32 protein-coding genes and 1 pseudogene (1 of these 33 only partly in view) are annotated in these 50,811 nt (G+C 36.9%); 16 read left to right on the top strand and 17 right to left on the bottom strand.

What is annotated here, in order from left to right; translation table 11 throughout:
- From FXW34_RS13810 to FXW34_RS13770, 9 genes are all read right to left on the bottom strand, one after another.
- Window positions 1-581 (bottom strand): IS110 family transposase (locus tag FXW34_RS13810; RefSeq protein ID WP_147534594.1); only part of this gene is annotated, 581 nt, incomplete at its 3' end.
- Window positions 582-699: 118 nt separating this feature from the next.
- Complete coding sequence (locus FXW34_RS13805) at window positions 700-981, bottom strand: hypothetical protein (protein ID WP_147534593.1); 282 nt, start codon at window positions 979-981, stop codon at window positions 700-702.
- Window positions 982-1,289: 308 nt separating this feature from the next.
- Entirely contained in the window at window positions 1,290-7,385 is a 6,096-nt protein-coding gene (locus tag FXW34_RS13800; protein ID WP_147534592.1) for an InlB B-repeat-containing protein, read from the bottom strand.
- 66 nt (window positions 7,386-7,451) lie between these two features.
- Complete coding sequence (locus FXW34_RS13795) at window positions 7,452-8,531, bottom strand: hypothetical protein (RefSeq protein WP_147534591.1); 1,080 nt, start codon at window positions 8,529-8,531, stop codon at window positions 7,452-7,454.
- Window positions 8,532-8,543: 12 nt separating this feature from the next.
- Window positions 8,544-10,229, bottom strand: a complete 1,686-nt coding sequence (locus FXW34_RS13790) for a serine/threonine protein kinase (protein ID WP_147534590.1) — start codon at window positions 10,227-10,229, stop codon at window positions 8,544-8,546.
- 15 nt (window positions 10,230-10,244) lie between these two features.
- On the bottom strand, window positions 10,245-11,012 hold the full coding sequence (locus FXW34_RS13785) for a PP2C family protein-serine/threonine phosphatase (protein ID WP_147534589.1): 768 nt from the start codon (window positions 11,010-11,012) through the stop codon (window positions 10,245-10,247).
- Between the two features lie 1,812 nt (window positions 11,013-12,824).
- Window positions 12,825-14,072, bottom strand: coding sequence for an FHA domain-containing protein (locus FXW34_RS13780; RefSeq protein ID WP_147534588.1), 1,248 nt, complete (start codon window positions 14,070-14,072; stop codon window positions 12,825-12,827).
- Between the two features lie 262 nt (window positions 14,073-14,334).
- Window positions 14,335-15,186, bottom strand: a complete 852-nt coding sequence (locus FXW34_RS13775) for a hypothetical protein (protein WP_147534587.1) — start codon at window positions 15,184-15,186, stop codon at window positions 14,335-14,337.
- Window positions 15,187-15,741: 555 nt separating this feature from the next.
- Window positions 15,742-18,261 (bottom strand): EAL domain-containing protein, encoded by a 2,520-nt coding sequence (locus tag FXW34_RS13770; RefSeq protein ID WP_147534586.1) that lies wholly within the window; start codon window positions 18,259-18,261, stop codon window positions 15,742-15,744.
- A 299-nt stretch (window positions 18,262-18,560) separates the two neighbouring features.
- Between FXW34_RS13770 and FXW34_RS13765 the strand changes: the two genes are divergently transcribed.
- Complete coding sequence (locus FXW34_RS13765; RefSeq protein WP_147534585.1) at window positions 18,561-19,289, top strand: (2Fe-2S)-binding protein; 729 nt, start codon at window positions 18,561-18,563, stop codon at window positions 19,287-19,289.
- Between the two features lie 176 nt (window positions 19,290-19,465).
- Here the strand turns inward: FXW34_RS13765 and FXW34_RS13760 are convergent, their stop codons facing one another.
- Entirely contained in the window at window positions 19,466-21,442 is a 1,977-nt protein-coding gene (locus FXW34_RS13760; RefSeq protein WP_147534584.1) for an oxidoreductase, read from the bottom strand.
- 414 nt (window positions 21,443-21,856) lie between these two features.
- Here FXW34_RS13760 and FXW34_RS22960 point away from each other — a divergent pair, with 414 nt between their 5' ends.
- From FXW34_RS22960 to FXW34_RS13730, 6 genes are all read left to right on the top strand, one after another.
- A complete protein-coding gene (locus FXW34_RS22960) occupies window positions 21,857-22,843 on the top strand; it encodes a hypothetical protein (RefSeq protein WP_187118956.1) in 987 nt (328 codons plus the stop codon).
- Window positions 22,844-23,119: 276 nt separating this feature from the next.
- Complete coding sequence (locus FXW34_RS13750) at window positions 23,120-24,313, top strand: CDP-glycerol glycerophosphotransferase family protein (RefSeq protein ID WP_147534582.1); 1,194 nt, start codon at window positions 23,120-23,122, stop codon at window positions 24,311-24,313.
- A gap of 84 nt (window positions 24,314-24,397) precedes the next feature.
- Complete coding sequence (locus FXW34_RS13745; protein ID WP_147534581.1) at window positions 24,398-25,606, top strand: CDP-glycerol glycerophosphotransferase family protein; 1,209 nt, start codon at window positions 24,398-24,400, stop codon at window positions 25,604-25,606.
- Window positions 25,603-26,409: an ABC transporter permease gene (locus FXW34_RS13740; protein WP_147534580.1), complete on the top strand. Its 807-nt coding sequence runs from the start codon at window positions 25,603-25,605 to the stop codon at window positions 26,407-26,409. The genes FXW34_RS13745 and FXW34_RS13740 overlap by 4 nt, the downstream gene beginning before the upstream one ends.
- A gap of 192 nt (window positions 26,410-26,601) precedes the next feature.
- Window positions 26,602-26,997 carry a glycerol-3-phosphate cytidylyltransferase gene (gene tagD, locus FXW34_RS13735; protein ID WP_147534579.1) on the top strand — a complete coding sequence of 132 codons (396 nt, stop codon included), beginning with the start codon at window positions 26,602-26,604 and terminating at the stop codon, window positions 26,995-26,997.
- A 64-nt stretch (window positions 26,998-27,061) separates the two neighbouring features.
- Window positions 27,062-28,516 (top strand): glycosyl hydrolase family 28-related protein, encoded by a 1,455-nt coding sequence (locus FXW34_RS13730; RefSeq protein WP_147534578.1) that lies wholly within the window; start codon window positions 27,062-27,064, stop codon window positions 28,514-28,516.
- A gap of 90 nt (window positions 28,517-28,606) precedes the next feature.
- Here FXW34_RS13730 and FXW34_RS13725 read toward each other — a convergent pair whose 3' ends face one another.
- The 6 genes from FXW34_RS13725 to galU form a co-directional block, all read right to left on the bottom strand.
- Window positions 28,607-28,900, bottom strand: coding sequence for a hypothetical protein (locus tag FXW34_RS13725; protein ID WP_147534577.1), 294 nt, complete (start codon window positions 28,898-28,900; stop codon window positions 28,607-28,609).
- A 298-nt stretch (window positions 28,901-29,198) separates the two neighbouring features.
- Complete coding sequence (locus FXW34_RS13720; RefSeq protein ID WP_147534576.1) at window positions 29,199-30,209, bottom strand: NAD(P)H-dependent glycerol-3-phosphate dehydrogenase; 1,011 nt, start codon at window positions 30,207-30,209, stop codon at window positions 29,199-29,201.
- Window positions 30,210-30,277: 68 nt separating this feature from the next.
- Window positions 30,278-31,642, bottom strand: coding sequence for a DUF6270 domain-containing protein (locus FXW34_RS13715; protein ID WP_147534575.1), 1,365 nt, complete (start codon window positions 31,640-31,642; stop codon window positions 30,278-30,280).
- Window positions 31,643-31,671: 29 nt separating this feature from the next.
- Window positions 31,672-33,735, bottom strand: a complete 2,064-nt coding sequence (locus FXW34_RS13710) for a DUF6270 domain-containing protein (protein ID WP_147534574.1) — start codon at window positions 33,733-33,735, stop codon at window positions 31,672-31,674.
- A 106-nt stretch (window positions 33,736-33,841) separates the two neighbouring features.
- Window positions 33,842-37,447, bottom strand: coding sequence for a CDP-glycerol glycerophosphotransferase family protein (locus tag FXW34_RS13705; RefSeq protein WP_147534573.1), 3,606 nt, complete (start codon window positions 37,445-37,447; stop codon window positions 33,842-33,844).
- Window positions 37,448-37,613: 166 nt separating this feature from the next.
- Window positions 37,614-38,498, bottom strand: coding sequence for a UTP--glucose-1-phosphate uridylyltransferase GalU (gene galU, locus FXW34_RS13700; protein WP_147534572.1), 885 nt, complete (start codon window positions 38,496-38,498; stop codon window positions 37,614-37,616).
- Between the two features lie 341 nt (window positions 38,499-38,839).
- Here galU and tagH point away from each other — a divergent pair.
- From tagH to FXW34_RS13685, 3 genes and pseudogenes are all read left to right on the top strand, one after another.
- A pseudogene (tagH, locus tag FXW34_RS23400) lies at window positions 38,840-39,622 on the top strand (teichoic acids export ABC transporter ATP-binding subunit TagH); the annotation flags it as partial.
- 1,612 nt (window positions 39,623-41,234) lie between these two features.
- A complete protein-coding gene (locus FXW34_RS13690; protein ID WP_147534570.1) occupies window positions 41,235-43,532 on the top strand; it encodes an ATP-binding protein in 2,298 nt (765 codons plus the stop codon).
- 333 nt (window positions 43,533-43,865) lie between these two features.
- On the top strand, window positions 43,866-44,372 hold the full coding sequence (locus tag FXW34_RS13685) for a hypothetical protein (RefSeq protein ID WP_147534569.1): 507 nt from the start codon (window positions 43,866-43,868) through the stop codon (window positions 44,370-44,372).
- Between the two features lie 263 nt (window positions 44,373-44,635).
- Here FXW34_RS13685 and FXW34_RS13680 read toward each other — a convergent pair whose 3' ends face one another.
- Complete coding sequence (locus tag FXW34_RS13680) at window positions 44,636-44,854, bottom strand: hypothetical protein (protein ID WP_147534568.1); 219 nt, start codon at window positions 44,852-44,854, stop codon at window positions 44,636-44,638.
- Between the two features lie 250 nt (window positions 44,855-45,104).
- Between FXW34_RS13680 and FXW34_RS13675 the strand changes: the two genes are divergently transcribed.
- The 6 genes from FXW34_RS13675 to FXW34_RS13650 form a co-directional block, all read left to right on the top strand.
- Window positions 45,105-46,019 (top strand): VOC family protein, encoded by a 915-nt coding sequence (locus FXW34_RS13675; RefSeq protein WP_147534567.1) that lies wholly within the window; start codon window positions 45,105-45,107, stop codon window positions 46,017-46,019.
- Between the two features lie 98 nt (window positions 46,020-46,117).
- The gene (locus FXW34_RS13670; protein WP_147534566.1) at window positions 46,118-46,486 is read left to right on the top strand and encodes a DUF4180 domain-containing protein; all 369 of its coding nucleotides are present in this window, start codon (window positions 46,118-46,120) and stop codon (window positions 46,484-46,486) included.
- 444 nt (window positions 46,487-46,930) lie between these two features.
- Complete coding sequence (locus FXW34_RS13665) at window positions 46,931-48,355, top strand: DUF3298 and DUF4163 domain-containing protein (protein WP_147534565.1); 1,425 nt, start codon at window positions 46,931-46,933, stop codon at window positions 48,353-48,355.
- A 123-nt stretch (window positions 48,356-48,478) separates the two neighbouring features.
- Window positions 48,479-48,946: a GNAT family N-acetyltransferase gene (locus tag FXW34_RS13660; RefSeq protein ID WP_147534564.1), complete on the top strand. Its 468-nt coding sequence runs from the start codon at window positions 48,479-48,481 to the stop codon at window positions 48,944-48,946.
- A gap of 220 nt (window positions 48,947-49,166) precedes the next feature.
- Entirely contained in the window at window positions 49,167-50,168 is a 1,002-nt protein-coding gene (locus FXW34_RS13655; RefSeq protein ID WP_147534563.1) for a DUF3231 family protein, read from the top strand.
- A gap of 128 nt (window positions 50,169-50,296) precedes the next feature.
- A protein-coding gene (locus FXW34_RS13650) for a hypothetical protein (RefSeq protein ID WP_147534562.1) crosses the window boundary here: on the top strand, window positions 50,297-50,811 show its 5' portion. The gene runs 73 nt beyond the window's last position; only the first 515 of its 588 coding nucleotides appear in the window; its start codon is at window positions 50,297-50,299; its stop codon lies off the right edge, out of view.

The following is a 50,811-nucleotide window of genomic DNA, read 5'->3' as shown; positions in this document are numbered from 1 at the left end:
TGGAATTCCCTAAAGATATGGTCCATATGCATCCGAATCAAATTTTGTGTCTCTGTTCGTTCCTCTACTAATTCACGACGGGCACGTGTTAGCTTTTGTAAAGTAAGAACATTACCAGAAGCTAATTCATTCGATGTCCCCCGCCCATGAATCATGGATTGAACAATCGCCATTAAATCTAAATTATCGGTTTTCGACCAGTTTAATAGGGCTTGTCTTTCCTGGGCAGTTGTCGCAGCATTCAAAGTCCTCACATGATAGCCATCAGAATGGCATCGTCTAACAAGATCCTCGTAATAATGTCCAGTGGTTTCAATTCCCACTACTACTTCTTTAAGTCCATTTTTCACCTTTTCGGACCGAATAATCTTATTAAGATATTCGAAACCTGTCATGGACGCATCAAATTCAAATGGTTTTACTAAAATGTCTCCATAAAAAGTACAAATCATTGCTTTTTGTGTATACTTTGCGGCATCGATTGCCACTAACATTAGATTCTCCGTCCCTGTCTCTCTTACAAACTCTGCCCATCGACTTCCTTTTTTACCTTGTATGTGGTTAAATATTGAATATGCCATCGTTTTCATCTCCTTGGAAGGGTAGTAATATCGGAAGTTCTGTGATAGGTTCTTCCATTTTACAATGAAAACGGTGGCCTTTTTCTATTTATTTGACCTATTTACTATACTAGGCACCTTATCTTGATGTTTTGCAGCGAGGGCAGGCTGAGTTTGCGGAGTCGTATTGTGTTCCGCAGCTTCGGCAAAATACTACCCCAGAATCATCATAACCTCGCCCTTGATCAGAGCCTACGCCTAATCCAGCCGCAGTCTGTACTGAAGATACTTGATACTCCTTCACTAATCCCTTCGTCAGCTTATTCCTTTTCATCGATGCAATGACTAAAATCATCGTAATGATATTAATCAAAAGAACTATGATTAGCAGTATATTCGATAGTATTGGACTACTTAACATTTGTACTATTACCTCCAATCTAAGGGGAAACGCGAAAGGACACGTAAGTGAATATGAGATTCCACCACATATTACGCTCCCCACGTTTCCCACAGATGGTGTCGAGCACCTTATTCAGTGCTCCGTGAAACATTTGTGAAACAAGAAAAATCGGGTGGTGACAGGCACCGGTTTGGCGCAAAAGCGGAACCGAAGTGGCACCGGTTTGGCGGCACCGGTTTGGCGCAAAAGCGGAACTGAAGTGGGACCGGTTTTTCGAAGCGGAACCAAAGCGCCGCCGAAGCACCAAAGCGGCACCGCCACACCACTTATTCTTCTACTTCTAGTTTGCGGCGCTTTTTGTTTAGGACGACTGATGCCGTTGCGATGATTGCCCCGATTCCGCCGATTCCACCGATGGAACCTAGGAACAATGGTGTGTTGTTGTACCAGCGAACAAATAGATTAGTTGAGACAAGGAAATCGTCAACAGACTTCGTAAATTTGTTCCCTGCTGCGTCTACCGCTATAACCTTTACATCCTGCTTCGAATTTGAGCTTGGGACCGCAAATGTGTAGTTCTCACCGTCAACCTTGTAATCAATCTCTTCATTATTCAATAGCACCTTCGCACCGTCGAGCACGAGATTATCCTTGACTGAAAACGTCACAGACTTCGTATCAACCGGATACTGCGCTCCGCTTTCGATATCGATCGGCACGATAACTGGAGCCGTCTTATCTACACCAAACGAAATCTCCGCCTTCTTCGTCTCATCAATATTTTCGTTAATATTTCCAGCTAAATCCTCTGAATATAGCGCCACAGTATAGCGGCCATCACCAGCAAATAGTTCCTTTTTCACCACATACTTATACTGGCTCCATGAACCGTTACCACCTGTTGAAGACACTGTATAGTCCTTACCCTCAACCAAATCAGTCGGCGTTCCATTCTTCGTCATTTTTACAAGAATCGAATCATGCTTCAATCTATCTACATTTGTCTCAGTTAAAATAACATCCATTTCCTGGCGAACGTATTTACCATCGATAGACTTTAACGAATCATCAAACACATACACCGAACCGAAACGATTGACCGAGAACTGAATCGTCTGCGTTGTTTCGTTTCCGGCAAAATCAACAAGCTTAGCAGTCAATGTATAGAGATCGTCATTTTCTTTCTTTTTCTCAAAATTACTAAAAGTAAAGACTCCGCCATTCGGAGCATCCCCCGCGCTACCCTTCAAATCAACCGGACCGTGGTTCGCACCTGTTAGTTTAATCGATACCGCACTCTTATTGAAGTTTGTATCAGAGTAAGTAACGACCGGTGCCACATCACCATTATTCGCTGACTTATCAGCAACACCTGTAATCTCAAGCTTCGGAGCCGTTTGGTCAACAATGAACTCGTCTGCCTTGTAATCAGCCGCAATATTTCCGGCTTTATCAGTGTAATCAATGTCAAAGTTGTATTTACCGTCTGCGCTATAATTGATTGTTGCTGTGTGCACATCGCCCTTCGTCGACCAGCCGCTAGCACCCGGGAACGCTGTCCCAGCACCATTATCGCTTGCAGACCCAGCGATTTTAATCCGGCTTGTCTCAAAATTGTGCTCAGTGATTGTAATTGTCGCTGTACGAGCCTTCATGTAATAGTTCCCATTTGCTGCCGCCGAATTATTATATGTCACCTGAATCACAGGCTTTGTTTTATCCAAAGTAAACTTATGCTGCGCAAACGGAGCTGCATTATTTCCGGCATTATCTGTGTACTTAAGATCAAAAGTATAATCCCCATCAGCAGTATATTGCACAGTTGCCGTATGCGTTGTTTTGTCTGGATCATTCCCATTTGGCTTAGTTGACCAGCCAACTAACTTCGGAATCACACCATCCGTATTCGTAATGACATGGACGACATCCTCCGGCTTGAAGTTCCGTTCTGTAATCACAATCGTTGCTGTACGATTTTCTTTGTAAAAATCAGCAAATTGCCCATCAGCCGTATTGTTATCGTAAGTAACATTCATCGTCGGTGTGGTTTTATCGATGCTGAACTTGATTTCATCCTCTGACGTATTACCAGAACGGTCCGTGATTTTTACTTTAACAACGATATCATTACTGTTATTGCTAACTGTCAGCGTCTTCTTCATTTCCGTAACCAAGTTGCGGTCAGTCTTTGTTTGCTGCCAGCCATCCGGATTACTGCCTTCACCGTAGGTTTTATCATTATTAATTTTAATGATGCCGCTTTGGTTGTTCGCCGTATCATGAGGCGCCACTATAGACCACTGAATTTCCTTCAGGCCTGAATACGTATCCGTAACTGTTAGGTCGACATCAACGTTTTTGTTGTAAAGCTCAACATCACCATTATCTTTATAGCTTGTTTCTGCCTTTTTAAAATCAATATGTGTTTCTTCCTTATGCTTATCCTCGTCTTCAATAACTGCACCCTCTGGAGTCACATACTCTCCGGTGTTATCAACAAAGTCAGTTGCTTTAGCAAAAATTTGTCCTTTAAATGCAGCCGGAACAGTGAATTTCAACTCACCTGAGGTCGGAATCGCCTTCACAGCATTCGCTCCAGCAATTTCCTTCAGCTCACCATTTTCAACGCCATAGAACTTACCATTCTCATAATCCTGGAGGTAAATCCACATTTCCTTCACTTTACTTGTCGCTTCAAAATCATCTACGACATCGGGGTCTTCCGCGCCAATTGTCACTTGAATTGGTTCTTTAAAATAAAAACCGTAATCCATAATTTCAATCGCTTCTTGAAGGCCATCCTTCCCATTCTGTTCAGCGAACTTAAAGTCTGTAATCGTCGGACTAGTTCTATCGATAAAGATCGTTTTATCATCATGACCAACATTACCAGCGTTATCAATCGCGTCAACACGAATCTTGTAAGAACCATCTTTATTTATATTAAAATTATTCGATTCAAGCACTTCAATATCATCCGTACTTAATGTTGCTTGATCCTTATTATGATAATAATAAGAAGCTGCTGAAGCATCCTCATCATCTTCAACATTGACCACATCGCCATTTACATCAATCTGAACGGCATTAACACCTGAATCAGCGTCCTCTACACCTACAGTATAATGAACATCCCCACTATAGAAATGCACATCTGACTCATCCACATAAGGAACAACATCAGCCTGTGGTTCAATAATAATAGAAGGAACTGGTTCATTTTTCTCGATCATCACAATTCCGCTATCTGTATCTTCCATGTTGGAATGCTCAGCATTAACTAGAGTCACACTCTTATTTCCAATATTGTCGGTTATTTCCACATTGAAGGTTCCTTGAAAATAATCACCATCAAGTGTGTATTTCGCCTCAGCCGTTAAACCGGACTCTTCATAGCTTTCACGGACTAAGTTCGGCTCGTCTTGGTCTTCACCTGGTATAGCCACCAAGTTCATTTCCTTAATTCCGGCAGCGTCATCCTCACCATGGACTGTAATCGCAATTTGTTTATTAAAGAACGTGCCGAAAGTCAAGTAATTCAAGATTTCAGCAAACTTGCTGTCGTTTTCCACTTCAAACGTAACAGCATTTTTACCACCTGCTAATGTTGGCGCATTTTCATCGATATAGATCGTTTTGCGCGTTTGCTCCACATTATTTTTATTACCAGAATTATCCTTAACCGCTATGGTAAAATCGTGCAGTCTACCCTTTTCTACAAGCGTGCTTGTATGAATCGGCTCAATCGTTGGCTTCAATTGCTCCTTAGTACCGTCAGTAAAATCATAACTTTCTAGCGTCTCGTCACCATGATTGATTTTAACAGAATGAATACCTGATGCCTCATCCTCAACTTTGATACCTAATTCAACATCTTGGCTATAGAATTCGGTAACAGTATCGTTTGACTCATCCTCAACAACATACGGTTGTTCATTTTCCTTATCAGGAGTGACGGTTAACTCCACCGTCGGAGCCTTATGGTCAATGATAAATCTTCCATTACCTTTAGGGTCGAGATTGTCCGCTGTTAAATCATACGTTTTCGTATTATTAACATGGTCTGTCACTTCAATGGCGAACTTTCCATCAAAGTTTTCTTCATCAAGAGTGAAAGTAACGTCAGCTTTCCGGTCACTGTTACTTTTCCTAATATCACCAGAAATGATTTTATCAGCCTTATTGTCTTGTTTAGCAATCAGCTTAATATCTTTAATCCCAGAAGCAGCGTCGATTGCTTTTACCGTAACCTCGATTTTTTCCTTAAAGAACATTCCAAAGAATAGGTTATTCAAGATTTCTGATCCCGTTTGCTTGACCTCAACAGCCCCGTCAAGCGTTGGCACGGCTTGGTCAATATTTACATCAGTTGCTTTTGTTTCAGCTTTATTTCCCGCTTTATCTAGCGCCCAAACTTTATAGTTATTTTGAAAATTTCCATTCACTAAGTCGAATTTGTAGCTAGAATCAGCAGCGATAGGGAGCTCAATTGCCGCTTCATCGTCTTTGCTGTAATAAACCTTATCTATATCCGTTGAAAAATCAATACCCTTGTAGCTTTCCTTCTGATTATTCAGATCAAAAACAACCTTAACGTTACCGCTGTACCACACTTTTCCGTCAACGGTCGCCTTGTTATCACCCTCTAATTTTAGGTTCTCAATAGCAGGTTCCTTTCGGTCAAATAAAAGATATAAATCCTGTTCAGGTTTTACGATTAATGGGTTGTTCCTTTGTCGATCCTTTAACTGGAGCCTTTCAATAATAGAATTCTCAATTAATGTATGATTGGTGCCCCAAGGTCCTGGTAAATCGTTCAATATATCTGTAATACTAAGACTTAAGAAGTCAAAACTAATTATTTCATTATCCAATGGCTTAATATTTAACTTTGCATCTTTTGAATAGATTAATTTATTATCATCAATTTGAGCGACTTTAGTACCTACAAGCGTTTCAATTGAAACATAGTTCTGCCAAGGACCAGTTACTTCCTGAATTCTTTCGATAGTTACGACAATATTAGTATCACGTTGTATATTCTTAACTGCGAAACTCGCACTGTTATTGCTATCATTTATCGTAAAATTAGCATCGTTGTCCAGGTCGACAGGAGTTCCATTGACAGTGAGCTTAGTTACCTTATAGTCTGTTTTTGGTTTGATTGTTACAACCGCATTTTGGCCATGTTCAACTGAGCTTCTATCAAGTGAAACGTCGCCGTTATTAGGATCATTAACACGTAATTGATAAGTATTAATCTCAAATATTACAGTAACCGTTTTATCACTATTCACCTCAGGCACTGCAAACTCATAGGACAGTGTTTTCTCCTTCACGTCATTTGGTAGACTAATATAATCGCCACCAAATTTAATACTTTTAATATGATAGCCTTCGATTGGGGTTACTTTAAAAGACGGCCTTTTCCCATGTTCAACTTTAACGGTCCCACCGTTGGCAATGATTGTATCTGCTGTAGGACTCTCCTCGACAATACCATCTTGAACAGAGCCCTTCTCGACCGCACCTTGTGAACTATCATAATCAAATGTTAGCACGTACGTGTTAATGACAAATTTCGCCTCAATTGAATGTACATTTTTAACATTGTTTATTGTGTACTTGAACTTACCACCAGAAAGGGCTGTTACAGTAACATCATCCAATTCAGTGGTATCTTTCCCATCAATTGTCACTACAGGATGATAGCCCTCATTTGGAGATACGGTAAACGTGTAGTCCGTACCGTGCTCGATACTCTCTGTTCCTCCGTTGGTTCCAACAGTCTGTCCGGAATGATTGACTACCCTACCATGGCTATATCCACTGAAAGTCATCTGATATTCTTTTAATTCAAACTCGACCCTAATTGTTACATCATTTGTTACTGAATCAATCGTCGCTTTATAGTTTCCGTTTTCCCTATCCTCAACAAACGGGATAGTTGTATTTAGTCCTTTTTTGATAGACTTTAGCTTGGAACTCGCTGCTGGTGTCACAACAATTTCAACCGGACCTTCTGGAACAACAATTGCGCTGCCTGAATAAGAAGTTCCATTGATGCTTACGGTACCAGAACCTTCTCCACTTTTTTGGACTGTGACTTTATGAGTTTCAATCACAGGCTCTTCGGGTTCTTCTTGTTCTACTGGGTCCTCTGTCTCCTCTGGATCTGCTGGTTCTACTGGTTCTTCAGTTTCTTCCGTCACCTCAGGCTCAGTGTTCTCCGCTCCAGATTCGGTATTCTCCTCTTCAGCATTCACCGGTTCAGTCGTTTCGATTTGCTGATCATCCCCTGATTCAGCAAATACATTTCCCAAAACACCAATTGGTACGTTGTAGGCAACCAACAGAATGGCTAGAACAATTGCGAGCCAGCTGCGTTTGCTCCTTTTTTTGTAACTACGCTTTCTCCGCATTTCTCTCTCCCCTTGAAAAATCATTCAACTTTCCCATCTATATGAAAAATCATAAAGTAACCTTGGTTAAACTGTTTCATCACTGTGGATAATCTTGATGTTTTTGACAATTCTGAATGGTATAGCCTGATTAGTATCGCTATCCTCTTGGTCAAGCTCCGCTGTTGGATATAGGACCGTTGTTCCTTCATCATCACTAAGTACTTCGGTGCCATCGTTTGTTGCCAACACTTCAGTTCCTTCATTTGGTGCCAAGACCACCGTTTCACTTCCAACAATCAATACCTCTGTGCCATCGTTTGTTGCCAACACTTCAGTTCCTTCATTTGGTGCCAAGACCATCGTTTCACTTCCCGCAAACAATACCTCTGTGCCATCGTTTGTTGCCAACACTTCGGTTCCTTCATTTGGTGGCAAGACCATCGTTTCACTTCCCGCAAACAATACCTCTGTGCCATCGTTTGTTGCCAACACTTCGGTTCCTTCATTTGGTGGCAAGACCATCGTTTCGTTGCCATATACCTGTTCTACTTTAGCTTCATCTGGCTCTAGAACTACAGTTCCTCCTTCCGGCGCCAAGACCACCGTTTCTGCATAAGGCAACTGGACATCATTAGTAACTTTGCTTTTGGCTTTATGGTCAGTGCTATCAATTGGAATCAGAACCTCAGTACCATCAATTAATACCTCCGTTTCATTGATAAGCGCTTCCGGAATTGCAACAGCTTCAACTTCTTTATTTTTACTAGCATTAAGCACAGGTTTTGGTACTTGCTCACCTGTACGGCCAGTAGTCCCTCTTCCAAACAGCCGCTTTGAGATAGGCGCAACCGTTTGGCCAGTTCCGCCCCTATTACCAAGCCGGTTTGAATTACCAAGCCGCTTCGAACGCGAAGGATAAGAACTAACAGGCTCGGTCAAACTTCCGCGTTCAACATTAAATGCACTCGGCATGTACCGCTTTTGACCCGAATTCGTATTATGCTCGCGAATCTCTTGAATCTGCCTAGCTGCTGTCTTCCCACTCAAATCGCCAATGATAGCCTTAATGTTCATTTTATAAAACAAAATAATCGTCACAATTAAAAGCACTACTGCAAGGGAATAGCCGACGATTGAAATGGTGAACCAAGTATTTGCATCCATTCCGATCCCTCCCTATTTCCGATATGCATTTTCAATCGCCTTTTCCGTTGTCTCAAAGCGCTTGATTACATCATTTTTGATTTGCTCGGTTTTCTCTGCAGTAACCTCAACATTTTTCGTGCTTTTCTTGACCGTTTCAAATACAGAACGAAGATCCTTTTCCTTCACACCATCCAATTTAAACTTCCTTGCATAAGTTTCAATCGAATAAATCGTTAATTTGTAGAGTTCTAGTTTCACAATCTCATTTTCATCAGGATTTTTAGCCATCATCAGATTTAAATCTTTGATGTTCTCCCAATAAGGTCGATACTTTCCTTTATCCGACGCTTCCTCAATATGAAGGGTAATATCGCGATTGAACTTGCCGATATCCCGATAAGTCGTCGCCATTTCATAATAGTCGCTATCCTTTGAGCCATATTGGACTGCGTCCTCGAACCACTGAATCGAGCTCTTCATTCTCGTAACTTGATTATCGCTATCGGCCGACTTCCCATAATCGTAGTAATACCAATACACCTTTCCGATTTCAAATGCGAGCTCAGCATAATCTGGATTTTCGCGAAACTCAGTGATATGGTTATTGATTTTTTTCTTAAAAGCTTCCTCTTCTTCAACCGTAAAAGCCGCATCACCTTTGAACGCATCAATGATTCCAAGATAAGCTTCATTAACAGTCGGCTTAATATCGATTGCCGTTAAATAATGGTCGATTTTAGTAGTATCAGTCGCCGCTTTCTCTGCCATCTGAATGTTACTGTCGTAATCGGCATTATTCGTGCGCACATTCATCACCTGTCCGAATATTCCGACCAGCAAGAACAGCAAAGCACTACCGGCCACCATGCTAAAATTGCGCAGCTTCCGCACTTGCTTAGCCCGATATACATCATCAATTTCCTCATAGTGATGGAGCGCATATAAGAGCTCCGCACAGGATTGATAGCGGTCATCCGGATTGAGCTGCGTACATTTCTGAATAATCCGCTCGAGGCCCCCTGATAGTTGCGGATTCCAATGGCGAATCGGATAGAGCTCATAAGGCGGCTCGCAAGGGTTATGCCCTGTCACTAAATGGTACAGCGTCACACCTAAGCAATACACATCCGTCCGTGGATCAGTTTGCCCTTTTCCGCCGAACTGCTCTGGCGCAGCGTAGCCCTTTGTTCCAAGACTCACCGTATCGGCCAGGTTTTGTTCCTTATATTCTCTAGCAATCCCAAAATCTATCAGCTTCAGATTTCCATCAGGCTTCAGCATCACATTTGCTGGCTTCATATCCCGATAAATAATCGGCGGTTTGCATGTATGTAAATAATCGAGAACTTCACAAAGCTGCTTCGCCCATTCAATCACGACATCCTGCGGCTGGGCACCATACTCATCAAGAATCTTGCTCAGCGGCTCCCCCTCGATATAGTCCATGATAACGAAAATGACATCCCCGTTATCGATAATATCGACAATCCGCGGCAGGGCTGGATGATCAAGCCTTTTAATCATATTCGCTTCGGCAATCGCACTTTGAATAATGACCTCGTTGTTCTTATCCTTTGCCCTTTTTTCAATCTCTTTTACGGCCCACTGCTTGTTCAGACGCTTGTCCATCGAAAGGTAAACCTTAGACATCCCGCCTTGGCCAATCAGCTTCAATATTTCATATTTTCCGTCAATTACGGATCCAATTTGAGCCAAACTTAATCCCCGTCCTTACAGAATTTTGATAAGCATAACCGAAATATTATCCAGTTCTTGTCGTTGCTTATTTAGTTCCACCAGTTCTACTGCTTTATTTTTCATAACAGCTTCATCCATCAATCCTTGCGGGGAAAATGCCTGATAAATCTCGTCCTCGCTAATCATGTGGCGAAAACCATCCGAACAAAGCATGTACACATCACCTCGTTCAGGCGTCCCGCGAATGAACTCTGGCTCAACTAGTTTTGACGCCCCGATGCACTGTAAAAGGACATTCCGTCTAGGGTCAATCTTGGCTTGCTCCGGCGTCAGCACGCCTCGTCTAACTTCACGGCCGACCACCGTTTGGTCCTCCGTCAAGACCTCGAGCTTGGTGTTAATCCGATAAACCCTCGAGTCACCGACATGACCAATCAACATAAATTTCGTATCAATCAGCAGCAGCGCGGTTAATGTTGTGCCAAGTTGAATCCTGATGTTCCGCCCATACTCAGCAATCCGCTGATTTTGCTCTCTTATGATCCGCTCCCAGCGATACTGAATCTCATCAAAATCATTATGCGTGAGCTGAGATGGCAGCTCATTTTCAAACCAATCCGAAAAGGCATTAACAACACTAGCGCTGGCAACCTCCCCCTTCGCAAGTCCCCCCATCCCGTCACAGATAATCGCGAGCACGACTTTTCCGATGGATGTCTCGGCGACCTTCAAACACAAACTATCCTGATTTGTCGCCTTCTTAATCCCAACATCAGTACAAATTGCAGTTAATACTTCCATTTTTTAAAACCTTCTTTGTTAAAAATAGTGCAGTTATTTGAGTTGCGATGCGCATCCGTTTCTGCGAATATAGTTTTCGTCTTTGAACCCTTGGACGCTTTATGAGTTCATTTCTCCTGGATTGCTCTGGAGTTTTGAACTCATGAACCCTCTATGAGTTCATTTCTCTTGCATCGCTCCGGTGTTTTGAACTCATGAACCCTTTATGAGTTCATTTCTCTTGGATCGCTCCGGGGTTTTGAACTCATGAACCCTCTATGAGTTCATTTCTCTTGGATTGCTCCGGGGTTTTGAACTCATGAAACCTTTATGAGTTCATTTCTCCTGCATCGCTCCGGGGTTTTGAACTCATAAACCCTCTATGAGTTCATTTCTCTTGGATCGCTCCGGGGTTTTGAACTCATGAACCCTCTATGAGTTCATTTCTCCTGAATTGTTTCGGTGTTTTGAACTCATGAACCCTCTATGAGTTCATTTCTCTTCGATCGCTTCGGAGTTTTGAACTCATGAACCCTCTATGAGTTCATTTCTCTTGGATCGCTCCGGGGTTTTGAACTCATGAACCCTCTATGAGTTCATTTCTCCTGGATTGCTCCGGGGTTTTGAACTCATGAAGCCTTTATGAGTTCATTTCTCCTGCATCGCTCCGGGGTTTTGAACTCATGAACCCTCTATGAGTTCATTTCTCCTGAATTGTTTCGGTGTTTTGAACTCATGAACCCTTTATGAGTTCATTTCTCCTGTATTGCTCCGGTGTTTTGAACTCATGAACCCTTTATGAGTTCATTTCTCTTGCATCGCTCCGGGGTTTTGAACCCATGAACCCTCTATGAGTTCATTTCTCCTAATTTCTACCCGAGTTTTGGCTCATAGAACCTCTCTATGAGACACTTCTTCTAATTTCTACCCGAGTTTTGGCTCATAGAACCTCTCTATGAGACACTTCTTCGATTTCCTAACCGAGTTTTGGCTCATAGAACCTCTCTATGAGACACTTCTTCTAATTTCTACCCGAGTTTTGGCTCATAGAACCTCTCTATGAGACACTTCTTCGATTTCCTAACCGAGTTTTGGCTCATAGAACCTCTCTATGAGACATTTCTTCTAATTCCTAACCGAGTTTTGTCTCATAGAACCTCTCTATGAGACACTTCTTCTAATTCCTACCCGAGTTTTGTCTCATAGAACCTCTCTATGAGACACTTCTTCGATTTCCTAACCGAGTTTTGTCTCATAGAACCTCTCTATGAGACACTTCTTCGATTTCCTAACCGAGTTTTGTCTCATAGAACCTCTCTATGAGACACTTCTACGTATTTCTACCCGAGTTTTGGTTTATAGAACACTCCCGCCACCACCGGACCTAGTAACTTGATTACTTAATCTAGGAACATACTATAGTTTTGTATATATTTTATTGTGCAATATTAATAGATTATTTAACTTCAGCTTAGACTTTATGTAAAATACAATAATTCCCAAAACTTTCACTTAGAAACTATGTCTTATTTTACAACATATTACATTTTATTGTCGAATCGAGTAAAAATACATTTTTATAGGAAATTTAGCGACATTTAACACTTGACAGTTGATTTGACGCGGTTTTTAAGTGATTTATATCACACTTAAAATTTTTTCTGAATTTAAATATTTTGGCACACGAACCTAATTGTCAGAAAATTGTTAGAAATTAGGACAGATGTCTGACCTTTCTTTTCCCACAATAATTATGACCAACAAAAACAAAAACCCGCTCCTCCATTAGAAACGGGCAAAAAAATCGACAAATTTCGGGTGGTGACAGGCACCTTATATGTAAAAGGCGAATTCTTCGTTGGCGAGTTTGAGTTTGGTGCCTGAGAAGATTTCTACTTCTTTTTGGACTGGAACGACCCGACCATCGATATATGTTTTGTTGGTCGAGTTGTTATCAACAATATAGTAGCGCCCTGCTTTTGTGAGAATATCAGCATGACTGCGACTCACCGCATTGTTATCGGCAACGAAATAATCACAATACCTCCGCTCCTTACCAATCCGAAAAGAAGGCTTGTCCACAAGAATCTTTTCTTGAGTTTTCTCTCTGATTAAATAAGGAAAGGTTGGTTCTTCCAAGGCTTCTGCCCCTAGCACCGTCGTACCATTATCGAAGCCCTCCGCACCCAACACCGTGGTTTCACTAAATGTTTGTGTTTTCGTTTTAGTCTGAGGGCTAGGATCAATTTTCACTGCTGCCAAAGGTTCTTGCACGTTTTCTTTTCCCACCATTAAAGGTGACCCACAGCTCACACAGAAATTTGCGGTTTCGTCATTTACACCGCCGCATTTTGGACAAGGCGCTGACGATTTCGATTTTTCCGGCATAGTTGCATGATTTTGCTGACCAAAAAGGTTATAGGCGATGTCCCCGGTGTTCCCTTTTTCCCCAGCTAGCTTATTTGATTGATTCTTATTTCCATGCAATCTCACTGAATCAGTTGGTAAATACGATTTATCCTCAATCGACTTGCCCGTGAGTTCAAAGATTAATTTTTCAAAACCATTAATTGAAAAAGGTGCTTGGTTTTGGAAAAACTGCAAATAGTTCGTAACATAACCATGGTCTTCGTGCTTTGTAAAAATAACCCGAAAAGGGAAATCCTTAAAAAACTCTGACGGTATATGCGGGTTTTGATTGTCAACAATTGGCCAAAAAATACATTTGAGTTTTTTGGTTCGTGGATTAAGGAAAATATAATCAAAATCCAGCATTAAGTTGTTCTCATTCATTAAGTTCTTTTTGCATTCTTGAACGATGTCGATGAGCTGTATGGCAACATCCAGGAACATTTTCTTAGTAACAATCCCGCTAAAATAAGCCTGCAATGGTATCATATCGACGATGGCGCTTTTTAAAATAATCCCCTTTTTCGTCGTTTCAGTGTTCACTGGAATAAGAGTTTCTAGAAGCTTTCCGGCAATCGAATTCAATTCGCGCTCATTAATCGCCTCTGGTTGAACTAATCGATTTGTGACTATATAACTGTTTGTACTCTGTTCCACTGTTGTACGTCCCATATCTATCTCCCGCTTTTAAAATAGTAATCTATTGACTGACCCATACCACTTCTTGGCAAACCAAAGTGGTTACGGCCACCCTTTTTCATTTCCATTCCCTTCAAAGTCCTGATGTATCCCGTTAGCAATAATACTTTCCAGCTCACTTATGCAATATGAATCTAACATTTTATTAAATAGAGCTACTGATTTCCATGTGCCATTAAAATCCCTCTTTATCATTCGACAAAATTCGGGTGGTGACAGGCACCTTAGAGGCACCTTAGATATTTATGTCTGTTACTTTTCCGTCTTCTATTGTGATTAGTGCGTTTGATGTGACGGTTCCTAGTCGTGAGTAATATCCTGATGGATCTTCATAGTTTGCGAAATAGCTGTCTTTTATCTCTGTAGGGGTAAATGTACTTAGGAAATAGATATAAATTTGTTGAGTACCTATTCTAGAATCCGAAACTTCTTTAGCTAATTTATTAATGAGTAGTAATTGATCCTCAAGCGGAGTGCCATCATCTTTTACAAACACATAATGAGAAGCATATACGCTGATATCAAGCGATTTAAGATAGCTGTCTAAATCCGCCCGACTCTCCTTTAAGCTCGCATTATGGTACGTATTTTCAAATTTCGTTTGCACTAGAAAATCCTGTTCAAGACTGATTTTTTCTGACAGCATCTTACTGTATTGATTTTGAAATAGTACATTTGCATAAGTATCTTCTAAATACGGTTCTACATTTTCTTCCCACTTTATTAATGAGCTTTTATTATTTTGATCCACTTGCCCTAGTAGTTCATCAACTTCACTCTCATCGTGGACATTAAGAAACTCTTTATCATAATTAACCTCGAATTTTATTTCCTGGAACTTTTTCGGGTAGCATTCGGCAATAATTATTTCATTACCATCAAATCCGTCTTCTTTCCTCATCGTAGAAACACCGAACTCTTCATTATATTTAGATTTTAGATATTGAAGGATTACATCCTGGTAATTATCATTAAGCTTGCCATTTGATTGTCCACCGGATTGTTCTGTTTGTTGCGAGCAAGCACTTGCTACTAGCACTAATGTGATCGATAAAACTAATAAACTTGTAAACTTTAAGAAACGCATTTTCATATATCTCCTTATATTTATTACTCCTAAAAAACGAAAGGGAAATACTCGGGTTGATATTCTTTTCCAACAGGACGACCGAAGGTAATAACAGTATCGTTCTTTGCTGTTCAAAATATGCAGGTGCATCTTATCCCGCGCAATATTAATAGCTTTTAAGATTGAAGTGAGTTACCTGACCGAATATACAATAATCCCCATATCTTCCACTTTGAAACCACGCCTTATTTTACAACATATTACATTTTGTTGTCGAATCAAGATAAATTACATTTCAACAGAAAGACTAGCTCCATATTACACTAGACAGTAGATTTTCTGCGGTTTTCGAGCGACTTAAATCACATCGAGTTGAATATCCAGATTCAAGCATTAATATATCCAAAGGAAATGATAGGGAATTGTTAAAATTTCAGACAGATGTCTGACCTTTTTTTACAAATCTATTAATCACAACAAAAAGCCCGCTTCCACAATGCTGGAAACGAGCTTGAAAATTCGACAAAATTCGGGTGGTGACAGGCACCTTGGTGGGCACCTTGGTGGCGCGGCTTAGATTTCTATTTTTTGGAGGAGGGTTACTCCGTAGCGTTTGTAGTTGCTGGATAGTTCTTCGGTCCAGACAATGTATCCCTTGAAGGTGACTTCTACCTTATTGATAATCGTTTTAAATTGAAGGATAATGTCCCTTTTCACAGGTAAATTTAACGATGAGTCAAAACATAGACCGACCGGGCTAATATTATTAATAGAGACTGGCGAGCTTCCGAGCTTTAATTGACTCTTTCCAATACTCACAATCGTCATCTCAGCTAAGACCGGAGCATTCAACTGAACCCGGGCATAATTTCTTCTGTTCACATTAAAATTGACCGCGCCTGCCTTTACATCCTTCTTTTTCCATTTGCTGTTGGTTAACCACTTTCTAAAATGATGACCGTCTAGTGGTTTACTATAATAATAGCCTTGGATTTCATCACAACTTAACGCCTTTAATAACGAAAGCTGTTCTGTAGTCTCAACCCCTTCAGCAACGACTGATTTTCCAAGCTTATGACATAGCTGTATCGTTGAGGCAATAATCTCATAATGATCACGATCCTGATGTATTTCATCGACTAACGATTTATCGAGTTTAATAATCTCACATGGAATCTTTTTTAAATAATGAAGCGAGGAATAACCTGTTCCAAAGTCATCCAAAGCAATCGTGATGCCCATACCCCGCAATTTATTCAATGTGGTTAGCACTTGTTTTTCATTTTTAATAACCACCGATTCTGTAATCTCAAATTCGACCCACCGTGAATCAACCTTTTTGTCTTTTAAAATCATAACAACCATATCGACAAAATTGGGCTGGAGCAGCTGTATGGTAGATAAGTTTATCGAAATCTTCTTAATCGGCAAGCTTGAATGCTCCCATAATTTAATCTGCTCACAAACCTTCTTGATAATCCATTCACCAATTGGGATAATCAGACCGGATTCTTCCGCCATATGAATAAATTCTCCAGGCGACACTAGCCCAAATTTTTTGTGGTTCCAACGAATTAACGCTTCGGCAGATACCATTTCATCCGTAATGGGATTAAAGCGTGGTTGAAAGTGTAAGAGAAATTCATCTCTTAACACTGCCTTCTTGCAATCATTTCTTAACGTAAATTGTTTGTAGCTGTTAAAATCCATCGTAGGAGAAAAAATCTGATATTGATTTTTCCCTTTACTCTTCGCATCATATAAGGCTGTCTCCGCATTTTTTAATAATGCATCGGCATTATCCCCTGAGCTTGGAAAAATACTTACGCCCATACTCGCTGACAGATAAATCTCAGCTCCGTTTATTTCAAAGGGCTTTCGATTAAGGTGCTGATATAATAGTGCTAGTTTTTTAGGAATATCCTTTTGATCCTCGATATTTCGCATGATCATAAAGAATTCATCCCCGCTAGCTCTATACAATTCACAATCCTTTCGATTAAGAGCTGACATAATACTTTTTGAAAAATCAACCAGCAGCTGATTACCTGCATTAAATCCAAAAGTATTATTCACATATTTAAAATCATCAATTCCGATTTTAGCAATGGCAAATACCTTATTGCCCCGCATTGCCAAACGCAGCTCTTTGCTTAAAATTTCAGCGAAGGATTTCCGATTTGGCAAGCCTGTCACCCAATCAAAGTACTCTATTCTTTCCATTCTATTACTTAAGTCTTTTTGCTTCGTAATATTTCTTTTAACAAAAACTATGGCATTAATGATTGGATCGTGTAACATATTTTTCGCGGTAATTTCATAGGGGCTATATGAACCATTTTTATTTTTGACGATAATCTCTAGAGTTTCCTTACTGCCGGGATTGCTTTTCAGCTTTTCAAACCAATTCATATAGTCTAATACATTCTCTTCCTTGAGTATATCAATTACATTTTTTCCAATAACATCACTTGTATTATAGCCAAATACCTTTTTGATTGATGTATTAATGCTAACTAGATTATTATTTTCATCAATACAACCGAATAACTCATCGGATATCATTTCAGTAATTGCATCCTGAAGGAGAACATGCTTCTGTTGACTCTTTTGTTCAGTTATATCTGTTCTTAATGTTAAAAATCCATACAGTTTTTTCGCGTCATCGAACAGCGGGAAAATGGACATATGATACCAGCCAAAAGATCCATCTTTCCTCTTTGCGGTCATCTCCCCAGTCCAACTTTTCCCCTTTAACAGTGTTTTCCATAGTCTTTGATAAAACTCTCTTGAATGCTGGCCTGCATTAAAAATTCTTGTATGACTACCCAACAATTCGTTAGATGTGTACCCGAGAGTTTCACAGCATTTTTCGTTCACATACGTAATAACGCCCTTGGTGTTGGTAATCAAAATTAAAGTTTCATTAAACATTATGGAAAGAATCTGTTCAATATTTAACTTGGATTTCCGCTCAAAATTTTCAATTAACGGACCACCTTTTTCCATTACAATGGCTGATTGCTCTAAGGGATCCCATTTTTCGATTCCATCATTAATAAAAATATTTCTTAAAATTCTCATGTAAGACATTACTTCCCCCCCCAATCACCCACGAACCAGAAGAATTCTCCAACTATTCTGCAAAAACACTAGTATATTAATATAATAAATTAGAATTGCGTTTTTTTCCTGTACTATTACTCCGAACGACCCCTTCGACACATCACTTTCACACAAAGTTCACAAAATAAACACAATTAACCCACATAAAAATTCGACAAAATTCGGGCGGTGACAGGCACCTTGACACTGATAATCATTTTCATTAGAATTTAAGTATTATCACCTTAATTGATAGATACATACAAAAGGGGAAAACAAAATGATACATGAGCGAGTTGTTATCCATGCATAAATTACCCGTTTCTATAGAAAAAGAACTAGCAAAATATCTTGTTACTCTATCAAATGAAAAAATCCCTACAGTCCATATTGATACAGCTGATGATACATTAGAGACCTTGCTTCATTATGCTAAGAATCGAATTGGCAACGGCAGAGATCGAGTCGCCGTTTCGATGTTATTTAGAAGATACGCTTTCGTTATCACCGCTCAATTGTTTATGCTCAGCAAGCATCGTTTAGCCTGGCAAGGTGACATTCAAGACATTTCCATTATCGATGACCCAGACGATAAACAATGGCTGCCTACCTTTTTATTTCGAAAAAATGATTGGCTGAATGTAGAAGAAGCTAATGTTGAAGAAGCTTTTCGCACGATTTTATATAAATTCGCTGCTAGCCTTCTCCATCCACTTGCGACAAAAACAAAAACATCGAAACTAGTATTGTGGGAAAACATTTGGGCCTACACATTATGGATGTATGATGGATTATTAAAGGAAAGTTGCATTCAGACTAGTGTCGAAAATGACCTGTCTATTCTTTTAGGCGATGAGGTTTGGATTGGAATTGAAAAGCGCTCACCTTTCAAAAAGTACTTAGGTGAAAAAACGGTCCCAGAATCCGTTCAATCCTATAAACGAGTTACGTGCTGCTTTTATTACGAAATTGACGGAAATGATAAATGCGCTTATTGCCCTAATGCTTCATGTTAAAATTTGCGAAAAAACCCGCTCTCAGATTTGGCTCTGAAGCGGGTTTTACTATACATGGAGATGCAGTCTTGCAGCTTTGCAGTCTTGCAGTCTTGCAGCATTGCAGGCAGTCAGCAAGGTCACTCACTACCTAAACAAGCAAAAAATTCGACAAAATTCGGGTGGTGACAGGCACCTTAGAGGTTATAGGCTTTTTCGAAGGCGTCGCGGGTTGCGTCACCGAGTGAAGCGTAGCCTGCTGCATCACCGATTACGAATATATTATGGTCCATTTCCGCTCTTAAGCTTTCTTCCAATGGGTTATAGGCCTCAACACCCATTGCGACAATGATATAGTCTGTTTCAAATTCTGACTGTTTCCCAGAATCCAATTCCTCGACAACAATGCGGTCTGGAAGGATTCTATCCACCTTATGATCAGTAACAATGTTCACATCGAGTTGTTTGAGCTTATCTAGCAATCTTAGTCTAGTATCAGCTCCAATTCTTTTGCTTGCTTTCGTAGGGATTTCAACAAATGTCACCTCATTCCCCGCTTCGGCAAGACGTCGGTTCGTTCCATGACAGATCATGCCACTGCCGACCACTGTCACTTTTTTATTTTTAAAATCTAAATCCTTTAATTTCATATCTTCATAAGTATAGATATGGTTTAAATCATTGCCCTCAACCTGTGGGAGGGCAGGTCGTCCGCCTGTTGCCAATATTACAGCATGTGGTTCCATTGCGGTTATCTCAACAACGGTTGCTTCTGTGTTCAGTCGAACATCGATATTCAACCGTTTCATTTCACTGCTAAGGTAATTAATGTGCCAAGTCATCTTTTCTCGATAAGTAGGATCCGTGACAAGATGCAATTGGCCACCAAGCCGATTACCTTTTTCAAAAAGAGTTACCGTGTGTCCTTTTAATGCAAGAGTTCGCGCTGCTTCCATTCCACCTGGACCACCGCCGACGACCACAACAGGACGATTTTTACCAACAGAAAGGTGTTCCTTCGCTCTCGCTTGCGCTTGCATTTGCTCTGGCACTTCGAACTCAAGCTCACGGCCCGCTCGAGCATTGATTGAACATAAAACGTGCGAGCCCCCCATTGCTGAATGGATACAGTGGAGGCAGCTTATACATTTTCTAATTTCTGCTTCGCGGCCTTCCATTGTCTTGTTGACCCACTCAGGGTCTGCAATTAATCCCCTGCCTATCGCGACAAAGTCTGCTTTTCCTTCAGTTAAAATGTCCTCGACAAATTGTGGCTCGCGAATGTTCCCAACCGTGATAACCGGAATGTTAACTTCTTTTTTGATTTCCTCAGCCAAGTAGACTCTCCAGCCCTGTTTAAATAGTGGAGATTCAATGATTCTATCCATCGATTCATAGGTTCCGCAGCTAATATGGAGACCATCTACTCCTATTTTTTCCAGGTATCGACTAATCTGCTTCCCGAGCTCTAAATCGATTCCACCTTCAACGAATTCATCAACGCTAAGACGAACGGTTACTGGGTAATCCGGACCACACTTTTCTCTAATCCCGGCAATGATTTCTTCGATAAATCTCATCCGGGTTTCGAAGCTGCCACCATATTCATCGGTTCGCACGTTTGACTGCGGGCTTAAGAATTGGTTAATCAAATAACCGTGGGCACCGTGGATTTCAACGCCATCAATGCCAGCCTCTTTACATCTCACAGCAGATTGGATAAATTCAGTAACTAGTTCCTTTACCTCTGCTGTCGTTAATTCGCGGGGCTCTTCACCTACGGCAGCACTGGCAATGCTACTAGGGGCAACGATTTGCTTGCCATTGATTAAGGCAGAGCTAGACTGTCTGCCTGCATGATGGATTTGCACAAAAACCTTGGCGCCATATTGATGAACAGCATCGGCGATACGCTTAATTCCAGGGATAAAGCGATCATCATCAAGCCTTAATTGTCTTATGAATCCTTTTCCATATTCATAATCGATACAAGTAAATTCCGTAATAATTAACCCTGTTCCACCCTTGGCTCGTTCTTCGTAATAAGCAACTAACTCATCCGTCACTTCACCTTCAGGACCAGCTAAATTCGTTCCCATCGGGGGCATGACGATTCTGTTTTTCAAAGTTAAATTGCCGATTTGGCCTTGTTTAAAGATGTTTTGGTAATTCATATATGTAGCCTCCCATTCTTGCTTGTTTTTCTGTTTTCTGTGAAAATATTCACAAACATCACCACTCTCTTTATTGTAAAGGAAAATAACGGAAGACAGACTACTGTGAATTTGATAGTTTCATGACAAAATGGAATTTAATGAAAATTCGACAAAATTCGGGCGGTGACAGGCACCCTTTGGGTGATATTTGCCATTTTTATTACTTTTTTCTAATAAGTCCGTCATTTTGTGCTATTATTCATGTATGGAATAATTTAGTAGTCAGATAGACATCTCGATTTTTTCAAAAGACGATGTTACCGGAGTAATTAGCATTAAAGTTCATACGTGATTTAATGATGTGAAGGGAGAAATACGCTAACTCCATTCCTCCGGTTTAACAATGATAATATATTGAAAGGAAGAAACACTATGTTAATACCTGATAGGAAAGTACTCATCACATACGGTATCTTGATTGTACTTTCTGTGGGCGGTGTCATCACTTATGTGAATAATGGTGAACCGGCCAAAAAAGCAACAAATAGTGCTGCTGCTACTTCGCAAAAAGCAACAGTGGATAACCTTCTTAAAACCATGAACAATGGTACGACGAAAACTGCTCCGGTCGAAAGCGTCATACTATCAAAATTTTACTATGGTGACAAAAAAGAAAACGGTGCGGCAGCAATCTTGCCAGATAGACCTAGAATTGACGAAGCGCAATTCATTTCTGCTTCTGAAAAATTCATTACCGCCGAGGAACTACACTTGGCCACCTCTCTCATTGGGAAGACCAAACCTGAGGTAGAAGCCATTGATGCTTCCATGTTAAAACACATCGAGGTCGTTTATAATTCGAAGAACGTTGTCGAAGGGGTAACTCTTGATATTATTTCATCCGGTTCGAAGCAAATTAAAGAGTTCGCAGGGAAACCAGTATTTCATTTAGAAGATAAAGCGTACCTATACCATGGGCAAAAATACGATTATATCCTTTATACTACTGATGATAAATTGTTTAATAAAATGACCATACTGCCAGTACTTGATCCAGTTCAGACTGTAGAGGATACAACAGTTTCCCAGGAACAACCAGAAGAAAACGATTCACAAGTTGTTAAAAAGAAAAAAAATAACGATGCAGATAAGCAGCAAAAAAATAAAACTAACAGTGACAGCTCTTCCCAGAAATCGTCTGGAAAGACTAATACACCTACGCCAAATCCAACTCCAGCGCCTACTACACCAGGAAATAACAAGCCAGACCCTAAACCAGTTACACCACCGGAGGATCCGAAGCCTGAACCACCTCCAGTAACACCAGGAGATGACACACCAACACCTGAGCCGCCACCTGACGACACTAAACCGCCTGAGCAGCCAGCTGAACCAGTGGAAACTCCAGAACAAAAATAAAATACTAAAGCCGATATTCCTTGTTTTGGGAATATCGGCTTTTTTCCTAAAGGGTAGCTTCTTTTTTTCCCTATAATCCCACCATGCCATTCGACAAAATTCGGGCGGTGACAGGCACCTAATTATTTAAAATTTTCAAATTTTATTGACTTTTATAGGCAAAAATTACTACAATTTAACATTAGAGTTATGTATTGTAAAAAATGAATTTTGAAAAAGAATTATGAGGAGATATGAGGGGTAACTTTTATTATAATCTTTTCCCTTAAAATAATTATGAATTTACTAAGTAATGATGGCCTAAAGGAGTTATTAAAGAATGGTTACTTATGGCTCTTTAAAGTAGTTTTTAATTTTTGTAAGGTATTCCCGAAAAAAAACAAAGTGACCTTTGTAGTGGGTTTTACAGGGAATCCAACCTTTGTTATTAATGAAATGATTATGAACAATCTTTCAGCTGAAATCGTTCTTTTGTGTAAACCAAAGATAATAAAGCCTTTACAAAGGAAGTTTAATAATATATCCATTATCCCCTTTGAGTCTCCCAACGCCATACAATGGATTCGCGCTATTCGTCATCTTGCATCATCGAAAATCATCATCATTGATAATTACTATGCCTTTTTATCTGTAATAGATTTTAAGGAAGGCGTCGAATGTATTCAGCTTTGGCATGCTGCTGGGGCTTTAAAAGCATTTGGCCTGAAGGATCGCTCAGTAATATACAGAAATGAAATTGCAAAACAGAGGTTTAGGAAGGTCTATCAAAAATTCGATAAAGTCATTGTAGGTTCTGACGCAATGGCTAATATATTTATGGACGCATTTGATGTATCACGTCAAAGTATTTTGCGTACCGGCATACCTAGAACAGATTTTTTTTATAACCTGGAAAGTATAGAGGCCGCTCAAGCTTATTTCTATTCAAAGTACCCTATATTTAAAGAAAAAAAGGTTATTTTGTATGCACCGACATTCCGGGATTATGAATTTGACAGTTGCAAGATGCATCTTGATATCAGAGAAATGTACCAAGAATTAAATGATGAGTATGTATTACTTATAAAACTGCATCCCACTGTGAAAATCGATACGAACTTAGAAAGTCAGTATCCTAATTTTGCTTTTGACTTCTCTAGTTTACGAGGAATAAACAGACTGCTTACTATAGTTGATTTTTTAATAACAGATTATTCATCAATACCATTTGAATTTGCTTTCTTAAAAAAGCCTATGATTTTCTTTCTACCTGATTTGAAAACCTATCAAAGAGAAAGAGGAACAATCCCTAACTTTCTCCAAGAAATTCCAGGACCAAAATGTTTCGATACGAGTGAAATAATAGAGGTAATAAAAGGAAATCAATTTGATATTAAGTTAATTCATGAGTTTTCAAATAAATGGAATCGTTATTCAAATGGAACCTCATCAAAAAAGTTAGAACAATATATTAGAAGCAAACTAACATAACAATTTAATAAATAAATGACAAAATTTTAATTTTATTTTTTCACTATATTAATGAAGCAACTGATTAAAGAAGGTCATAAAGAAATGAAGAATATATTAACTCGGCTAAAGCTAACATCAGTAGTTACAAAAATCTATCAAATACTATTCAATCTACTAGGCGTATTACCAAAGGATAAAAATTTAGTTGTTTTTGAAAGTTTTCTTGGTAGACAGTACAGCTGCAATCCTCGAGCTATCTATGAATATCTTCGAGAGAATTATCCAGAATACAGATTGATTTGGAGTGTTGATAAACGCTATGTACGAACGTTTGATGAAAAAGGCATTCAATATATTAAGCGACTCTCAATCAAATGGTTGTTCACAGTCCCAAGAGCAAAATATTGGGTAATAAATAGCAGAATGCCACAATGGATAAAAAAACCGAAAAACACGATTTACTTACAAACATGGCACGGTACCCCACTTAAGAAATTGGGCACTGATATTGAGGAAGTTCATATGCCAGAAACGACAACAGAAAAATATCGAGAAGGATTCCTTCGTGAATCACAAAAATGGGATTATCTAATATCACCAAATCCATATAGTACAAAGATTTTTTCGAGAGCTTTTCATGTTGATAGGAGCAGGATACTAGAGACCGGCTATCCACGAAACGATGAACTGATTGTTAGTAATTCCGAAGAGAACATACAGGTGATAAAAAATAAATTGGGAATACCTCATGGCAAAAAGGTTATTTTATATGCTCCGACATGGCGCGACGATGAGTATTTTGCCAAAGGTCAATATAAGTTTTCTTTACATATGAACTTATCCTTACTACAAGATACATTAAAGGATGAATACGTTATTGTTTTACGGCTTCATTATTTAATTTCTAATAGACTGGATGTTTCCAAATACAAGGACTTCGTCTTTGATCATTCAAGTTACGGCGATATTCGAGATTTATATTTAATCAGCGATCTACTGATAACAGATTATTCTTCAGTATTTTTTGACTATTTATGCCTAAAACGCCCTATTATTTTTTATACATATGATATAGACAGTTATAGGGATATCCTTAGAGGTTTTTACTTTGATTTTGAAAAAAATGCACCAGGTCCATTGGTAAGAACAACAGAATCTTTAATAGATGAAATAAAACGCTATGCAATAGAAAATTCTACCTCTACAAATAAAAAGTTAGTAAACTATTACAACAAGTTTTGTCAGCTTGAGCACGGTGTTTCAACTGAGATGGTGGTAAAAAGTGTATTTTCGGAAAGGGTAGTAAAATGAACTCATTATTTACTGTAATAAAAGAAAATTTAAGAAGCATTCATTTAGTAATTCGGTTATCCCTTTTTGAACTAAAAAGTGGAAATCGAAATCATTATTTAGGTATGTTGTGGGAAATCATCAATCCGATGATTCTAATCGGTATATATTGGTTTGTTTTTGGTTATGGGATTAGAGGCGGGGAGCCTATTGAAGGAATAGAGTTTTTCCCTTGGATGCTTTCTGGTATTACTGTTTGGTTTTTTACCTCTAACGCCATCATTCAAGGCTCAAAATCAATATATTCTAGAATTAAAGTCATCTCGAAGATGAACTTTCCCATGAGTGTCGTTCCTGCATATGTCATTACCTCAAAGCTATATCACCATATTTTGCTGGTTATCATCGTTATGGGGATCCTAGCTGTTTTAGGTCACCCTCCGACTCTTTATATATTGCAACTTCCATATTTTTTAATTGCTAATTTAGTGCTGTTGTTTTCAATTTCATTAATTACATCAACATTGTCAACAATAATACGCGACGTTCAAATGGTAGTGCAAGCTGTAGTAAGAGTATTGTTATACCTTTCTCCTATCTTATGGACAAGTGATAGTATGCCTAGAACCGTCATAAACGCACTAAAACTAAATCCTTTCTACTATATTATTGAAGGTTATCGTTCAGCGTTATTGGGCACAAATTGGTACTTTATTGAAAATGCTCAATATACCTATTATTTCCTAACTTTAGTGTTAATCTTTCTCTGGATTGGAGCAGTTCTTCACGCGAAATTTAAAAGAAGCTTTGTTGATTATCTATAATCGCAATATTAAAAGTTCACAAAATTGTAGAGTTTTAGCATAAACCGTGATATAATATCTAACATTGTAAAATATAGTAAATAATTACTGTAATTACTATTTTAGTAAATTACTTACAATAATAAACCCTATTAAATTCACAATTAAAAATTATATATATATTAAAGATTGTTATACAGGGAGGCGATTATCGTGAAAAAGGTTCTTACATATGGCACTTTTGACTTACTTCATTGGGGGCACATAAACTTATTGAGAAGAGCAAGAGAATTAGGAGATTATCTTGTTGTAGCCATTTCAACAGACGAATTCAATGCAATAAAGAATAAAAAAGCATACCACAACTATGAAAATCGAAAAATGATTCTTGAAGCGATCCGATACGTTGATGAGGTTATTCCAGAAAATAACTGGGAACAAAAAATTAATGATGTTAAAAACCATGATATTGATGTGTTTGTTATGGGAGACGACTGGGAAGGTGAATTTGACTTTCTAAAGGACTATTGCGAGGTAACTTATTTACCCCGTACTGTTGGGATTTCCACAACAAAAATCAAAAAGGAATTATTAGTAACAGCAAAATAGTCTATAAAGTCGCTTTATTAGCGACTTTTTTTACTTAATGTAATGGAGAAGGGGGATATGAATTATGAAAACAAGGTTATCTAATCTACGGGAATGGAGAAGGAACCTGGTTTGGATTTTCCCCATCTTATTAATTCCTCTACTATTTCTATTAAAGGACAATGATTTTCCAGAAGAAAAACAAATATCATCATTAAATGTGCGTACTTATGGGGCAAAAGGTAACGGAACTAATGATGATACAATGGCGATCCAAGAAGCATTAGACCAAGTTAAAAAGAGTAACAAAATTATACAAGTATATATTCCTTCTGGTAATTATAAACTTACTAAAACTTTAAAAATATATAGAAATACACATTTAATCCTTGAAGAAAATTCTATTTTTCTACGGAGCCACAATAATTCTTTTATGATTAATGGGGATTACGGAGATACTTATGATGGATACAACGGGAACGGAAATATTGTAATTGAGGGTGGTATATGGGAAGGAAATATTCTAGATTATCCTGATTCATATAATGCTATCGGCATAGCTCGAGCAAAAAATATAACCATCAAGAATGTTGTCTTTAGAGATATTTCTAGTTTCCATGCTATTGATCTATCTTCCTCTGAAAACGTCTTAATTGAAAATTGCAAATTTCTGGGTTTTAAAGATACAACCCCAAATAAGTCACGTTTCTATTCAGAAGCCATTCAGATTTCCGAACACACTATATTTGGTTTTAATGCATTTGGTACATTCAATGGAACACCTAATAAAAACGTGGAAATAAAAAACTGCATATTCGGGGAAAGCGGAACAAAGGGAACAACAGCTTGGCCAGTTGGGATTGGAAACCATTATACTGTTTACGATAAGTACAATTCAAATATAAAAATTCACAACAATAGCTTCCAAGGTATGACATTTGCTGGTATTAGAAATTTCAAATGGTATGACACAATCATAAAGAACAATAAATTTATTAATTGTTCACGAGGAATTTTTCTTTCCAATCCAGATGGAAATGGAGAGTCTTCCAAAACAATTGATGGAGTACAGACAGCCTTACCACAATCCAGTAAAAAAACGATTATTTCAGGAAACACCTTCGAACGTACTCAAAAGGAAAACATTGTTGGATTTGGATGGGAGAAAAATGGTATACACGCAAAAATACAATCTTTAAAGATAGAAAATAATGTATTTAATAACCAATTAGGGTTGAATAACAGACCCTCTATATTCCTATCTGGAATTAGTGATTTAATAATTACAAAGAACCAATTTAATCACTTTGGTGCTGGAGGTATAACCATTCTTAATTCAAACTCATTTAACATAACCGAGAATATACTCTTAACACAAGACAGTAAGACTAATATGGCAATCCTCATCGGAAATAACTGTGAATCAGGGACTATTAAAAATAATATATTTTCTTTAAATAATGAACAGAAAAATCCAATTAATGTAGAAGATACTTGTACGGATATTCAAACAATAAATAATATGATAAAAATAGACTAATCGCAAACTATCTATGAGTAGTCTTAGAAAAAAGAGCGTAATCACCGTTACGCTTTTTTATTTTGTAATATAGTGGTACCGAAATGCCATTCAATCATTTCCGTTTATCCACAATTGTACTTCTTTTAATAAGGTTTGTTCCATTTCAAAACTTTTTTTCTTAATTTCTAAATCATTCATTACTTCTTCAGAACAATAGCTCAATTTTAGGTCTATTTCTGTACCATTGTTGGCAACAATTGCTTTAATAACTACAATGTCAACAATATCAGCTTGATCCACTGTATCATTCCAGCCTTGTAATTTCTTCTCAAAGGAAGGTAGTCCATCTTCGGTAATATCTGCAACTATTTTACTTATATTAGTATAATTCCAGTATTTCACTTTGGTTGCACCCCTATGATTTAATAATATATGTATCCAAAAATTTGTATGTAGTTCTCACTTTATTCAATATTATATATTATTAATTATAAAGTAGTAATGTTAATAAATATCATTAATAAGATTAATGTATCATTACATTTTTGTGAAATCATGTAAAAAATCAGTGATGTACGCTAAATTATACCATATACATAGTGTGAAAGCGCAGACATTTTATGATTCTTTTAAAACTAATAAAACCCAGATGACACACGATTATGCCTTCTGGGTTTAATAAGATCATATATTTATTCTATTACTGATATGCAATTTCCCTTTTTCCTTCTCTATTCATCAAAAAATCAACCGCATCTCTGGGGTTTTTACTGCAAAAAACAATCTCAAATATTTGATTTGTAATTGGCATATCAACACCTAGTTGTTTTGCTAAATGATAAGCAGCCTCGGTTGACCGAATCCCCTCAACTACCATTCCTATGTTATTTTGCACATCTTCAATGTTACTGCCTTTACCAATTTGATATCCTGCCTGCCAATTCCGGCTATGTTTACTGTTACATGTTACAATTAGGTCTCCCGCACCCGCTAAACCTAATAGGGTTAGCGGGTTTGCACCCATTTCACATCCAAGGCGTGTAATTTCGGAGAGTCCGCGTGTAACTAATGCAGCCTTAGCGTTATCACCATAACCCAGACCGTCACAGATTCCAGCTCCTAAGGCAATTATGTTTTTTAGTGCTCCACCTAACTCTACGCCCAGAATATCATTGTTATTATAAACTCTAAAGTAAGAATTCATAAACAAATTCTGCGTGAATTCCGAAGCAAATTTATTATTAGATGCAGCAGTAATTGTTGTTGGATATTTTAAAGCCACTTCCTCAGCGTGAGTAGGTCCTGACAAAACAACAATATCTTTTAATACATCGTTAGGTAATATCTCATTTATGATTTCTGATACACGTTTAAACGTCTTTGGCTCTATTCCTTTACTAGCATGAATTATTGTTACTGGAGTTTTTATTATTTCTTTTAATTTTATTAGGATTTCTCTAATGGCTTTTGTTGGCACAACTATTAGAATACTATTTACTCCATCTATTGCCTGTTGTAAGGACGTAAAGCCCTTTATAGATTTAGGAAGTTTTATACTTGGCAAATAATTCTTATTTGAATTATTGTTATTTATTTCATTTATCGTCAACGGGGAGTGTCCCCATAAACGAACCTCATGGCCATTATCAGCCAAAACCATAGCCAAAGCAGTACCCCAACTTCCTGCTCCTATGACTGCAATTCTATTCAAATTATCGCCTCATTTAATCTGTTTTATTTATAAATAAAATCATTTTAGGAGATTCATATTGCCCAAGACTAAATATCCTCTTTATAGGAAGGCAACCACTCGGTAGCAGAATCACCCTTTTCCACTTTTATTTTCCTCCATGAAATATTTCCATTTCTAAACAGATATGGGCCCACCTTTAAATATTTCCCCGTAAACGGAGTAATTGTATAGGTACACTTTACCCATTCATTATTTCTTATATTAAATTGATTTTTCTTTATATAATAATGCTGAACTGATGTATTTTGAAATATTCCAGTCGGCTTATCATAAAGCCTAATACTAAATATTGCTTGTTGACTATCAACTTTGTCAATATCTTCAATTTTAACTTCAAAGGATATAGTGTAAGTTTGATCCCCATCAGCATTTACCTCTATTGCATTAGACCAAAGCTGCCGGTTTATATCCTTTTTCTCACCAGTTTTATTTATTGTCAAAATATTCGAATCTTTGTTAATGGAATTATCTTCAGAAATAATCTTAAAATCATTATGCCAATAAGTCCAAAAACTTTTCCCTAAGTTAAAAGTAGAATTTTTCACAAGATTTATTCTAGTTGACAATTCTTCTATTCTATTTAAGTTTTTAATTGCCTTTTTCTCAGCTATTAGATCATCAATAATTATTTTTATAAACTTTTTTGTGAAATCTTGATAATATTCATTGGTAAAATGAACATAAAATAAATCCCAGATATGATTTGGGTCAGCAAGATAATGTTTATCTTCGTAATCTATATATCTTACTCCATGTTTTTCAATGAAATATTGATCTAAAACTTCCCACCATTGATTATATAAATCTAGGTTTAGATTATGACCTAGCTCTTCAGTAACATTTTTTATTTGTTTTGTTTTTTGATCGAAAAATTCATTTGTAAATCTAGCTTTATTAATGACTATTTTGCAATTCGGAAGTTCTTCTTTTAAAAGTTCCACAAATATATCGGCACTTCTCTTCCACATTTTTAAATAGTTATTAAAATTCTTTTTTAAAGTAATAGAATTCCCTACTTCTAAATCTTTAAAGATATTAACTTTTTCAAACTTAAAAACCTTATCAGTTATATAAGAATTATTAAGTTCTCTAATTCCAAAAAATAAGTCTGCATAGAAATCTAGTATTACATAATCTGGATCGTTAATTTTTAAATGATAAATAATAGATTTTTCCAACTCAGAAATTAGATGAAGTTTATTAAACTCTGTGGTATCACCACTAACATTTGTTGCTATAAAGGGAATCGGATCTGAAGTTAAAGATATTAGTGACATTTGATGTTGTGATACAACACACTTATAATAATCTTTGTAATTATTTACAAATTGGGAGTTAAAATTATCTCTAGTAGCACAGCTGCCAATAACCGCTACCTTTATTTTATCCACTTAATTCATCCTTTCAAAGTTGAAGACAGTTAATTTGTCACTTTGTTTGTTGAAGTTTCCTTTAATAAGTACTTCACACCAATATTATCAAGCTGTGAAATAAATTCTTTATAGTACTCAGGCTCTAAATGGTCTGGTGTACAGTTCTCAGGATGATTATAAAGCGAGTAATATTTTTTATTGGATACATTTAATGTTTGGATATTTGGCAAAAGCTTTAGGAAGTAATCTTCCATATATTCATATAGGTAATTACTTCTCTTAATATGTCTGATAAAATCAAAATTCTCTATTTTACCGTCACTTGTAATATAACCCTCTGTTTTCCTAACTCTTTGTAAAACAATTCTTTCTTCAGGAATAATTTGAACAATCTTCTCAGCAAATTTCTTTACTGATTCTTTCCACAAGTTTAAGTATTCTGAAATATTTTGATGGGAAAGAACTTTCACATCTTCTCTTAAATCGCAAAGGTAATTTAAATTCCTTCTCAACATATAATTGACAGTGATGATATGATTTTCGTCAAAGAGTAAGACATCCTTCGATCCATCGATATAAAAATCAATAATAAAAAGGTCTGGATTAGCTTTCTTTAATTGTTCGAAGAAATCTTTATCGTAGTCACTTTTGATATAACTAACTTCTCTTTCATTAAAACCTTCAAATCTATTTTGCGGAAAAGGCACTGGGTTACTCATTAAACTTATAATCGAAGAATGGAACTGAGTATGAACTATTTGATACTTGCTTTTATAACTTGGATTATAAAAATCATTTGAGCTAAAAGCTAATCTACTAAAACAAGAACCACAAACTGCAATCTTTAATGTATTAGGTGCTGCTTTATGCTCTTTTTGCTTGCAAATCAAAGTTAACTTATTTAATTCTGATAAGGTAAATTCAAGTTGGAAATGACTATTAAGAGTAATTGAATTTTCCGGATTAAATTCCTTTTCATTGATATAAACAGGGAAGTTTATTGTTATATCAAATTCTGAGCTTCTTGTCTTCAAATAAATATTATATTTATCATTATTTTGGATGTTCAAGTCACTAAAGAAATCTTGAATTAAAAAGCTAGAAAAGAAGTTTGCGTCAAACTGGTTAAATGGAAGTTCTTTAATATCTAATGATAATTCTCCATCCTCAAATGTGGATTCTTTTTTTATAATAAAATTCTCGACAATTAAATTATTAACTTCCCCTTCTAATATCAACTGGCCCTCATTTTCTAAGAAGTTTGCTTTTATTGGTAATTTCCTTTGTTGAACAGTAAGTGATAAAGCTTTTTTATAATTTCTATAAAACTTCATATTAAAATATTTATAAATTTCTTTTTGGGTTCCTAGGAATTTCAAATTTTGTTCGATACTGAAAGGGTAGTCGATTTCCAAATTATTATTGTTATTACTTAACGTTATGTATGTATCCCAAGTTGATTTAGAATAATTCGTGTTTATTAATTTTTTTAAAACAATAGCTGAAGAAAACACACCATTTTCACTATATATAACAGGAAATTCTTGTACTTCCTCATGATATAAGATGTCAGACTGAACTCTCTTTTTAAATTTAATCACAAGATTATTTTTTTCATGATTATTTTCAAAAAAATGATCCGAAATACTGAACTTTATATTTAATGTATCTTCATTAAAACTACCAGTAACAGCACTAATAGGAAGTTCTCTTTCTTTAACTTGTAAAGCAAAAGTATCTATTTTAGTAACATAGGCTCTTACCATATAATAAGTAGATTCAATTGAATAATATCTCGTTTGAAATTCCTGCATATTCTTGATTTTAATCTTTTCTGCTTTATTACCTAATAGAATATAACAGTCCCAAATTTTACTCTCATTAAAATTTGAGGTTATCTCATTAATACTAATTGAAACGTTAAACTTGTTATTATACCATTCTGTGTCTAAAAAAATTCTTTTTGGAATAAAATAATCATCTGCAGAAATTCGTTCTTGTAAAACAATTGTAGGTTTTTCATCTGTTGCATTTGATGTAGAGAATTCCCCTTTTAGTATTAATTGATTTAAATCTTCTTTAAATTCAATAGAATTAAATTTTGCAAACATAATTTCCTCCATAATCTCTTATCAGTTAAATCAAAAATTGCGAATGGAGATTAAAAGCTCCATTCGCAATAGTTTGTATTATGATTAATTTTCTTCAAGAATTAACCTAACCTAAACAACTATAGAAACTTTTTAATGCTGAGTTATTATATTGCCGGTAATTAAATTGCGCGACCTCAAAAGAATCATCTTTATTTACTAAAGTTAATAAACCTTTTTCAAGTCCGTTAATGCTATTTTCGACTAATAATCCATATTTACCATCTTCTAAAACAGTTCTATTGGCAACAATATCTGTCGCAATGATTTTCATTCCCAGGGTCATAGCTTCTAAGAGCACCATTGGTTGCCCTTCATAATGTGATGAAAGAACAAAACAATCACATTTTTTCATAAAAGCAAATGGATTTTCCAGTTGTCCCATGAGATAAACGGAATCATTCATGCCCACTTCGTCTATAATTTCTTGCAAATATTCCTTCAGTGGCCCTTGACCTAAAATGTATAATTTACTTTTATTATGATTTTTATGGAACTTTGCAAATGCACGGATTAAGTTATCCTGACCTTTCTCCGGGCTCAATCTTCCCATATTAACAAAATTAATATTTTCATTTACTGGATCAGGAATAAACCTATTTTCTACCACCGTTCCTAACAACTGCCTAATTTTTAATGCTTTTTTATCCAACCACCCCAGCGGAACTCCGTCCTTAATGATATGCATATAGGTACTTTTCTGAGTAGTGACTTCTTTATCAATTGTCACTATTTCACCATTCAACTTTGCATTTTTCAGGATTTTCTTCGCTCCGTTCAATCCATATGGCTTTGTCCAGATAGCATCCTTTTCTCCTAAACATAATTCTGCAACCAAAGAAACAATTCTCTCTTTTATCACTGCAGGTCCTTCAATCATCTCAAATGCTCTGCAATCCAACCAACCTATCGATTGATCATCGATTAAGAACTCATAGTATGTTCCTTTTCTGGTTTTACAGATAGTATTTATATTTACAATTTGTCCTTCAAATGTTTTTGCGCTATCTACCTTTTTAGCTTCAAAATTTGGATATGGTTTAGTCCAAACAGAATGGTTTTCTGGCAAGTTAATTCTGGCATACATTCGGTAGCCAATATTTTTCTCTTCCAATATTCTGTTTTCAATATTTTCAATTATGTTGGCGTTCTCTTGATAATTTTTTAATTTTATTTTTTCTCTGATTGTATTAATCTTGCTTTGGTCGCTTATACTTGTTGATTCATTAATCGTACAATGTTCAAGTATTTTCAAGGCCGATTTATCTATCCAACCTATAACTACATTATTTATCGATATTCTGCTATAAGTTCCATGTTGTGTTTGTACTTCTTTATCAATATCAAAAATGATGTTTTTGTAATCCAAGCTATTAGATACCTTTTTTATTCCTGCCACTTTGTAAGGCTTTGTCCAAATATGGTTGCCCCTTGGTTTTACCAACTCTGCAATTGTATTTATTTTCTTTTCTTCAATGATACTGTCCGGAATAAGTTTTACAGCCTTGCTATTAATCCATCCGTATACTTGATAATTCACACTAAATTTAAAAAAAGTATCATTATTATAATTCGCTTTCCTAAATATCAAAATTTCTGTATCTTTTAATTTCTTATCTAGGCCGAACTTTGTTGAACCCATTTGGTCCGGTAAAGCACTCCATACAGGATACTTATCTACAATTACTAGTTTTGCTCTAGATTTCAAATGTTCAGTTTTTTGAATATCTAATCCAAACGAGTCCATTTCATTATTTGTTAACCCGAGGATTTTTTCAGGATTGATTGAGTTCATAACATAATCAAATTTCTCATAATCTGCATACTCTATTAGATTCTTACGATTTAATTCCATCGTTCCTTTTGAAACACTAACGAGTTTGTCAAACAGATTATAGATTGAAAATAAACCTCTTAAATTAATTCTATGTGGCCTCTTTCCATTAATTGTTCTTTCGCTATCAGAAAGGAGGTCATTATGCATAAAACATATTTTCTTTTTTGCATCAGCTACGATAAGATATTTTGCCCAAAATAGACTATAACCACTAAAATCTATTACGTAATCAAATTTGGAATTGCCAAATAAACGAGTATGCTCTCTAATATAAGCCTTCTCTGGAAAAATAAGTCCACTTAGGAAACCTCTCTTACCCCTGTTATGAATAAATTTATCTCTATACACTTCAGATAATTTATAAACCGGCAGTCCAGGTTTAAATAAAAATCGGACGTTCTTGTTTACTTTATCCAAGTTATTCAGTACTTCCTTGGCATGTGGGGTTGCTGTAAAACAGCTCACATCATACTTTTGATAATCGATGTTATTCATTAGATTGATGAAAGATGATGTAATACCATTGTTCATCATTCCGCCAGGATAAATGAGGATTTTTTCCTTATTAGTGCTTAAATTCGAAATTATATTAAGCGTTTTCTCACCATTGCCAAAAACATAATTTACAACTCTTTCAGTTACTCTTCCATCTTCAAAGTTTGTAAATTTATTCTGCATTTTTTTATATTTGGACTTATACTCTTCTTTAATACTATCAATATTTATTATTGATTCAGCTAGTTCGAATGAATTATAAAGTATTGGGCCTGGTAGGTCTTTGTTATCAATATATTGACCCCTTTGCTCACTATATACATCTAAATCCCATGTATAAAAAATAATCGGTTTATTGGTCACAAGAAAATCAAAGAAAATACTTGAATAATCGGTTATAAGTAAATCAATCATAGATAGTAATTCATTTGTATCTACAAAATCAGGGATTAATCTACTTTTGAGATTATGATTCTTTGCTGCTTCCGCATAAAGGAATGGGTGAACTTTAATGAAAATATTATATTTGTGGCCGACTTGACTTTCTAAGTAATTAATATCGGCTAATATTTGTAGTACGTCATTATTCGCTTTTAATACATTAGTGCCCTTCCAAGTGGGGGCATAAAGGATACTTTCCTTATTTTCATCTATTCTTAAATCTAATTCTGTTAAACAATCCTTAAACTCATCTGGATTTGTATTCAAGGTTAAATCAATTCTTGGATATCCTTCTTCGATAATAGTACCTTCATATACACCATTTAATTTATAACTATCAGTAAAAATCTTTGTAGTATGTGCATTAGGGCTCAAAATAAAATCAGCACTCAAAAAATTCCGGACAACATTTTGAGATGAAGATGGATTGCCAGGAATATCAAAACCCATGCTTTTTAGTGGTGTTCCATGCCATGTGTTAATGTATTTTTGATCTTTTTTTGGTATATAAAAAGATTGGAAAGTTGAATTATTAATTAAGAATTCACATGATGCAAGACATTTTAAGTACTGTTTGGAATTTCTAATTACAAACTTCACTTTAGGATGGTCTTTATATTTTTGATAGGATGGCCCAATTTTTTCGTAATCAACTATAGACCAAACATGTTGAAAATCCCTGTATTCAGGATTTTCTAGCATATATTTAAACATTGCGTATGGGCTATCAGTCATGCTATTTCCATCGCGACTTTCGTATAAAATTGTATTTTTCTTAATTTGCAACTTATCGTAATACTTTGCATACTGATTTACTCTACGATGATTATTTTTATGTAAATAATTTGAAAATGGCGTTTTAATAAAATCGATTTTCCTTTTTAAAATCTTTTTATTCACTTACAAAGCCTCTCCTTTATTGAAGTACAATAATCCAAGTTTATCTATTTTTATATATTATTTAGCTTTAATGTGGGGTAATTTCAAAAAACCTCTATCTCAATACTAATAAAGAAATAGAGGTGTAATACTCAAACTATAAAATACTGTCTAATTTCTAAACTTTTTATAGTATCACTTTCTCCTTTTCAATTATCGCATCTAAATACTCCAACACTTCCCCACGAAGTTCGGGGTCTTTCATGGCGAATTCGATGGTTGTTTTGATGAAGCCGATTTTTTCGCCGACGTCGTAGCGCTGACCTTCAAAATTGTAGGCAAATACGCGTTGGATGGTGTTTAGATTTTGGATGGCATCTGTTAGTTGAATTTCTCCGCCCGCTCCTGTTTCTTGGCGGTCCAAGAATGTGAAGATTTCTGGAGTAAGTATGTATCTTCCCATGATGGCTAAGTTGGATGGTGCTGTGCCTTGCTTTGGTTTTTCAACGAAGTTTTTAACCTGGTAACGACGGCCAGCTTGACTCTCGGGATCAATGATTCCATAACGGTTGGTTTCACTGTCCGGAACCTGCTGCACACCAATTACAGATGAATGCGTTTCTTCGTACTGATTAATGAGCTGCTTTAAGCATGGAGTGTCACTTTGGACAATGTCGTCACCCAAAAGAACAGCAAATGGTTCGTTTCCGATAAATTTTCTTGCACACCAAACTGCGTGACCAAGTCCTCTTGGTTCTTTTTGTCTGATGTAATGAATATCTGCCAAATTGGAAGCATGATTGATTTTTTCCAAAAGGCTGAACTTTTCCTTTTCTAAAAGGTTTTGTTCCAATTCATAGTTGAAATCAAAGTGGTCCTCGATTGCCCGCTTTGATTTTCCCGTCACGATGATAATATCTTCGATTCCTGATTCGATTGCTTCCTCAACTATGTACTGAATCGTTGGCTTATCAACGATTGGTAGCATTTCCTTAGGCATTGCCTTTGTTGCTGGCAGGAAACGTGTACCTAATCCTGCTGCAGGAATTATCGCTTTTCTTACTTTCTTCAAATCATTCACAACCCCTAAAACTATACTTTTGCACTATTGATTTTTGGTTCATAGTCCGCACGTATTTTCATAATATTATACAATGTTACAATTTTATGACAAATTGGATAAAATGTAAATAATTGTATCTATTTACAAACTACATTTTCTTACAATTTATTACGAGTTTTTTGCGATATATCGGGCTTTTTCGCCTGATTAAAAAAACTAAAAAATTATTTTTTTCCAAATAATTAGGCAATTTGTGCTATTATTTTATGGTGGCAATTTTAATAGTAAGGTTTTGCCAATTTAAGAAAAAAGCCGCAACACCAAATAGGATTTTAAGTTAAGGAGTACTCATGAACACCTCTGTTGTTTTTAAAAATGTATCAAAGAAATATAAATTGTATCAAAAGACTTCTGATAAATTACTAGACTTAGCGTTGCCGATGGGCTATGGACAGGATTTTTATGCGCTGCGTAATATCAGTTTCACCGCAGAGAAGGGCGATAGTATCGCCGTAATCGGTGTAAATGGAGCTGGTAAATCTACGTTTTCCAATTTGATTACTGGCATCATTCCCCCATCTCATGGCTCGATTAAGGTGAATGGTGAAGCCTCCCTTATCTCGATTGCCTCTGGCCTTAACACGCAGTTGTCAGGACGGGAAAACATCGAGCTGAAGCTTCTCATGCTTGGTTTTTCAAAGCAGCAGATCCAGGAGCTTGAGCCGGCAATCATTGAATTTGCCGATATCGGCCAGTTCATCGACCAGCCAGTAAAACGATACTCGAGCGGGATGAAGTCGAGATTAGGCTTTGCCATCTCCGTTAATGTTGACCCAGATGTGCTAGTAATTGACGAGGCGTTATCCGTTGGGGATAAAACCTTTGCCCAGAAGTGCCAAGTGAAGATGAACGAGTTCAAATTAAAAGGAAAGACGATTTTCTTCGTCAGCCACTCAATCGGGCAAATTAAGGAGTTTTGCCAAAAAGCACTCTGGTTAGAAGCCGGTGAAATCAAGGCATATGGAACGATTCAAGAGGTTCTTCCACAATACGAAAAATTCATTCAAGACTATAAAAAAATGACCCCTGAGCAGCAGAAGCAATACAAGCAGCAGGTTATGGATAGAAGAAGCCAGCCGCTCAATGAACAGCCTGCTAACACTGCAAAAGGGGACAAACAAGATCAGTTGATTGTGGCTGATGTTGAGAAAAATTCAGCAACAGTAGCCAAGGCATCCGAAGAGGCGACTAAACCGCTTGCGGAAAATCAAAATGAAGTTCAACAGATTATGGAGAAAATCGAGGCTTCTAAGGGGCTGACCAGCGATGAGCAAGCTCACAAGTCGCGCCGTAACCTCCCACTGCTATTAAGCAATTCGATAAAATCCGGAAGAAAGTTGCTCGTTGCTTCCGGTATTGTGATTGCAGTTTCTGTTGGCGGTATTATGGCCTATCTTAACTGGGACAACCTAATTGGCAAGGCTTCAACTGACAAGCCTGCTTCTGCCCACAACGTATCGGACGTCAGCGATACAAAGAGCGTTGCGTTTTCGGAAAAAACTCCACTCGAGAGTTTGATTCGTTGGAAATTTTATTATGGCGATGGTGTTGAGAGCGTTTTAGCCTTTGATGGAAAAATAAATCCGGATGAAAGCTTTGCAACTGCAAGCTTGTCTGAAAAACCTAGCATTGATGAGAGTCGATTTGTAGCTGCTTCTAAAAAATTCATTTCAGCTAAGAGTCTACAACAGGCTACTTCATTAATTGGAAAATCAAAAAAAGAGTTAGACGCGATAAAAACCTCCGAGTTAATGCATGAAAAGGTCTTCTTTAATTCAAGGGATGTCGTGGACGGAATTACACTCGACATTATTCCAACCACTCCGCTGCAAATGATAGAGCTCGTTGGAAAACCAAGTTATCAATTAGGTGATAACGCCTATTTATATCACGGGCAAAATTTCGATTTCATCGTTTATAAAAATGGCGGGAAGTTTTTTAATAAAATAACCATCCGACCTGCGCTTAATCCGATGCAGACTGAAGACAAATCAAATACTATTGTGGAAACACCAGTGGAAAACATTCCTGTTATTGAGCCAGACTTACCCGCAAATGAGGATGACACTGAGGTTATTATCCCAAGTAAAAAGACCAAAAAAGTTACATCGTCATCAAAAACATCTGGTAAGAACGGCACAACAGCACCAAGTACATCAACAGGAGGTACTACTCCTTCACCTGGTGGAACAAGTAAACCTAACCCTGAGCCTACTCAACCACCGAAGGATAACAACACTCCTACACCACCGCCGACAAAACCGGATGATCCAAAGCCAGATCCAGATCCAGTTACACCACCAGGTGATGGCGATGGCGGTTCAACCACTCCTGACCCAGAACCACCAGGAGATGATAAACCAACAGATCCACCGGCAGACCCAGGTGAAAAACCAACAGCAGAGTAACAACCAATCAAAACTATCAAAAAAAAAAGCAAAGGCACCCAGCCTTTGCTTTTTTTCGACAAAATTCGGGTGGTGACAGGCACCTCGTTTAATCTGTTCGACAATATTCGGGCGGTGACAGGCACCACAGCTGCACCGCAGCTGCCGCAGCGGAGGAACCGCGGCGGCAGCTTAAGCTTTTTTATATCCTTTACCTTGAAAATTATTGTAAAATAAATCTGAATTTTTCATCCTAACTAGAATCTTTTGTTACGAAACGACACCACTGGAGGAAGCAATGAACAATACAATCGTTAATCAAGAGGATACTCACAAAACAATAAAATTAGATGCGAAGCTGTTAAGTTCTACCGAACCGAATCTTGAGATTAATCCAGAATCCGAACTGTTGCGCTTCAAAGAAAAAATCCTGTACGGCCCCCCATCGTGTTATGTTATTACGGGCTACAGAGGCGTAGGAAAAACGAGTTTTATAGAATTATTAAAGAATCGAATACACGAAGACCTTAAACGAAAAAATACTCACTCATCCGAAGACGATGAATTCGAGGATATCTTATTTGTGAATTGCAATTTTGTTCAGGGAGATACAAAGGAAAATATTTTACGAAAATTAATTAGACAATTGGTATCCGCAACAAAAGAACATCTTCCACAAAAATTAGAAAAAAATCCTGACATTGAACAAGAACTATCATTACTATATAACCGAACCTTTTATTCCGTTGTTGATAACCAAAAACGCACGATTGAAAATAAGTTTAACTGGGGCGTTTCGTTAAGTTTAATCATCCCTTTAGTACTTATGGTCATCATTTTTTTCAGCAATATTTCTCTATCTTTTCGGCAAGAAGTGAGTGACTTTTACGAGCTTATCAAAGATAACCCCAAATATATTCCAGCTGGAACGGCGATTCTTGGCTTGTTTTCGATTGCCTCCCTCCTAATCGGAAAGGGCTATGAAAATAAAGAGGTGGATGAAAAGGAAGTAAAAACCCTCTACGATGATGAGATTGCCGAGGTCCGCTTGCAAGAGTGCATACATAATCTAGCAAAGCTTAAAATAAAAATCATTTTCATTTTAGATGAATTAGATAAATTTAAAAATGACGTGGATTTAGATAAATTTTTAGGTGAACTTAAACCGATTTTAATTAATGGCAAGGCTTCATTTTTGTTAGTTACGGGCCAAGTCCTATCGAAGAGCTTCGAAAAGGCCTTTATGGAGGATGACGCAATTCTTCCAAGCATTATTTCTGATACAATCCATGTCCCTTTACCTGACAAAGCCAGCTTTGATAAGGTTTTTGAAAAGCTCACCAATTATAGTGAAAAAAATAATCATTATCAACACTATCTCCACTCAGCCATTTTAAGATCAACTAGAGTACCGAGGAAATTTTTTAATATTATTAGAAAAGATTCAAAATGGGATAATACCTCAATCCCACCAAAACCATATATTGAAATCTCTAAAGAGAATCTCAAAATCTATGAAAGAGATACTGAAATACTGCGCTGCATTAGTAGTGTCATAACAAAATATCACGAAACCACCAAAAATCCTGATCCCCCTCTTATTGATTTTCTAATCAGCAGGCTGCACCTCTACGCTGATAAAATCAAATCAATGGGAGCGGCTTCCTTTCAAATCGAGGATATAAATAAAATCGATCAGGATATTAAAGATAAATGGCCAACTGGGCATCGCGAAGCGCTTGATACCGTTTTACAAGCATTCCTTGAAGAAATGGACAACAGAAAAATCCTTGATTATAGCGAGGAGGCATCCTCCTATTCATTCACAGAATTAATCCAGGAGGAAAATACGCTTGAGCTAACAGCCAAGCAATTCCTTAAGGAAGCAGAACGGTTTGAACTTTTTCTCAAAGGAATTTACAAAGAGGTATTCGCTAGCAACGGTGGTGCATTATACAACATCCTCAAAGAACTACATTCAGCGGGGATTATGAACGAGCGCAATTTTTATAAAATCAGTAATATAATTGCTCAGAAACAAGAATTACTTACTGTGAAAAATAATGAAGATATAGAAATTGGAAAAATTAGGAATTTGGAGCGAGAGATCAAGATATTCACCATTTCGATTCTTGAACGCTTCACCTATCACATTATCGAAAATACGCTGAACAAGGAAAAATACTTAGCTTCCGATGGCGTAAAATGGGCTAAAGCCTTTTCCGAAGCAGGCCAAAGGAATGTTCATGTCCCGGACTATATTATCACTAAGGCACCGGACCACAACGTTCCAGACATAATCGTAGAGATTAAATTAATGGAAAATGCAGCTTCAAGACTAAAAAAGGTTAGAACCCAGATTGAAGAAATCCTTAGTAAACTAGACGTTTTAGAAAAGCCGATTAAATTAATCTTAATATTTTACCATTCTTCTACTGATAACAAGGTTCAATCATTAACGGAAGATACGTTCTTCACCCTTGGTCTCTCACCAAAGGTGTCCCTAGAAATCATATCCCCCAACATTTATCGGGATAAGGACAAACCACTGAGAGATTACTTGCTTGAAATTTTTAATAAAATCGATAAGGAATAACTTTTCCTATTTTTTACAAAAGTACCCTTTTGGGTGCTTTTTTCTTATTTTTCACACTAAAAATAGATGTTTTCCGCCTCAAAACTAAAAAAACCAGTTTCGTAGTATTTTTAACAAGATTGCAATGATTAACTTAGGGTTATTTTTAGCAAAATTAACAAAGCAGTGTAAGGTTGAAGAACGCTCTCAGTTCCAAAAAGAGGAATTTTGGTTATCCGTTGCAGCAGTTACAGAATGGAAAAAACGGGTTAAGGGAAAAATAATAAAGCTCCTAAACATTCATAATGAGGGCTCTTCATCGTAATCAAAACAACTTACGGAGGGGTTACATATATGGTTGAAAAACAAGAAGGAATTAAGCCTTCCAAAAAATATGCCAACGGAACTTTTCACGAAAATGCTTCAGGAAGATTTCAAATACTTGATCGATTTCTCGGTAAAGATGGGGTTGTTTATCTCAAAATTCAATGGGTCGCAACAGGTCAAATTGAAACCAATAAGGAAGTAAATATCTCCGCTTCTATTTGGAAATATGAAAAAGCCACGGGTAAAATTAAATCAGTAGAAACCAAACCACCTCTCCCTGAAGTAACTCTATCAGATTTATTGGAAAAAATAGAAACATTAGAGGAATACCTTCACGAAGCACACGAGAATGGAAAAGCTTATCATGAACTAGCGAAGTCAATGCACGAAGAAATTCATGATTTAAAAGAAAATTTGAAGCACAAAAATGAAACCATTGACCGTTTAATAGAAATACAAAGAAATATCCAAGAACAAATCGCGGTTTTAATTAAACAGAATGACCTCGCTTCAAAGCTAATAGAGAAAATGTAATGAAAAAAGAGGCGGTTTCTTGAAGGCTGCTCAAGTAGTTCTATTTTGTGGTAAAAATAAAGAAACAAGCATGCTCTATGAGACACTTTCGTTGCTTTTCCTAGAAAAATGCTCATAGAGCCCCCCTTCGATTGGCATTCACCGCCATCTTCGAGAACGCTGTTTCTGTTATTTTCAGTGGGAGTTACCATCAACGCCAGCATATTAAGTGTGATTACAGGTTGGCACCACTCAGTCGGTGCCAGGCACTGGTACAGGTTGGCTTAATTATGATGTAGTTGTTTTTTCTTCTTCATCATATTTGTATAGGTGTACATAAACAGTCCTGAAACTGCCATAAACATCATACCCATCGAAACAACCTTTGTTACAATCACTCCATAATCTGAATCATTTAATACAAACTTCAAAATCATCAATATTACAATTGGAATTGTTAGGATCCTATGTATTTTCCTAAAGTTCAACACGATATTTTTCATTTTTAAACCTCCTATTATTATACCCCGTACGGTATATAGAACCATTGTATAACACATTTGTGAAAAAAGTATGAAATTAGTGTTATATTTCAAAAAACAAGGTTTACTTTGGGTAGACTTGAGTAAAGAATTGGAATACATATAATCCCTCACATCAAAGGTTGTTTTTTCGGTTAGTTAATACATCATCTTGTGCCATGCTGGATATTTACTCCCAATCTGGTTCAATACAAATTAAGGAGGCACCACTATGTCGAATCCAAATCAAAAAATCGTTCCACATTTATGGTATGACAAGGAAGCAAAGGAAGCTGCCGAATTTTACGTTTCCGTTTTCCCGAACTCGAAAATTACGAATATAACAACCATCCATGACACGCCATCAGGCGACTCAGATTTAGTCTCTTTTGAGCTATATGGGCATAAGTTCATGGCTATCAGTGCAGGTCCATACTTCAAGCTCAATCCATCGGTGTCATTCATGGTTAATTTTGACCCTTCAAGAGATAAAGACGCTGAGGAAAAAATCCAAGAGGTTTGGAATAAACTCTCTGATGGCGGAACAGTGTTGATGCCATTTGAAAAATATCCGTTCAGCGAAAAGTATGGCTGGATTCAGGATAAATATGGATTGTCCTGGCAATTAATACTGACTAATCCCGAGGGTGAGGTGCGACCACCAATTGTCCCTTCCCTTTTGTTTGTCGGCGATCGTTGCGGTAGCGCGGAGGAAGCTATGAATTTTTATTTATCTGTTTTTAACGATTCAAAGCCGGGTCAACTCGCTCGCTACCCTAAGGGCATGGAGCCTGATAAAGAAGGTACGATTATGTTTTCCGATTTTTGCATAGAGAATCAGTGGTTTACCGCAATGGATAGCGCGCACGAGCACCATTTTAATTTTAACGAAGCCATCTCATTCTTAGTGAATTGCGACACACAAGCGGAAATTGATTATTACTGGGAAAAGCTCTCTGCTGTTCCTTCCGCCGAGCAATGTGGCTGGCTTAAGGATAAGTTTGGCATCTCCTGGCAGATTTCACCTACTGAAATGGACAAGATGATGAGTCAAGGTACACCAGAGCAGCTTGCTCGCGTAACGAAAGCCTTCCTAAAAATGAAGAAATTTGATCTTGCGAAACTGCAAGAGGCATATAAGGGATAATATGAGTGCAGCTAGTGGACGCATTTCTGTAGCAAATGCGTCCATTATTACGAAAAGAACAATATATAATGAAAGTTGAATGGAGGTTTAAATTAACGATGAACATTAAAAAGACAGAAGCGAACGGCCATATCATCGCCACTGCACAGGCGGATTCTATCATTCTAAAAGATGAGCAAAGCGCTTTAGATGTAATTATGTCAATAAGTTTTGAAACTGGTTGTAATCGAATCGCACTTAACAAGGAATCCATTTCAGAGGATTTCTTTAACCTTAGTACAAAACTTGCAGGAGCCATCCTACAAAAATTCGCTAACTACAATATTAAGTTTGCCATCATTGGCGATTTTTCAACTTACACTAGTAAACCACTTAAAGATTTCATTTACGAATGCAACAAAGGCAACAGCATATTTTTCGTATCATCAGAAACTGAAGCAATCGATAAATTGTCCAAGGCAATATAAACAGATTAGAAGTTCGTTCCTATTATTTTTCTGATTATAGCGGACACTGAGTACCTTATTTTCTTTAAAAGCCCTAAATTCAAATGGTTTGCGGACATCAGATCCCTTATTTAATGAAATTCTTTATAGTTTGATAGTTTTTTGGGCAAATAAGGGATTCTATGTCCGCTTCCACCTCGGAAAAACTGTTTTTTGCACAAATAGAGGATTGTATGTCCGCTAATTATGTTAGCCTGAATCCGCAATTAATCAAACGTTTGAATAACAACATCCAGATTAGATGGCATCACCCATTCGACAAAATTCGGGTGGTGACAGGCACCTCTACCTCTTTGCAACTTCAATTAAATTCCATTTTTTATATTTCCTGTTAATTATCCACCTGATATGTTGTATTATTATTAAGGACTATTGGGGGTTAACATTATTAACAGAGGTGAAAACATGCTAAAAATGATTATTGCTATTGCTGCCACTGCCATTATTGGTGTGGGTGGATATTTCGGCTATCAAGAGATTGTACTACATAAATCAGAAGAAACAACGAAGCCACAAAATCAAAAAGAAACAAGCGATGACTTGAAAGTAGATGAGGTTCAGAAGATTTTAGAATCCAATCTAGATTCCATATTAAATACCTTTAATACATTAGGAGATCAACACCAATGGGGGCCTAATCTTCGTCCCGATTTTAATATCATACGGCCTGAAGTATTACCATTTGCAACCGAGGAATTTGCTGACACTAGTTTAAAAGAATTCGCTGAAAACTATTACTGTGATTGTGATTCTTTCATTTACCCTCAAATTCAGTATGATGTTCGTTTCATTGTTGAACAGGAGGATAACAAACTAAATATCTCTGCGATAGAGCCGGCAACGGAAATGACGAACATGGGTTTTCAATGGGAGTTTCAGTTAATAAAAGAAAATGAAACTTGGAAATTGGCAAAATGGGAAACTCAATCTTTACAAGGGAAGGATCTTAAATTAACAAAAGAGGAAGCTCGAAAATTACTATCCCGTTATTCTAGTAAACCCGAGTTTATTAAAGAGTATGAATCAAAAGATGGTGCCAGAAAGGCATTTCTATTTAAAATTGCAGACCAGAACAGCGAAATGCTAATGGCGATAAGTTCAAAGGATACTCAATTGTTATATGACTATCAGGAACACGTAGAAACAGAAACAAAAACACAGGCTACTCAGACAGAAGAGAGTAACTCGAAACCTAAGGAAAATAAGGAAAATGCTTTTACATCTAAGATAACCTTGTCAAAGAATCATTATAATGATAAAGATTTTATCACCTATCCCCAGGTTTCAGGTGTTAGTAGCAAATCGTCACAAGAAAGCATTAATGCAGCGCTAACTGGAGCAGCCAAGAAGGCTTATGATGCTTACCTGAATCTGATGAAAGAACAAGAGGAAATTCAAAACGAAGATTATTGTAAGGAAATGCCAGATTCATGTCACTTTGCCTATGATTTGAGTTACGAAGTGAAATATAATGCCGATGGAAAACTGAGTATTTCATTCTACGATTACACTTACACTGGTGGGGCTCACGGAAACGGAGTTGTGTCTGTTTACAATTTTGATATCAAGACAGGGAAACAATACCAAATCAGCGATATGCTAAAGACTCCTGATGCTTTCTCAAAAGTAACAGAATATGCATTTAATTATTTGAGCACTAATAGACCATACTCAAGTTTTGTAACAAATAAAGCTGACTTTACCATTAACGAAAATACACAATTCTCATACGGGGACGACGGTATATTTTTAATTTTCCAAGAGTACGAGGTTGCCTCTTATGCTGATGGACACCCAGCAATATTTGTTCCAACTTCTGTATATAAATAACTAAATAAAATGACCAAATCATTCGACAAAATTCGGGTGGTGACAGGCACCTCAAGCATCTTATAACTCTCCTTTTTTTCTGATATAATTAAAAATTATGAAAATAAAAAAGGAGACAACAACATGAAATCAGTTGCCTTGAAGGATATAGATAACAAAAATTTTTATCAGTGCATCCTATTAAAATCTGAAGAATCGGATCAACATACTCTATTTGAGGAAAATGTGGCTTCAAACGCTTTTTCGATTGCCCAATCAAAAGTCGAGCCTGAATGGGAAACAAAAGCCATTTATAATGAAGAAGACCAACTGGTTGGATTTGCCATGTACGGACTTTCTCCTATTTTAAATGTATTTTTTATTTCTAGACTAATGATTGATTACCGATTCCAAGGTAATGGGTACGGACGGCTATCGGTACTTGAAATTATTAAACAGATGAGAAAATCTGTCTGCGGGGAAATTTATACGAGCTTTGTTCCAACTAACGTTAAAGCTAAAAAAATATATACTAGCATTGGATTTACAGATACGGGACGTTCAGTAGAATTCGGCAATGAGTCTGAGGCCATTTATTGCTTGAAGTTATAATTACAAATGATTATAAATAGTTGAAATTTGGAAAGGAGAGCTGCGAGATTGTGCAACTCTCCTTTTCTTTATATTTTGCTAGGGAATTTAACCAATCCGACTTATAACTATTCCTCTAATATTTCAAGAGTTTTAGCTTACATTTGGTATTTTGTGAGGATAATATTTCTGATTTTTACAAATGATAGTTATAACAACATTTGCTATGAGGAGTTAACAAATGAAGGAAAATAGTTTTCAATTAACGACACCGGAAATAGCTGCATTGTGGAGTACATACATGCAAAGCAGTGCAACCTTTTATTTTTTACAGCCTTTTCATCAACATCTTAAAGATTTGGAGATTAAGCCTATTGTTGAAGAGATGATGCTGTTACAAAAAGACAACATTAGAAAAATCGAAGCCATCTTTACAGTGGAAGATTTTCCTATTCCTGAAGGCTTTTCTGATAAAGATGTTGATTTATCTGCGCCTCCATTGTTTTCAGATTTGTTTGCCCTAAGTATTGTGTACCGAATGGGGCAGGTAAGCGTTCCAAATTACGGTACAGTGCTTACTAAAGTTGCTAGGTCGGACGTTGTCCAATTTTTTGATGAATGTTTAAAATCTTCAACCGAGCTGTATCAAAAATCATTAAAATTAATGCTATCAAAAGGTATCTATGATCGTCCGCCAAAAATACCATATCCTAATAAAATTGAATATATGGAAAAACAACAATCACTATTAGGATTATTTTTCGGTGAAAAACCTCCGCTAAATGCAGCCGAATTAGGTGAAATCTTTTACGCAATTGAACGGAATTATATAGGAATTATCCTTTTAATGGGTTTTATTCAGGTGACAAAAGATAAAGAGTTAAAAGAACATCTCATAAATGGGAAAAAGCTGTCCGAAAAGCAGATTGAAATCTTCAATAAAATCCTAAAAGATGAAGAGCACCTTGGTAACATCCCAATAAATGTTGAGGTAACAGGCTCAACCGTCTCACCATATTCTGAACGATTAATCCTTTTCTTGATATCGTCAACGACTACAACAGGAATTTATTTAATTGCTTATACCATTGCTAATTCACTGCGTCAGGATTTAGTTTCTAGGTGTTCATTACTTATAGCTGAAATTTTAAAATACGGAAGTGATGGTCTAAATCTAATGATCAACCGCGGATGGATGGAACAACCGCCCCAACCGATAAACAGAAAGGATCTGTATAAGTAAAAGAAACACGAGCAGCGCCCCGTGTTTCTTTACTTTGTCTCAGGTCCCCGTGGTCCCTTTATTATTCGACAAATTTCGGGCGGTGACAGGCACCCTTTCTGGATATACTATTGCTGAGGTGATTTTAAATGAGGACGTATGAGGAAATAGTAGACGAATTGTTAGGATCGATGAAAGATGTTGGTTTAGAACCATATAATATTAGAGAAAACATTGAATTGAGGAGTTTATATAAAGAGTTTAATTGTAACTGTGGGGTCGATAGTGCAAATGCTCCACATTTAATCAGCGCTCAAATCAACTTTGGTTGGGATTCCCTCCTTTCTGCTACTTCAATCTACGGAGATTCTTGCGCGTTATACCATGATGATTTTGTAGATTGTCCACATGATGAATCTAATTTGGAAGCTTCAATAGAATTAGAAATTAGTTATAACATTGAAATTCATGAAGACTTAAAAAAGGACACAAGTCATTTATCCAATGAGTTATTCTCTTTTTTTAATAAAATAATGGAGCATGAAAATATACCAACAATTCACTGGAAAGTAACAGCAAACAAAAATGGCGATACATATATTTCTGCAATTAAGGCTACGCATTACTGGGAGTTAGAAATAACAGATGATCAAAACGATTTCGA

Origin of the sequence: Bacillus marasmi (assembly GCF_902168435.1) — a bacterium.
Lineage (GTDB): Bacteria > Bacillota > Bacilli > Bacillales > Cytobacillaceae > Bacillus_BU > Bacillus_BU marasmi.
This window is presented reverse-complemented; position numbering and strand designations above follow the sequence as displayed.

Bases quoted from the DNA above. Each gene is read 5' to 3' on its own strand.
- FXW34_RS13670 (WP_147534566.1), top strand. From the start codon at position 46,118: ATGAACATTAAAAAGACAGAAGCGAACGGCCATATCATCGCCACTGCA.
- FXW34_RS13775 (WP_147534587.1), bottom strand. From the start codon at position 15,186: ATGCGTTTCTTAAAGTTTACAAGTTTATTAGTTTTATCGATCACATTA.
- FXW34_RS13690 (WP_147534570.1), top strand. From the start codon at position 41,235: ATGAACAATACAATCGTTAATCAAGAGGATACTCACAAAACAATAAAA.
- FXW34_RS13730 (WP_147534578.1), top strand. From the start codon at position 27,062: ATGAAAACAAGGTTATCTAATCTACGGGAATGGAGAAGGAACCTGGTT.
- FXW34_RS13710 (WP_147534574.1), bottom strand. From the start codon at position 33,735: ATGTTTGCAAAATTTAATTCTATTGAATTTAAAGAAGATTTAAATCAA.
- FXW34_RS13800 (WP_147534592.1), bottom strand. From the start codon at position 7,385: ATGCGGAGAAAGCGTAGTTACAAAAAAAGGAGCAAACGCAGCTGGCTC.
- FXW34_RS13680 (WP_147534568.1), bottom strand. From the start codon at position 44,854: ATGAAAAATATCGTGTTGAACTTTAGGAAAATACATAGGATCCTAACA.
- FXW34_RS13655 (WP_147534563.1), top strand. From the start codon at position 49,167: ATGAAGGAAAATAGTTTTCAATTAACGACACCGGAAATAGCTGCATTG.
- FXW34_RS13665 (WP_147534565.1), top strand. From the start codon at position 46,931: ATGCTAAAAATGATTATTGCTATTGCTGCCACTGCCATTATTGGTGTG.
- FXW34_RS22960 (WP_187118956.1), top strand. From the start codon at position 21,857: ATGTTAATACCTGATAGGAAAGTACTCATCACATACGGTATCTTGATT.
- FXW34_RS13760 (WP_147534584.1), bottom strand. From the start codon at position 21,442: ATGAATTACCAAAACATCTTTAAACAAGGCCAAATCGGCAATTTAACT.
- FXW34_RS13740 (WP_147534580.1), top strand. From the start codon at position 25,603: ATGAACTCATTATTTACTGTAATAAAAGAAAATTTAAGAAGCATTCAT.
- FXW34_RS13795 (WP_147534591.1), bottom strand. From the start codon at position 8,531: ATGGATGCAAATACTTGGTTCACCATTTCAATCGTCGGCTATTCCCTT.
- FXW34_RS13675 (WP_147534567.1), top strand. From the start codon at position 45,105: ATGTCGAATCCAAATCAAAAAATCGTTCCACATTTATGGTATGACAAG.
- FXW34_RS13750 (WP_147534582.1), top strand. From the start codon at position 23,120: ATGAATTTACTAAGTAATGATGGCCTAAAGGAGTTATTAAAGAATGGT.
- FXW34_RS13780 (WP_147534588.1), bottom strand. From the start codon at position 14,072: ATGGGACGTACAACAGTGGAACAGAGTACAAACAGTTATATAGTCACA.
- FXW34_RS13765 (WP_147534585.1), top strand. From the start codon at position 18,561: ATGAGCGAGTTGTTATCCATGCATAAATTACCCGTTTCTATAGAAAAA.
- FXW34_RS13805 (WP_147534593.1), bottom strand. From the start codon at position 981: ATGTTAAGTAGTCCAATACTATCGAATATACTGCTAATCATAGTTCTT.
- FXW34_RS13660 (WP_147534564.1), top strand. From the start codon at position 48,479: ATGAAATCAGTTGCCTTGAAGGATATAGATAACAAAAATTTTTATCAG.
- FXW34_RS13745 (WP_147534581.1), top strand. From the start codon at position 24,398: ATGAAGAATATATTAACTCGGCTAAAGCTAACATCAGTAGTTACAAAA.
- FXW34_RS13770 (WP_147534586.1), bottom strand. From the start codon at position 18,261: ATGTCTTACATGAGAATTTTAAGAAATATTTTTATTAATGATGGAATC.
- FXW34_RS13685 (WP_147534569.1), top strand. From the start codon at position 43,866: ATGGTTGAAAAACAAGAAGGAATTAAGCCTTCCAAAAAATATGCCAAC.
- FXW34_RS13785 (WP_147534589.1), bottom strand. From the start codon at position 11,012: ATGGAAGTATTAACTGCAATTTGTACTGATGTTGGGATTAAGAAGGCG.